Source organism: Methylobacterium sp. WCS2018Hpa-22 (genome assembly GCF_031843785.1).
GTDB lineage: Bacteria > Pseudomonadota > Alphaproteobacteria > Rhizobiales > Beijerinckiaceae > Methylobacterium.
Map to the genome: position 1 here is coordinate 1 of NZ_JAVTJA010000026.1, position 50,642 is coordinate 50,642.

34 protein-coding genes, 1 pseudogene and 1 riboswitch are annotated in these 50,642 nt (G+C 69.3%); of the genes and pseudogenes, 21 read left to right on the forward strand and 14 right to left on the reverse strand.

Annotated features, from left to right (window positions below; genetic code table 11):
* Positions 1-102 precede the first annotated feature (102 nt).
* Both RQI43_RS23275 and RQI43_RS23280 read right to left on the reverse strand, forming a co-directional pair.
* On the reverse strand, positions 103-564 hold the full coding sequence (locus RQI43_RS23275; protein WP_311276742.1) for a hypothetical protein: 462 nt from the start codon (positions 562-564) through the stop codon (positions 103-105).
* A gap of 106 nt (positions 565-670) precedes the next feature.
* Positions 671-1,867: an MFS transporter gene (locus RQI43_RS23280; RefSeq protein ID WP_311276743.1), complete on the reverse strand. Its 1,197-nt coding sequence runs from the start codon at positions 1,865-1,867 to the stop codon at positions 671-673.
* 123 nt (positions 1,868-1,990) lie between these two features.
* Between RQI43_RS23280 and RQI43_RS23285 the strand changes: the two genes are divergently transcribed.
* Together RQI43_RS23285 and RQI43_RS23290 are read left to right on the forward strand one after the other, a co-directional pair.
* On the forward strand, positions 1,991-2,779 hold the full coding sequence (locus tag RQI43_RS23285; protein WP_311276744.1) for a helix-turn-helix transcriptional regulator: 789 nt from the start codon (positions 1,991-1,993) through the stop codon (positions 2,777-2,779).
* 116 nt (positions 2,780-2,895) lie between these two features.
* A complete protein-coding gene (locus tag RQI43_RS23290; protein ID WP_207410847.1) occupies positions 2,896-3,318 on the forward strand; it encodes a hypothetical protein in 423 nt (140 codons plus the stop codon).
* A 112-nt stretch (positions 3,319-3,430) separates the two neighbouring features.
* Here RQI43_RS23290 and RQI43_RS23295 read toward each other — a convergent pair whose 3' ends face one another.
* From RQI43_RS23295 to RQI43_RS23320, 6 genes are all read right to left on the reverse strand, one after another.
* The gene (locus RQI43_RS23295) at positions 3,431-4,075 is read right to left on the reverse strand and encodes an OmpA family protein (protein WP_311276745.1); all 645 of its coding nucleotides are present in this window, start codon (positions 4,073-4,075) and stop codon (positions 3,431-3,433) included.
* An 8-nt stretch (positions 4,076-4,083) separates the two neighbouring features.
* Positions 4,084-4,506, reverse strand: coding sequence for a hypothetical protein (locus tag RQI43_RS23300; RefSeq protein ID WP_311276746.1), 423 nt, complete (start codon positions 4,504-4,506; stop codon positions 4,084-4,086).
* Between the two features lie 210 nt (positions 4,507-4,716).
* Complete coding sequence (locus tag RQI43_RS23305; RefSeq protein ID WP_056426727.1) at positions 4,717-4,917, reverse strand: DUF3606 domain-containing protein; 201 nt, start codon at positions 4,915-4,917, stop codon at positions 4,717-4,719.
* Positions 4,914-5,117: a hypothetical protein gene (locus tag RQI43_RS23310; RefSeq protein WP_056426724.1), complete on the reverse strand. Its 204-nt coding sequence runs from the start codon at positions 5,115-5,117 to the stop codon at positions 4,914-4,916. The genes RQI43_RS23305 and RQI43_RS23310 overlap by 4 nt, the downstream gene beginning before the upstream one ends.
* Before the next feature lie 59 nt (positions 5,118-5,176).
* Positions 5,177-6,001: an ATP-binding cassette domain-containing protein gene (locus RQI43_RS23315; RefSeq protein WP_056454506.1), complete on the reverse strand. Its 825-nt coding sequence runs from the start codon at positions 5,999-6,001 to the stop codon at positions 5,177-5,179.
* Between the two features lie 54 nt (positions 6,002-6,055).
* A complete protein-coding gene (locus RQI43_RS23320) occupies positions 6,056-7,438 on the reverse strand; it encodes a lysine N(6)-hydroxylase/L-ornithine N(5)-oxygenase family protein (RefSeq protein ID WP_056426716.1) in 1,383 nt (460 codons plus the stop codon).
* Positions 7,439-7,636: 198 nt separating this feature from the next.
* Here RQI43_RS23320 and RQI43_RS23325 point away from each other — a divergent pair, with 198 nt between their 5' ends.
* The 3 genes from RQI43_RS23325 to RQI43_RS23335 are packed head-to-tail and all read left to right on the forward strand — an operon-like array spanning position 7,637 to position 21,762.
* Positions 7,637-7,852 carry an MbtH family NRPS accessory protein gene (locus tag RQI43_RS23325; RefSeq protein ID WP_056426712.1) on the forward strand — a complete coding sequence of 72 codons (216 nt, stop codon included), beginning with the start codon at positions 7,637-7,639 and terminating at the stop codon, positions 7,850-7,852.
* Positions 7,853-7,893: 41 nt separating this feature from the next.
* On the forward strand, positions 7,894-17,634 hold the full coding sequence (locus tag RQI43_RS23330) for a non-ribosomal peptide synthetase (RefSeq protein ID WP_311276747.1): 9,741 nt from the start codon (positions 7,894-7,896) through the stop codon (positions 17,632-17,634).
* Complete coding sequence (locus tag RQI43_RS23335; RefSeq protein WP_311276748.1) at positions 17,635-21,762, forward strand: amino acid adenylation domain-containing protein; 4,128 nt, start codon at positions 17,635-17,637, stop codon at positions 21,760-21,762. It begins immediately after the preceding gene.
* A gap of 20 nt (positions 21,763-21,782) precedes the next feature.
* Here the strand turns inward: RQI43_RS23335 and RQI43_RS23340 are convergent, their stop codons facing one another.
* On the reverse strand, positions 21,783-22,565 hold the full coding sequence (locus RQI43_RS23340; RefSeq protein ID WP_311276749.1) for a GNAT family N-acetyltransferase: 783 nt from the start codon (positions 22,563-22,565) through the stop codon (positions 21,783-21,785).
* Between the two features lie 535 nt (positions 22,566-23,100).
* Here RQI43_RS23340 and RQI43_RS23345 point away from each other — a divergent pair.
* The 7 genes from RQI43_RS23345 (at position 23,101) to RQI43_RS23375 (ending at position 35,387) form a co-directional block, all read left to right on the forward strand.
* Positions 23,101-24,168, forward strand: coding sequence for a siderophore-interacting protein (locus RQI43_RS23345; RefSeq protein WP_311276750.1), 1,068 nt, complete (start codon positions 23,101-23,103; stop codon positions 24,166-24,168).
* Between the two features lie 41 nt (positions 24,169-24,209).
* Positions 24,210-25,499 (forward strand): MFS transporter, encoded by a 1,290-nt coding sequence (locus RQI43_RS23350; RefSeq protein WP_311276751.1) that lies wholly within the window; start codon positions 24,210-24,212, stop codon positions 25,497-25,499.
* A gap of 70 nt (positions 25,500-25,569) precedes the next feature.
* A complete protein-coding gene (locus RQI43_RS23355) occupies positions 25,570-26,385 on the forward strand; it encodes an ABC transporter substrate-binding protein (RefSeq protein ID WP_311276752.1) in 816 nt (271 codons plus the stop codon).
* The gene (gene fhuB, locus RQI43_RS23360) at positions 26,378-28,441 is read left to right on the forward strand and encodes a Fe(3+)-hydroxamate ABC transporter permease FhuB (protein WP_311276753.1); all 2,064 of its coding nucleotides are present in this window, start codon (positions 26,378-26,380) and stop codon (positions 28,439-28,441) included. Before RQI43_RS23355 ends, fhuB begins: the two co-directional genes overlap by 8 nt.
* Before the next feature lie 308 nt (positions 28,442-28,749).
* Entirely contained in the window at positions 28,750-31,089 is a 2,340-nt protein-coding gene (locus RQI43_RS23365) for a TonB-dependent siderophore receptor (protein WP_311276754.1), read from the forward strand.
* 97 nt (positions 31,090-31,186) lie between these two features.
* A riboswitch (cobalamin riboswitch) is annotated at positions 31,187-31,389 on the forward strand.
* A gap of 297 nt (positions 31,390-31,686) precedes the next feature.
* On the forward strand, positions 31,687-33,888 hold the full coding sequence (locus tag RQI43_RS23370) for a TonB-dependent receptor (RefSeq protein WP_311276755.1): 2,202 nt from the start codon (positions 31,687-31,689) through the stop codon (positions 33,886-33,888).
* Positions 33,882-35,387: a PepSY domain-containing protein gene (locus tag RQI43_RS23375; protein ID WP_311276756.1), complete on the forward strand. Its 1,506-nt coding sequence runs from the start codon at positions 33,882-33,884 to the stop codon at positions 35,385-35,387. The genes RQI43_RS23370 and RQI43_RS23375 overlap by 7 nt, the downstream gene beginning before the upstream one ends.
* Before the next feature lie 649 nt (positions 35,388-36,036).
* Here RQI43_RS23375 and RQI43_RS23380 read toward each other — a convergent pair.
* The 3 genes from RQI43_RS23380 to RQI43_RS23390 all read right to left on the reverse strand — a co-directional run bounded on the left by RQI43_RS23380 (position 36,037) and on the right by RQI43_RS23390 (position 40,418).
* Complete coding sequence (locus tag RQI43_RS23380) at positions 36,037-36,483, reverse strand: cupin domain-containing protein (RefSeq protein WP_056428555.1); 447 nt, start codon at positions 36,481-36,483, stop codon at positions 36,037-36,039.
* Positions 36,484-36,590: 107 nt separating this feature from the next.
* Positions 36,591-38,621 carry a nitrate- and nitrite sensing domain-containing protein gene (locus tag RQI43_RS23385; RefSeq protein ID WP_311276757.1) on the reverse strand — a complete coding sequence of 677 codons (2,031 nt, stop codon included), beginning with the start codon at positions 38,619-38,621 and terminating at the stop codon, positions 36,591-36,593.
* Between the two features lie 243 nt (positions 38,622-38,864).
* Positions 38,865-40,418 (reverse strand): PLP-dependent aminotransferase family protein, encoded by a 1,554-nt coding sequence (locus RQI43_RS23390; RefSeq protein ID WP_156467784.1) that lies wholly within the window; start codon positions 40,416-40,418, stop codon positions 38,865-38,867.
* A 54-nt stretch (positions 40,419-40,472) separates the two neighbouring features.
* Here RQI43_RS23390 and RQI43_RS23395 point away from each other — a divergent pair, with 54 nt between their 5' ends.
* Positions 40,473-41,111 carry an FMN-binding negative transcriptional regulator gene (locus tag RQI43_RS23395; protein ID WP_311276758.1) on the forward strand — a complete coding sequence of 213 codons (639 nt, stop codon included), beginning with the start codon at positions 40,473-40,475 and terminating at the stop codon, positions 41,109-41,111.
* Positions 41,108-41,806 carry a GNAT family protein gene (locus RQI43_RS23400; RefSeq protein ID WP_311276759.1) on the forward strand — a complete coding sequence of 233 codons (699 nt, stop codon included), beginning with the start codon at positions 41,108-41,110 and terminating at the stop codon, positions 41,804-41,806. The genes RQI43_RS23395 and RQI43_RS23400 overlap by 4 nt, the downstream gene beginning before the upstream one ends.
* 175 nt (positions 41,807-41,981) lie before the next feature.
* Here the strand turns inward: RQI43_RS23400 and RQI43_RS24615 are convergent.
* A pseudogene (locus RQI43_RS24615) lies at positions 41,982-42,038 on the reverse strand (hypothetical protein); the annotation flags it as partial.
* A 339-nt stretch (positions 42,039-42,377) separates the two neighbouring features.
* Between RQI43_RS24615 and RQI43_RS23405 the strand changes: the two are divergent.
* The 5 genes from RQI43_RS23405 to RQI43_RS23425 all read left to right on the forward strand — a co-directional run bounded on the left by RQI43_RS23405 (position 42,378) and on the right by RQI43_RS23425 (position 46,497).
* Entirely contained in the window at positions 42,378-43,550 is a 1,173-nt protein-coding gene (locus RQI43_RS23405; RefSeq protein WP_207410868.1) for a zinc-dependent alcohol dehydrogenase, read from the forward strand.
* Between the two features lie 67 nt (positions 43,551-43,617).
* Complete coding sequence (locus RQI43_RS23410) at positions 43,618-44,211, forward strand: cyclase dehydrase (protein WP_311276760.1); 594 nt, start codon at positions 43,618-43,620, stop codon at positions 44,209-44,211.
* Between the two features lie 281 nt (positions 44,212-44,492).
* Complete coding sequence (locus RQI43_RS23415; protein WP_311276761.1) at positions 44,493-44,699, forward strand: hypothetical protein; 207 nt, start codon at positions 44,493-44,495, stop codon at positions 44,697-44,699.
* Positions 44,700-44,730: 31 nt separating this feature from the next.
* On the forward strand, positions 44,731-45,123 hold the full coding sequence (locus tag RQI43_RS23420) for a hypothetical protein (protein ID WP_311276762.1): 393 nt from the start codon (positions 44,731-44,733) through the stop codon (positions 45,121-45,123).
* A 294-nt stretch (positions 45,124-45,417) separates the two neighbouring features.
* Positions 45,418-46,497, forward strand: a complete 1,080-nt coding sequence (locus tag RQI43_RS23425; protein ID WP_311276763.1) for a UV damage endonuclease UvsE — start codon at positions 45,418-45,420, stop codon at positions 46,495-46,497.
* A 153-nt stretch (positions 46,498-46,650) separates the two neighbouring features.
* Here the strand turns inward: RQI43_RS23425 and RQI43_RS23430 are convergent, their stop codons facing one another.
* Positions 46,651-46,941, reverse strand: coding sequence for a hypothetical protein (locus RQI43_RS23430; RefSeq protein WP_056428532.1), 291 nt, complete (start codon positions 46,939-46,941; stop codon positions 46,651-46,653).
* Positions 46,942-47,333: 392 nt separating this feature from the next.
* On the opposite strand from RQI43_RS23430, the gene RQI43_RS23435 reads away from it, so the two are divergent.
* Positions 47,334-48,356: a helix-turn-helix domain-containing protein gene (locus tag RQI43_RS23435; protein WP_311276764.1), complete on the forward strand. Its 1,023-nt coding sequence runs from the start codon at positions 47,334-47,336 to the stop codon at positions 48,354-48,356.
* Between the two features lie 274 nt (positions 48,357-48,630).
* Complete coding sequence (locus RQI43_RS23440) at positions 48,631-50,169, forward strand: DUF4105 domain-containing protein (protein WP_311276765.1); 1,539 nt, start codon at positions 48,631-48,633, stop codon at positions 50,167-50,169.
* Positions 50,170-50,642: the final 473 nt, after the last annotated feature.

Here is a 50,642-nt window from a genome sequence, read left to right on the forward strand (position 1 = left end):
CCTCCCCACAAGCTCGACGGATCTCGGGCAGGCCCGAGATCCGCTGGGGAGGAGGTCAGAGCCGTGCATCTCGCGCGATCTGCGAACGGTGGGGCCGGGCTCTCAGCGGGCGCCGGCAAATTGCTTGATCACCGCGAGCGGGGCGGCGGGGGCCGGCCACAGGACGAGGCGGTAATGGTCCTCGCCGTCCAGGCGGTCGTCGGTGAGGGTGGTAAGGCCGCCGAAACAGGCGCGGACGCGGTAGGTGCCGGGGGCCACGGACAGGATGTCGATGGACCCGCCCGTGCATTCGTGGATTTCGAGCCGGCCCGAGGGCAGGTCGAGGCTCGCCTCCACCACGTGGTCCCAGAGGTCGAGGGCCTCGTCGGGCGGCCCGTCGAGGATGTCGAGCTCCACCGGCACGGACATGTTGCGCTCGGGCTGGATGACCACGAGGAACGGCGCCGTCTTGACCCTCAGCTGGAGGTCCTCTTCGGTGTAATCCAGCGCCGCGTCGGGCATCTCGCCGTGATCCCAGAGATAGAACTGGTGATAGTCGGCGAAAATCTCGTAGCGCTTCTGCATGGCATCGCTCCCGCTGGCGCGACCGGAATAGGACGTCCGGCCGGTTTTCGCGATGACCCCGTCCGATGGCGGTGCGAAGGCCGGTCGCGTGGCGGTTGGCCCCGCTTCATTCCGCCGGGGCGAGGGGCCGGGACCGGTCTTTCCCCGTGAGGCCGAAGAAGCCGACCGCCGAGGCCACGATGACGCCGCCGCAGGCCGCCGCGATCCCGAGCACGAGCCCGAACCCGCCCCTCTCGTGCAGCAGGGCGATCAGCGGCACCGCGAACCCGCTCACGGTGAAACCGAGGAAATAGCGCACGCTGTAGGCCCGCGCGCGGTAGAGCGGCGGCACGTAGCGAGCCACCATCGCGTCGTTGATCACCACCTGCCCGTAGAGCGCGGCCATGGTCAGGACGAGCCCGGCGAGGAGCGGGACGCCGCTGCTCAGGGCGGCGATCCCGAGGCCCAGCGGCTGCAGCACCGACAAGCCGAGAAACAACGCCGGCAGGCTGTAACGGTCGATCAGTCGCCCCATGAGGAGCTGGGTCAGGGCCCCGACCATGAAGACCAGGGTGGCCACGGAGCCGATCAGCGCGAGGGGCAACCCCTCGCCGACGCGCTCGTCCACCACCTTCGGCAGGGCGATGGTGGTGATGTTGAAGGTCATCCCGCCGGCCACGATGGCGCAGGCGAAAACCACGAGCAGGGGGATAGGGCGGGACACCGCGAGGACTGCCTTGCCCCCTTCCTTGCCCTGCGCGCCCTCGCCGTCGCCGGGGACCATGGCCAGAAACGCAGTCCCGCAGGCGAGGCAGACCAGCCCCGGCACCACGAAGGCCGCCTGCCAGCCGAACCCCGTCGCCAGCAGAGCCGTGACACCCGAGGCCGTCGCGGCGCCGACATTGCCCCAGACGCCGTTGACGCCGAGGTCCCGCCCGAGGCGGCGCGAGTGGGAGACCAGCATGGTCGAGCCGACCGGGTGATAGATCGCCGAGGCCAGCCCGAGCACGCAGAGCCACAGGGCGAAGGCCGTCGGGCTGGCGGCGCTCGCAACCCCGAGGCACGACAGGCCGTAGCCGAAGAAGAACACCGCCAGGAGGTTTCGCCGTCCGAACCGGTCGGCGAGCCAGCCCATCGGCAGCGCGCAGAGGCCGAAGGCCACGAAGGCCCCGGTGGCGAGCGCGATGAGCTCCCCATAGGAAAGCCCGGTCTGCGCCGCGATGGCGATCACGGCCGTCGGGTAGATCAGCAGCACGAAGTGATCGAGGGCATGCGCCACGTTGACGAAGCGCAGGGTGCGGCGGGACAGGGTTTCGGCGTCCATCGATAGAGGATCTCCGCAGGCAGGCCCCGCTCTAGCTGACCCGTTGAACGCTGTCGGGCCGAAGGTGTACGCGATCGGGCCAAGGCAAACGATGCCAAGGCAAACCGCGGCGACGGGGAAACCATGCGCTCCATCAGGGCCGAGGATTATCAGGACGTGCCGCGCGCCGTCGCGGTGATGCCCAAGACCTTCGTGGCCGGCAGCCGCACGGAGCGGCACTCCCACAAGCGGGCGCAGCTGCTCTACGCCACCGCCGGATTGATGATGGCGACCGCCGAGGACGGGACCTGGGTGGTGCCGGAGGGCCATGCCCTGTGGATCCCTCCGCGCCTCCCCCACGCGGTGGTCATGCATGGCGACGTCGCCATGTGCTCGGCCTATCTGGCCGTCGAGGCCATCGCCGGCTTCTCCGAACGGGCGCGCGTCATCGAAGTCTCGCCCCTCCTCGCCGCCGCCCTGGTCGCCCTGACAGGCGAGCCCGTTCTGTATGACGAGACGGGTCGCGGCGGGCATCTGGCCGCCCTGGTGCTCGACGAGACGAGACACGCCCCCGAAACCCGGTTGACCCTGCCCTTGCCGCAGGATGCCCGCCTCCGGCGGATCTGCCTCGGGTTGATCGACGATCCCGCCTTGGCGCTCGGTCTCGACGCCTGGGCCGACCGGGCCGGCGTGAGCCGCCGGACCCTGACGCGCGGGTTTCGCCGGGAAACGGGCCTCAGCTTCGGGCAGTGGCGCGCGAGGGCCAGGATCGTGCGGGCCCTGGCCCTCGCGGCCGATGGCCGGGCGGCACGCCACGTCGCCGCCTCGGTCGGCTATCGGAGCCTCCAGGCCCTGAGGGGCAGGACCCAAGCGTTGATCGGACAGGAGGGGGACACCCGGCCGGGCTCGGCCACCGTCGCTCCGCCGGATTGAAGAGCGTCGTCCGTCCCGGCAGGATCGGTCATGCCCCGAGCCCGAGGAGCCCGCAGAATGGGTCGACATCCGCGACCTCCCCAGCGCCGTCTCGGACCCGTTCGGGGCCGATCGCGATGCTGATGCGTCTGCTCGCCCTGTCGCTGGCGATATCCTCGCCCGCCTGCGCCTTCGACGAACTCCTGGTCCGGCCGCCGACGAGTCTGGCGGACGAGTGCGTGAACGGCCTCGTCGAGCATCGAACAGGCCAGTGGAAGCGGCGGGACCGGCCGCTCACCTCCGGGGCGTTCGGGAGCGTCGAGGAGATCGTGCGGGACGTCGACCCGCCGGCCCTGCGCACCCTGGCGGAGCGCGGGTGCAGCCGGCACTTTCGGCATCTCTTCCTCTCCTGCACACGGGTCGATTGGTCCGAAAATGCTAGTCCCGCCCTCCGGCCCATGGGCGTTTCGGCCGAAACGGAGGCGGAGATGATGCGGGTCATGCGCGGATGCCTCGCCGACCTGAAGCAGGCGGGCGTGCCGCCGGTGAGGAAGCGATGAGCGCGCAGCCGGACGGCTGGAAGCGCCTGCCGTTCGGTAAGCGGGACGAGGCTATCGGGAGGTCGTGGTCCCCGACGATCCGGGTGGACATTTCCGGTCGGTCGTTCTCCGTCTATCCATCGGGCGCGATGAGGAACGCGACGCGGCGGTTCCGCTGCCGTCCGGCGGGGTCGTCGCGACCATCGGGATTGGCGTTGGGCGCGACCGGCATGGTCTCGCCCTTGCCCGCCGCCGACAGGCGCCCGGCGGCGATGCCGCGCCCCACCAGCCAAGCGCGGACGGAGACCGCCCGGCGCTCCGACAGGGCCCGGTTGTAGGCGTCCGCGCCCATGGCGTCGGTGTGGCCGGTGATGGCCATACGGGCCTTCGGCATGGCCGCGAGAACCTCTGAGAGCCGGACCAGGGCCGGGCGGGCTTCGGCGCGGATCACGGACTTGTCGAAGTCGAACAGGACATCGCTCGGCAGCTCCACCAGGATGGCCGCGCCCTCCCGCCGGGCGCCGAGGGCGGAGAGGTTGGCCTCCGTCTTCAGACGCGCCTCGGACGTCATGCCCTTCGCCCCGAAGGAGGAAGCGCCGCCCGAACTAGCCGCAGCGCTCGGTTGGGGCTTCTCCTCCCAATGCGAGGCGGGGAGGCCGATCTCGGCGAACCGGGAGGGAGCGTCGCCGATCGCGGCCCCGCCCGCCGTCACGGTGTAGCTCGACGCATGTCCCTCCGGAGCGAGCCCGGGCAGTGCCAGGATCGCCGCCAAAAGCACTGCCCCTCTCACGGGGTCAGAGCCAGCGGAACGGTGATGCCAGGCGCGTTGATGTCGTCGCCGGACCGGCCGGGGTTGAAGACCAGCGTCAGCCGGCTCGCGTCGGAGGGCAGGGCGCCGGGGAAAACGAGATCGCCCTCCATGGTCCGGCCGTTGAGAACGCGCATCCACTTGTTGTCGGCGATCTGGCGCAGGTGGAGACGCTGTTCCGCCCCGTCGCCCCAGGCGAGGTAGGCATTCTGCCGGTCGTTCATGTTGACGAAGGTCGTCTTGTGGCTGTCGAAACTCGCCAGCAGGCGGACCGTCGTGGCGTCCTCACCCAAAGTGACGGTTTTCACCTGTACGGTCAGGCCCACCGGCGCGCTGACCTGCCCTCCGGCGATCGTCACCGTCCGGTCCGCGGCAAGTGCCGCGACGGGCAGCAGGGTCATCAACGCGAGGGCAGTTAGTCTTGAGACCAAAGCGGCGTTCCTTTCGAACGGAGAGACGCGGGCTTACGGTCAAGCATATAGAGAAGTCGGCCCCCGCCGGAAGATGCGGGTGCCGCCAAAGCGGGGCGGGACCGGAGCCACGCCTCGTCCGCAAGTTTAAGGGGGAGGTGATCCGTCAGCCTCCCGCCGCTCCCGCTCAAGGGGATTCCCTCACACGATGCCGCTGGCTTCGAAGGGCCACGGCTTGCCGAGCCGTTCAGCCACTTTCGCCGGATCGTGGCCGACCTCCTCCACGGCCGCCTCCACCTCCTCGCTCGGGGTCTGGAAATAGCGGGCCCAATAGGCCTTGTCCCGGGGCTCCTTCAGCGACACCGTGGTGGGCGCCTCGGGCGTGGATCCATCTATGCTCATCGGGCGGCTTCCTCAGCTTCGGTGCCGGGCCGGTCGCTCGGATCGTCCGGCGTTTCCTGAACGATCCCGCTCACGGTATCCTTCGGGCCGGTCGCGGCGCTGTTCTGTTCCGGCTTGCCGGAACCGCCGCCGCGCGACCGGTCGGAGGTGGATTCGGTCAGCGTCTCGGTCGGTTCGGGCGGTTTCGTCGTCTCGGACATGCGTCGCTCCCTGATCTGACGGGGCAACGCCTGAAGCGCGGTACGGGTTCGGGCCGGCCTCAATCGAGGTAGCTCAGGGCCATCCCCGTCCGGGGGTGGGGGAACACTCCCATACGCACCCCGTAGATCGCCTCCAGCCCCTCAGGCGTCACGATCTCGGCCGGGGTGCCGCGCGCGATGAGGCGTCCGCCATGGAGCGCGATGAGGTCGTCACAGGTGCGGGCCGCCATGTTCACGTCGTGCAGGACCACGATGACGGTGAGGCCCCGCTCCTGGGACAGGTGACGCACGAGAGAGAGCACCTCGATCTGGTGGGCGATGTCGAGGGCGGCGATGGGCTCGTCGAGAAGCAGGCAGCGGGCATTCTGCGCCACCAGCATGGCGAGCCAGACGCGCTGACGCTCGCCGCCGGAGAGGCTGTCCACCATGCGCTCGGCGAAGGGGGTCACCTTGGTGAGCCGCATCGCCTCGGCGATGGCGTCCCGGTCGGTCGAGCCCAGTCGGCCCAACGCCCCGTGCCAGGGATAGCGGCCCATGGCGACGAGCTCCTTGACCAGCATGCCGGGCGCCTGCGGTGTCGCCTGCGGCAGGTAGGCGACCTCGCGGGCGAAGGCGCGGTCCCCCAGACTCTCGATCGATGCGCCCTTGAACAGGAGACGGCCACCGCTCGGGGCCTGCTGGCGGGCCAGAAGCTTGATCAGGGTCGACTTGCCCGAGCCGTTATGGCCGATGAGGCCGATGACCCGGCCGGTGGGGATAACGAGGCTCAGTGGGTGCAGCAGCACGCGTCCCGGAACGGAAAACGTGACCCCGTCGAGGCTGTAGTCCGCATCGTCCGGACTCGGCTCGCGTCTCGCTCCCGCATCGGCTCGGCTCAAGGACATCGTTCGCCCGTTCGACGCTGCAACGCCGCCATGATGGTGGGATCGAGGGCCGCGTCAGGCCCGCGCACCGGCCCTCTGCCGGTCGGCGAGGAGCGATTGGGCGATCTCATGCCCCCGCATGACCAGGATGGACAAGAGGGTATCGCTCAGACCGTGGGTCGGCTCGCTGAAACCCTGGACGTAGATGGCGGGCTCGAAGCCGGGCCGGGTGGCGAGGCGGTAGTCGCGTCCGATGGCGCCGTCGGTGAGATGCGGCGTGAGGGCCGGCATCATGGTCTCCAGACGGTCGCGGCGGTACCCCGTGGCGAGAATCACGGTGTCGTAGAATTCCCGCGTCGTGAGGCCGGTGGCGGCGTCCAGGGTTTCGAGGACGATCTCGCCGGCCTGCTCCGAGGCCCCGACCACGGTGGTCCTCGGTCGTAGGGCATGGCGATGCTCGCCGCTGACCTTCTGCTGGTAGAGGAGATCGAAGATCCGCGTCAGCAGGTCGGTGTCGATCACCGAGTAATTGGTGCCGCGGAACTCGTCGATGATGGCCCGGCGATGGGCCTCGGGCTGGCCATAGACGAAGTCGGTGAAGTCCGGGTTGAAGATCTCGTTGACGAAAGGGCTGTCATCGGCGGGCTTCAGCGCCTGGCCGCGGAAGATCATGGCGATGTCCGCGTCGGGGATACGACTCTGCAGGTCGAGGAACAGCTCCGCCGCCGTCTGGCCCGCGCCGATGACGGCGATGCGCGGCCGGCGCGTGGAAGCCTCCGGCAGGGGAACACCGTCGATCCGCGACAGGTAGCGCGAGGAGTGGAACACCCGGGCGCTGCTCTGCAACTCCTCGAAGACCGGCAGGATGCGCGGCTCGCCCCCGGTGGCGAGGATGACGGCGCGGGTACGCCGCCTCTGCTCGCGGCCATCGGCCTTGCGCGAATGGACCAGCAGGTGGCGGATGGTATCGCCGCGTCCCTCCGGCTCGATGGCCAGCACCGTATCGCCGTAATCGCAGCGATCGGCGAAATGCCCCGCGACCCAGCGCAGATAGTCGTTGAACTCGATCCGGCTCGGGAAGAACGACTTGCGGTTGATGTAGTCGATCAGCCGGCCGTGGACATGCAGGTAGTTGATGAAGGTGTAGGGACTCGTCGGATCGCGCAGGGTGACGAGGTCCTTCAGGAAGGAGATCTGCATCCCGCTATCGGGCAGAAGCATCCCGCCATGCCAGACAAACTCGTCCTGGCGCTCCAGAAAGCGCACGCGCGGTTGGCGGCCCTGCTGCCGTCCCGCCTCGTCGAGGGCGATGGCGAGCGCCAGGTTCGACGGGCCGAAGCCGACGCCGACCGCGTCGTAGGCCGGTGCTTCGTCGTCGTCCCAGCGCCCGCCCTGCGAACCCCGGAAGGTGTCGCGCAGGGAATATGAGGTGTCCGAGGGGTCGTAGGATTCCGTCATCACCGAACCTCCATTCCTGCGCCGAGATGTCCGCGCCGAGCGGACCTCACGATCCGCCGGCAACTGTCAGGCTAAGGGACGTTCGGGCGGGGGAGGGATTTAGGAGCCGCCGCGAAAATAGTTGCGCCGCCGCTTAAATTTCGGCCGTCCGCCACCGTCTTGGGCTTCGACACCGGCCCATTCGCGGAGCACGACGCCATGGCTATCGACGACAGCGAAGCGACGTTCCTCGTCGTGATCAACGGGGAGGAGCAATACTCGGTCTGGCCCGCCCACCGCGCCGTCCCGGCCGGGTGGCGTGCCACCGGCTTCTCCGGGCCACGAGCCTCGTGCCTCGCCCATATCGAGACGGTCTGGACCGACATGCGGCCGCTCAGCCTGCGCCGCGCCCTCGACGGCGACGCCAGAGCCTGAGCGTTCCGCCCCCCGTTCCGATGACACTTCCAGGACATCCGATGATCGACGGTCTTCCGCGCGCGCCGCTGGCGGTCCCGCCCGCATCAGACCTCGTCAGCCACCTGCGCTGGCTCGCGGGGAACCACGGCACCGTACCGGCCCTGCATTTCCTCGACGATCCCCGGTCGGGGGAGATCACCGTCACCTATGCGGAGCTCGCCGGGCGCGCGCGGGCAATCGCCGCCCGGCTGCGGCGATCGGCGAGCCCCGGCGATCGGGTCTGCCTGCTACTCGATACCGGCCTCGACTATGTCGCCGGCTTCTTCGGCTGCCTCTATGCCGGCCTCATCGCCGTCCCGGTCTTCCCGCCGGAGCCGCGCCGGGCGCAACATCAGGCCCGGATCGCCGCCATCATCGGTGATTCCGAGCCCGCAATCGTCCTCGTCCATCGCGGCGACGCGGATTCCGTTCGCGACCTGCTCGCCGAATCGGGCCAGCCAGGGGCGGTCCTTCCGGTGGAGGACATCACCCTGAACGATCTCGCCACGGCCGAGGGCGCCGACTGGCTCACCACCGCGCCGGCACCGGAGGCGGTGGCCTTCCTGCAATACACGTCGGGCTCGACGGCGGTGCCGAAGGGCGTGGTCGTGAGCCACGGCAATCTCATCGCCAACGAACACCTGATCCGGGTCGGGTTCGATCTCCGCCCCGACGACGTCATGGTGAGCTGGCTGCCACTCTACCATGACATGGGGCTGATCGGCGGCATGCTGCAGCCGATCTACGCGGGTATCCTGGGCGTCCTCATGTCGCCCAAGCATTTCCTCGGACGACCGGCACGCTGGCTGGAGGCCATCCACCGCTTTCGGGGGACGGTGAGCGGCGGACCCGATTTCGCGTTCCGCCTATGCCAGGACAGGGTCGACGACGAGACGGCGGCGCGTCTCGACCTGTCGAGCTGGCAGATCGCCTTCTCCGGGTCGGAGATGGTCCGCGCCTCCACCATGGCCGAGTTCGCAGAACGCTTCGCGCCCGCCGGCTTCGATCCCCGTGCGCTGAGGCCGTCCTACGGTCTGGCGGAGGCGACGCTCTTCCTCACCGCGGGCCAGCGGGGCGAGGGTATGCGCAGTCTTGACCTCGACCCGGCCATTCTCGCGGAAGGCCGCGCCGTGGCGGCAGAGGAGGGCACTCGGCTGGTCGATTGCGGTTTCGCGCAGCCCGACCATCCGATTCATATCGCCGGACCTGACGGGTCCTGCCTGCCGGATGGGGCGATCGGCGAGGTCGTGGCATCCGGCCCAAGCCTCGCCCAGGGCTATTGGCGCAACCAGGACGCCACCGATGCCGCCTTCGTCGAGCGGGACGGTATCCGGAGCCTCAGGACGGGAGACCTCGGCTTCCTGCATGGGGGCCGGCTGTTTCTCGTCGGGCGCGAGAAGGATCTCATCATCCTGCGCGGTCAGAACGTCTACCCGCAAGATGTGGAGCGGGTCGTCGAGCGGAATGTCGACATCCTGCGCCAGGGACGCATCGCCGCCTTCGCCATCGAGCGGGATGGGCGTGAAGGCATCGGCGTCGCGGTGGAGGTCTCGCGCACCGTCCAGAAGCTCACCGCGCCCGAGGCGCTGGCCGCCCTGGTGTCCGAGGCGGTCGCCGATGCCTTCCTCGAGACCGCGCGTGTCGTCGTTCTCCTCAATCCAGGCGGCCTGCCGCGCACATCCAGCGGGAAGATCCAGCGGGGCGCCGCGCGGCGCGGGTGGCAGGCAGGCTCCCTCGACGCCTATGCGGTGGTGGAGGATGGCCGCCGAGTCGACGGAGAGGAGGCACCGAACCCCCGCCCCGATACAACCATGACCGGGTTGGAGTTGCGCCTCGCCGCGATCTGGTCCGCGCTTCTCGACCGCAGCGACGTGACCCGCGACAGCCACTTCTTCGCCCTCGGCGGCAACTCGATCGCGGCCATACGGATGCTCGCCGAGCTTCGCACCGCGCTCGGCGTCGCAGTTCCCCCACAGGTTCTGTTCGCTCATCCCCGGCTCGGGGCGTTCGCCGGCGCGGTGGAAGCCGAAATCGCGGCGGGCCGGAAAGCCCTCCTGATCAAGCCCGCCTCGCGGGAGGTAGCGCTTCCCTTGTCCCTGGCGCAGGAGCGGCTGTGGTTCGAGGCCGAGTTCGGCGACGACGAAACTCATCATATCGCAGGCGGTATTCATCTGCGCGGCTCCCTCGACCGCGATGCCCTGACGCGCAGCCTCGATGCCCTCACGGCGCGCCACGACGCCTTCCGGACGCGGCTCTCTCGCAGACCCGATGGTCGCGGAGAACAAAGGATAGAAGCCGGCTACAAGATAGATTTAGCCGACTTCGATCTCTCGACGATCCCTCTACAATCCCGCGAAAAGCGCTTCGCCGAACTCTGTCGCGAGGAGGCCGATCGGCCCTTCGCGCGATGCGGCGGCCCCCTGGCGCGCTTCACCCTGGTCCAGCTCGACGAGACGCATCACGTCCTCCTCATCACCTTGCATCACATCGTGGCCGACGGATGGTCCATGACGGTGATCCTGCGTGAATGGCCGGCCCTGTACGCGGCGGAGGTCGAAGGACGATCGGCCGATCTGGTCGCCCTCGCGATCCAACCGGCCGATATCGCGTCCTGGCAGAGGGGAGAGGCTCAGGCCGAAGCGATGGACGCCGATCTGTCTTGGTGGCGTGACCGCCTCGGCGACGCGGAACCCGCCCTGTCCCTTACCGACCGTCGCAGGCCCGCCGGGCAGCCAGACCGCGTCTGCCGGCACGGCTTCGCGATCGCTGACGGCCTGACCCGCCAAGTCACGGCCCTCGCGGCGGAAACCGGCACGTCGCCCTTCGCGATCCTGCTCAGCGCCTTCGCGCTGTTCCTTCACCGCTACGGCGAAGCACGGCACCTGCGCATCGCGATGCCGGTAGCGGGTCGCCATCTGCCGGGCGTCGAGAATCTCGTCGGCGTCTTCGTGAATACGCTGGTGCTGCCGGTGACCATCGATCCGGTCCTGCCGGGTCGCGAGGTCGTGAGCCGAACCTGGGCCTCGCTCACCGATGCCCTGGCACATCAGGACCTGCCCTTCGAGCGTCTGGTGGAAGCCCTTCAGCCGAAGCGTGTTCCAGGTCGCGCACCGCTCGCCCGCGTCATGATCAGTCAGCAGCCGGCGGCTTTGGGCGCTTTCGGTACGGCCGGCGGCCTCACGCTGGAAGCGTTCGGCCAGGATACCGGCACGCCCGCCTACGATCTCGTCTTGGAAGTGGCGGAGAAAGCCGGCAGCCTGTCCGCGACCTTCGCCTATTCCGAGGCCCTGTTCGGTGCCGACACCGTCTCTCGGTTCGAGGACGGCTATCTCGCCCTCCTCGACGGCCTCACCGGTAGCCCGGCCGAGCGTGTTGATGCGTTGCCCTTGGTTCCGTTCGAGGCCCTGTCGGATCTGTCGGCGCCCTACGCGGATGGGATGCCGCTGTCGGAGGGGCTGGTGCCGGAACTCATCGGCGAGGCGGCCTTCGCCGCGCCCGACGCCCCGGCGGTGGTCTGCGGGCCACGCACCACCACGTTCGGCGAACTCGACCGGGCGGCCAACCGTCTCGCCCACCGGTTGATCCGTGAGGGAATCGGTCCCGAGACCGTGGTCGCCGTCGCCCTGCCGCGCGGGCCCGACCAGATCGCCGCCTTCCTCGCCATCCTCCGGGCCGGGGGCGCCTTCCTGCCCCTCGATCCGGCCCAGCCGACGGCCCGCCTCGCCGCCCTCATCGAGGATGCCGGCGCCCGCCTGCTGCTGGCCCAAGACGGCGCCCTCGACGGGCTGGGCCGAGCCGGTCCGGGCGGCCTCGCACGGCTCGACCCGTCGAACCTCGACCTCGCCTCCGAGCCGGAGTCCGCGCCGTCCCGCACGGCCCATCCGGGCCAGCTCGCCTACGTCATCTACACCTCGGGCTCGACCGGCCGGCCCAAGGGCGTCGCCGTGGCCCACGGCTCCCTGGCCCGACACGTGCGCGCCACCGGGGCGGTCTACGGCACGGGCCCGGAGACCCGCGAGCTCCATGTCCTGTCGATGAGCTTCGATGGGGCGCAGGAGCGCTGGATGGTGCCGCTGGCCTTCGGCGGCTGCGTCGTGCTCAAGCCCGACGGATTATGGACCCCGCGCGAGGCGCTGGACGCCATGGAGCGTCACGGCGTCACCCATGCGGGCTTCCCCACCGCCTACATGCACCAGCTCGCGCTGGAGGCCGCCAGCGGCCCGCGCCCGAGCCGGCGCTCGTACAGTTTCGGCGGCGAGGCGCTGTCGCGGGAGAGCTTCGCCCTGATCGGCCGGGCGCTCGACCCGACCCTGCTGATCAACGGCTACGGCCCGACCGAGACGGTGATCTCGCCGCTGGTCTGGCGGGCCCGGGCCGGCGACGCGGTGGAGGGGGCCTACGCGCCGATCGGCCGGGCGGTGGGGGATCGCCGGGCCTACATCCTCGACGCGGCCTTGCAGCCCGTGCCGGTGGGCGTCACCGGGGAACTGCATCTCGGCGGTGACGCTCTGGCGCGGGGCTATCTCGGCCAGGCCGGGCAGACGGCGGACCGGTTCATCCCCGATCCGTTCCCGGACCTGTCGGGTCGGGAAGGCGGCCGGCTCTACCGCACCGGGGATCTGGCGCGCTGGCGGGCGGACGGGACGGTGGAGTATCTCGGCCGGGCCGATGCGCAGGTGAAGCTGCGCGGGTTCCGGATCGAACTCGGCGAGGTCGAGGCGGCGCTGCTGGCGCAGGAGATCGTGGCCGGCGCGGCGGCGGGCCTGCGTCAGGGTCCGGCGGGTCCGATGCTGGTGGCCTACGTCGTCACTGCGGCCGGGGCGGAGTTCGACCCCGCGGCACTCCGGGCGGAGCTCGCCCGGCGGCTGCCGGACTACATGGTGCCGAGCCGGATCGTGGCGCTGGATCGGTTGCCGCTGACGCCCAACGGCAAGCTCGACCGCGCGGCCCTGCCGGAGCCCGCGCCGCTGACGGAGGCGATGAGCGGCCCCTCGCGTCCGCTCACCGCCACCGAGACCGTGGTGGCCGAGATCTGGGCCAAGGCGCTGGGCCTCCCCGCCATCCCGCCCGACCGGAACTTCTTCGAGGCGGGCGGCGATTCCATCCTCAGCCTTCAGATCGTCGCCCGCCTGCGCGAAGCGGGTTTTGCCGCGACGCCGCGCCAAATCTTCGAGCATCAGACGGTGGCGGCGCTCGCCCGCGTCATCGCGCCGGTGGAGGGGCCAGCGGCCACGATCCGCGTGCCGGAAGGCCCTGCCCCCCTCACGCCGATCCAGCATTGGTTCTTCGAGCAACCGATGCCGAAGCGCGACCACTGGAACCAGTCCGTCGAGCTGGATGCCCGCGTGACTCTCGATGCCGACCGTCTCGGAGAGGCGCTGACGGCCCTCGTCGCCCATCACGAGGCGTTGCGCTACGCCTTCGGTCGTGACGCGGAAGGCGCGTGGTTTCAGGAGCCGGTCTCGTCGGCCCGCCTCGCCGGTCCGCTCTCGGTGGTCGAAGTAGAGAGCGATGACGAGGCGCGGACCTGCTTCCTCGCCGCCGAGCGCAGCCTCAACCTCGCGGATGGGCGCGTCTTCGCCGCTGTGCTGGCAAACCTTCCCGGCGGACGCCAGCGCCTGCTGCTCACTGCCCATCACCTCGTCGTGGATGCCGTCTCCTGGCGCATCCTCGTCTCGGACCTCGACCTGCTCTACCGAGGCGATGCGGACCTCGCGCCCGTGACGCCGTTCCGGTCGTGGGCCCATCGCCTGCGCGACCATGCGGCGGAGATCGGGACGGAGACCGAGGCGTGGATCAGCGCGCTCTCAGGCTCGACCGCCCGGCTTCCCGTCGACCATCCCGATGCTCCGCGCGATCAGCGTCACGCACGAGCGACTCATCTGGTCCTCGATTCTTCTGTCGTGGCCGGCCTCGATCGCCTGCGCAAAGCCTATCGGATGCGCCTCGACGAGGTGCTTCTGTCGGGCTTGGCACGGGCCCTCGCCGCTTGGACGAAGCATCCCACGCTCGGCGTGACGCTCGAACGCCATGGGCGGGACGGCGACGCGGCGGATCTTCCCCTCGACCGGACTGTCGGCTGGTTCACCACCCTGGTGCCGGTCGGCCTGACGGTTTCGGGCGACATCGCGCGTGATCTGAAGGCGACGAAAGAAACCCTGCGTCGGCTTCCCGGCGACGGCACGGACTTCTCGCTCCTGCGCTATCTCGGGTCACGGACCGAACGTGAGCGCCTGTCCGCGCTGCCATGGCCGGAGGTGACCTTCAATCACCTCGGCACCGTCGCCGATATCGATGCGGGCTCCCTGTTCTCTCTCGACACCGAGGCGATGCGGCTGTCGGCAGATCCCGCCGCTCCGCTGGGCTCCGAACTCGTGGTCGACAGCTACCAGGGCAAGGGAGCGATCACCCTGCGCCTCGGCTATGGCGGGGACCGTTTCGACGGTCCGACCATCGAACGACTGATCGACCTCCTCAGGCTCGCATTCGATGCCCTCGCTGTGCATGGCCATGACGAGGCCGCCGGCGGCGCGACCCCATCGGATTTCGCCCTCGCCGCCCTGACCCAGGACGAACTGGACGGCTTCGGCCTCGATTGGCGGACGATCGAGGACCTCTACCCGCTGACCCCGACACAGGGCGGGATCCTGTTCCACGCGCTCGCCGCTCCGGGGGCCGGTCTCTACGTCAATCAACTCAGCGTCACCCTGGGCGGCCTCGATCCCGAGCGCTTCGCGACGGCGTGGCGGGCGAGCGTGGCGCGCCATCCCATCCTGCGCACCAGCTTCCACTGGACGGACGAATTCGACGCTCCCTTGCAGGTCGTCCATGCCTCTGCGGACCTGACGGTCACGCGCCTCGATCGGCCGGACGCGACCGAGACGGACCTCGCCGTGATCGCCGAGGCCGAGCGAGCCCAAGGCTTCGACCTGTCCCGGCCGCCGCTGATGCGCCTCCTCATCGTCGATCTCGGCCGGGGACGGCACCGGCTGATCTGGACCTGCCATCATCTCCTCCTCGACGGATGGAGCAATGCCCGCCTGATCTCCGAGGTGCTCCGCGACTATGCGGGCGAGACGATCGCGCCGCCGTCCCGCCTGTTCCGCGACCATCTCGCCCGGCTCTCGACACGCGACCGCGGCGGCGACGAGCGGTTCTGGCGTGACGCCCTGGCCCCGCTGGACGCACCTAGCCTCATCGCCCCGGCTCTGTCCGGCGTGGCAGGGGCGGGCGGCCACGTCGCCATCGATACGGTCTTGGGCGAAGCCCGCGCCGACCGTTTGCAGGCCTTCGCCCGGCGTGAGCAGGTGACCCTGAACACGGTGTTCGAAGCCGCATGGGCGCTCACCCTGGGCCGGTTCACCGGACGCAAGAGCGTGGCGTTCGGAATCACCGGGTCGGGCCGTCCCCCGGACGATGGCGGGATGCACGAGGTGCTCGGCCTGTTCATCAACACGGTGCCGCGCTGCGTCGAACTTGGCGGACGGCGTCCGGTCTCGGACTGGCTGCGCCGGCTCCAGGGCGAGGCCGCGGCCCTGCGAGACCACGATCTCGCTTCCCTCGCCGACATCCAGGCCTGGGCCGGGCGGAGCGGACAGCCGCTCTTCGACAGCCTGCTCGTCGTCGAGAATTATCCTCTCGACGCCGTCGTCCGCGAGCGCAGCCTCGGCGGACTGGAATTCGGTCCGGTGACGACGCTGGAGGCCACCGACGTCCCCCTGACCCTGTCGCTTCTTCTCGACGGCGCGCCGCGCCTCAACTGGAGCGTGGATCAGGCCCGGATTTCCCCGGCCGATATCCACCGTCTCGATGCGCAGCTGCTGCACATCCTCGACACCGTCATGGATGCGGCTGGCGCGCCCGTGGATACGCTCTCCCTCGTCCTGCCGGAGGAGATCGAGCAGGCCCGACGCCGGGCCGCCGACAGCCGCACGGCCCCGGTCGAACCCGCCATCCATCTGCGGATCGCGGAACACGCCACGGTGCGCCCGGACGCGGTGGCCGTCACCTTCGAGGGCGAGCGGGCGACCTATGCGGAGATCGAGACCAGAGCGACGCGTCTTGCCCGGCGTCTTGTCTGTGAAGGCGTGCGCCCCGGTGATCTCGTGGGGCTCTGCGCAGAGCGCTCGATCTCCCTCATCGTCGGGATCCTGGCGATCCTGAAGAGCGGAGCCGGGTATGTTCCCCTCGATCCGAGCTATCCGGCCGAGCGTATCGGCTTCATGCTCGCCGATTCCGGCGCCCGGCACGTGTTCACCACCATGGGCCTTGCCGCGAGCCTGCCCGAGGGCGGCCCTCGGCCGATCCTCCTCGACGAAGCGGCGGCGACCGAGGACGGAGACACCCCCTTGCCGCCGGCGCCTCATCCCGATCAGCCGGCCTATGTGATCTACACGTCAGGCTCCACCGGACAGCCGAAGGGCGTCGTCGTCACCCATGCCAACGCTGCGCGCCTGCTGACCACCACGCAGGCTGATTTCGGCTTTGGCCAGGACGATGTCTGGACCCTATTCCATGCCTACGGGTTCGACTTCTCGGTCTGGGAAATCTTTGGGGCGCTCTGCCATGGGGGGCGCCTCGTCGTGGTGCCGCGTGAGGTGACGCGAGCGGCGGATGCGTTCCTCGATCTCCTCGTCCACGAGGGCGTCACGGTGCTGAACCAGACCCCCTCCGCCTTCCGGCCGCTGATGCAGGCGGCCGTCGCCCGGCCGCAGGGATTGGCCCTGCGCCACGTCGTGTTCGGCGGAGAGGCCCTCGACGTCGCCGGGCTGAAGCCCTGGTTCGATCGGTTCGGCGATGCGGCGCCGCGTCTCGTGAACATGTACGGCATCACCGAGACGACGGTTCACGTGACCTACCGACCTCTCGCCGCCGGCGACGCGCAGAGGGCGGACAGCCCCATCGGCGAGGCGTTGCCCGACCTCACCCTGCACCTCCTCGACGATTCCCTCGATCCCGTTCCCGACGGGGTGACGGGCGAGATCCATGTGGGCGGTGCCGGCTTGGCCCAGGGCTATCTCGGGCGCGCCGCGCTGACGGCCGAGCGCTTCGTGCCGGATCCGTTCGGCCCTCCGGGCGGGCGGCTCTATCGCAGCGGCGATCTCGCTCTTCGCCGACCGGACGGCACCCTCGCCTATCTCGGGCGGGCCGACGGACAGGTGAAGCTGCGCGGTTTCCGGATCGAGACGGGCGAGATCGCCGCCGCTCTGCGGGCGCAGGACGGTATCGCCGATGCCGCGATCGTGCTTCGCGAGACGGCGGGGGACAAGCAGCTGGTCGCCTATGTCACCGGCACACCGGTGGACGAGGCGAGCTTGCGTGAAGCCCTACTTCGCCGACTACCGAGCCATATGGTCCCGGCCCATATCGTGTCTGTACCGTCCTTGCCCCTCACGCCGAACGGCAAGCTCGACCTTCACGCATTGCCCGCGCCCCTGCCCCTCTCGCGAGCCTCGGCCGAGCCGGAGGGGGCGATGGAGGTCGCCCTCGCGGAGATCTGGCGCGAGGTGCTGGAGGTGGACGCGATTGGCCGCGACGACGATTTCTTCGGCCTCGGCGGCCATTCCCTCACCGCCGCACAGCTCGCCATGCGGGTGAAGCAGCGCCTCGGCGTCACCGTACCGATCCGCGCCCTGTTCGAAGCGCCGACCCTGCGCGGCTATGCCCTCGCGGTGACGTCGAACGAGACGGCGGGCGACGGACGGGACGAGGCGGACGACCTGTCCGACATGGACGCCCTCCTCGCCGATCTGGAGGCCTGAATGACCGCCCACCCCGCCGACCAAGCCACACCCCAGGCGACCGATCTCAGCCGCCGCTTCGGCCGGCTTCCCGCCGACAAGCGCCGAATCTTCCTCGACGCCCTGGCCTCGCGGGGCATCGATTTCGCCCGGTTGCCGATCGTTGCGCGGGAGGAGGATGCCGGCCCCGAGAGGGTCGCGCCCCTGTCCTATGCGCAGGAGCGGCTGTGGCTCATCGGGCGGATGGGAGGCGACGCCGCCCTGCTCCATATCGCGGGCGGGCTCGACCTCGTCGGGCCGCTCGATGGCGATGCCCTGGCGCGAGCCTTCGAAGCCCTCGTCGCCCGGCATCCGGCCCTGAGGACGGGGTTCCGTGCCGGCGAGAGCGACGGGGTCGAGGCCATTACCCTGGCCGTAGTCGCGGCGAACCTGCGGCAAGTCTCGCTCGAGACGTCGGATCGCGATACCGCGGAGGAACGCCTCGCCTCACTGTCCCGCGAGGAGGCCAGGCGCCCGTTCGATCTGGCGGCACCGCCCCTGTTCAGAGCCGTGCTGGTTCGTATGGAGCCCGAGCGCCACGTCCTCCTCCTGACGATGCACCACCTCGTCTCGGACGGTCGCTCGGTGGAAATCCTGCTCGCCGAGCTGATGCACGTCTACGCGGCGGGCGAGGCCGCCGGTCTGCCCGCGCTGCCCATCGCCTATGCCGATTACGCGCGCTGGCAGCGCGATTGGCTGGAGGCGGGCGAGCTCGACCGCCAGCTCTCCTGGTGGCGCGAGCGCCTCGGGGCCACCGAGACCGTGATCCCGCTGCCCACTGACCGGCCCCGCCCGGCGGTTCAGAGTTTCCGGGGAGCGGCGGTGGATTTCACCCTCGATGCCGATGTGGCGACCGGGCTCGAAGCCCTGGCGCGGCAGGCCGGCGCAACCAGTGCCATGGTCCTCCTCGCCATCCTGTCCCTGGTCCTCCGGCGCTATACCGGCGAGGCGGACCTGCGCATCGGCATCCCGGTGGCCAATCGAAACCGGCCGGAGACGGAAGGGCTCGTCGGCCTCTTCGTCAACACCCTGGCGATCCGGGTCACCGTCGATCCCGGCGCGAGCGTCCTCGACCATGTGAGGGCCGTGCGCGACGCCATGGTGGATGCTCAAGGGCACCAGGACCTACCCTTCGAGCGTCTGGTCGAAGCGCTTCAGACCCGTCGGACCGTGAGCCATACCCCCGTCGTCCAGGTGATGCACAGCCACCGCGTCGAGGGGCCGGGACGGTTCGAAATCGGCGACCTGACGGTCTCGCCCTTCGGACGCGGGACCGGCAACGTCCAGTTCGATCTCGTGCTGGAAACGGTGACGGAAGCCCGCGGGGCGCTGCGCGGATCGTTCGGTTACGCCCGCGACCTGTTCCAGCGGGACACCATGGAGCGGATGCGAGACGGGTTCCTCACCCTTCTGCGCGGAGCGGTGGAGGAGCCCGGCCGCCGTGTTGACGCATTGCCTCTAGTTCCGTTCGTAGTCCTGTCGGATCTGTCGGCGCCCTACGCGGATGGGATGCCGCTGTCGGAGGGGCTGGTGCCGGAACTCATCGGCGAGGCGGCCCTCGCCGATCCCGACGCGCCAGCGGTGGTCTGCGGGCCGCGCACCACCACGTTCGGCGAGCTCGACCGGGCGGCCAACCGTCTCGCCCACCGGTTGATCCGTGAGGGAATCGGCCCCGAGACCGTGGTCGCCGTCGCCCTGCCGCGCGGGCCCGACCAGATCGCCGCCTTCCTCGCCATCCTCCGGGCGGGTGGCGCCTTCCTGCCCCTCGATCCGGTCCAGCCGACGGCGCGCCTCGCCGCCCTCGTCGAGGATGCCGGCGCCCGCCTGCTGCTGGCCCGAGGCAGCACCCTCGACGGGCTGAGCCGAGCCGGTCCGGGCGGCCTCGCGCGGCTCGACCCGTCCAGCCTCGACCTCGCCTCCGAGCCGGAGACCGCGCCACCGCGAATCGCTCATCCGGACCAGCTCGCCTACGTCATCTACACGTCGGGCTCGACGGGCCGGCCCAAGGGCGTCGCCGTGGCGCACGGTCCCCTGGCCCGGCACGTGCGCGCCACCGGTGCGGTCTACGGCACGAACCGGCAGACCCGCGAGCTCCACGTCCTGTCGATGAGCTTCGACGGGGCGCAGGAGCGCTGGATGGTGCCGCTGGCCTTCGGCGGCTGCGTCGTGCTCAAGCCGGACGGATTATGGACCCCGCGCGAGGCGCTGGACGCCATGGAGCGTCACGGCGTGACCCATGCAGGCTTCCCCACCGCCTACATGCACCAGCTCGCGCTGGAGGCCGCCAGCGGCCCGCGCCCGAGCCGGCGCTCGTACAGCTTCGGCGGCGAGGCGCTGTCGCGGGAGAGCTTCGGACTGATCGGCCGGGCGCTCGACCCGACCTTGCTGATCAACGGCTATGGCCCGACCGAGACGGTGATCTCGCCGCTGGTCTGGCGGGCCCGGGCCGGCGACGCGGTGGAGGGGGCCTACGCGCCGATCGGCCGGGCGGTGGGGGATCGCCGGGCCTACATCCTCGACGCGGCGTTGCAGCCGGTGCCGGTGGGCGTCACCGGGGAACTGCATCTCGGCGGTGACGCTCTGGCGCGGGGCTATCTCGGCCAGGCCGGGCAGACGGCGGACCGGTTCATCCCCGACCCGTTCCCGGAGCTGTCGGGTCGGGAAGGCGGCCGACTCTACCGCACCGGGGATCTGGCGCGCTGGCGGGCGGACGGGACGGTGGAGTATCTCGGCCGGGCCGATGCGCAGGTGAAGCTGCGCGGGTTCCGGATCGAACTCGGCGAGGTCGAGGCGGCTCTGCTGGCGCAGGAGATCGTGGCCGGCGCGGCGGCGGGCCTGCGCCAGGGCCCGGCGGGTCCGATGCTGGTGGCCTACGTTGTCACTGCGGCCGGGGCGGAGTTCGACCCTACGGCACTTCGGGCGGAGCTCGCCCGACGCTTGCCGGACTACATGGTCCCGAGCCGGATCGTGGCGCTGGATCGGTTACCGCTGACGCCCAACGGCAAGCTCGACCGCGCGGCCCTGCCGGAGCCCGCTCCGCTGGCGGAGGGGCTAAGCGGCCCCTCGCGCCCGCTCACCCCCACCGAGACCGTGGTGGCCGAGATCTGGGCCAAGGCGCTCGGCCTCCCCGCCATCCCCCCCGACCGGAACTTCTTCGAGGCGGGGGCGAATTCGCTCACCGCCCTGCGCGTGCTCACCGCCCTCGGCGCGGCCTTCCCGGAGCGCAGCCCCACCATCGCCGACATCTTCAACAACCAGAGCGTCGAGACCCTGGCCGCCGCGCTCACCGCCGATGCGGTCGGCACCGCGCAGGTGGTGCGCCTGCGGGCGACGGGTGACCGGCCGATGCTCTACTGCTTCCCCGGCCTGATGGTGAACACCCGCGAATACGCGCCCCTGGTCCGCCGCCTCGGGCCGGACCAGCCGGTCACCGGCTTCGTCTGCTACTCCCTCACCGACGCGCGCAAGAGCGTGGTCTCGGTGGAGGACATCGCCGCGCGCTACGCGGAAATCATCGAGAAGGAGAGCGCCGGACGCCCCTGCACCATGCTCGGCTGGTCCTGGGGCGGCGTCCTCGCCTACGAGGCGGCGCGGATGCTGGGCTCGCGCATCGATCTCTCCTTCGTCGGCATGCTCGACGTCTGCGACATCGATGTGAGCTTTGCCGTCGGCGCCCTGCCGGTGCTGACGCCGGAGCATCGCCGCCACCTTCAGGAGACCGTCGCGTCCTGGCTGGAGCGCTCGCCGATGAGGGCCGATTGGGAGGACCTGTTCCGGCGCATGGACCCGGAACTCCACGAGCAGTTCCTCGCCTATGTGGCGGCCGCCCCCGATCCGCTACCCCTCGACGGGCCGGGCGTCGGCAGCAAGGAATACGAACTCTGGACCTTCGTCGACAACACGCTGCTGTACCGCCGCTACCGGGCGGACAAATTCGATTGCCCGATCCGGGTCTGGCTTGCCGGCCGCTCGGTGGAGCGTGGCCTCAACCATGTGGATTGGGGGCGCTACTCCAACCGGGTGGAACAGGTGACCGTGATCCCCGACGTCACCCACCGGGAGATCGTGGATTCCACGATGTTCCACGACAGTTTCGCGGCCTCGCTGTGAGGGGCGAGACCGCTATCGCGTCATTCCGTGGACGCGTCGCCATGCGAGAACACCATCAGCGTCGGGCTCGCCGCCGCGGTGAAGCCGAGGCTGGCATAGAGCCGTTCCACATGGCCGCCGGCCACGCATTGCAGCATCACCGTCTCGGCGCCCTCCTGTCTGGCCGTCTCGATCGCCGCCCGCGTGACCAGGGCGCCGAGACCGCGCCCGCGGCGGCTCGCGAGACTGCCGACATTGTAGAGGCCCGCGAGGCCTCCCGAGCGGTAGAGCGAGGCGCAGGCGACCGGGACGCCGTCCTCGCTCACCGTGAGATGATGCGCCTCCACCCCCTCGACCGGCCGGGCCTCCCGCAGCACCGGCAGGAACACCGCCTCGGCGATCGCGTTCACGCCCTCGTCGTCGTAGAGGCCGCGACAGACCGACAGATACGCCTCGCCGGGCGCCGCCTTCGCCTCCGCCGTGAGGGTCAGCCCGCCCGGCATGACCGGCGTCTGCGCCTGCCTGCAGTCGCGGACCATCCAGCGCGTCGGGAAGGCCGCCTGCAGGTCGGGATGGGCTCCGAGCGTCTCGCGGTCCCGGTCCTCGGTGACGAGAAGGGCCGGCAGGCGTTCGCGTTTCGCGGAAGCCGCCCGGACCCAGGACAGATCGGTTGTCTCCACGCCGACATTGAAGCCCGGTTCCGGAATGGTGGCGGACCAGAGGTAGCGTCCGCCATCGGGCGCGGCTTCGACATCCGAGACGTAACAGCCCGATTGCATCAGGCAATGGGCGTCGAGCATCTCGCGAAAGGCGATTCCCGTCATGCATTCTCCAAGAAGAGTCTCATAAAAATAAGGCTTTATGCAGCAAGAGTATTGATCGGTTCAGGCTGCGAACGCCCAAGAATATGGGGTTTCATTTCGGTTTGTCCATATCCTAGTAGAGAACGAATTTATCTTGCAAATGGAATGATGAAAATCCGTGCCGGATATAGATGCGACTGGAAAGATTTACCTCGACATGGCAGGTCGACCGGATTTCTACCCGCCCGGTTCGAACGGCGCTCCGTCAGGCTCGCACCATCCCCTGCCTTGAAGGCACACCGACACCGGAGATGCGGAGAGCCCGATCGCCCCAAGCTCATCCCTGGGTTGTGGGCATGGCGTGAATCAAATACAGGTCCGAGTATCATGCTTATGATCCGGGTCGAGATCCATACTATACATGGTGGTTTGAACCGATGAAGGTGTCGGAATATTCAAGCGCTGCCTTGCGTTGCTCAGTCCTTTACGGTCATCGATCAAATCGAGGCTCGGCCTCATCTCGCCCCGCTCTCGTGGAGAACATCTCGTGATAGCCATGGCTTCCGAAGCCCAGGTCCGCCTCGCCGATGCCGGGCGCTACATCGCGGATCTGTGCGAGCATTTCCTCGAACACGACATCCCCGTGCTTCACGAGCCGGGACGCGGCCGGGTCGATTTCGATGTCGGGACCGGAACCCTCGTCGCCGCCGAAGGCCTGCTCGCCCTCAAGGCGGAGGCCGCCGACGAGACCTCCCTCGCCGTCGTCAAGTTCATGCTCGCCTCGCATCTGCAGGAGCTTCCCGGCGCGACGGACGCCTCCATCGTCTGGACCGGCGACGGCTGCGCCGACGAGACCATTCCGAGCCTGCGCGAGGTGACGGTCCGGCGCATCGTCGATCTCACGCCGCATATGCGCAGGGTCACCTTCATCGGCGCGGACCTGGCCCGCTACGACGCGTTCGACATGCATGTGCATGTCATCATCCCGCCCGCCGGCCATGCGCCGCAATGGCCCGTGCCGGGAATCGACGGCATCCCGGTCTGGCCGCAGGGCGACGGCGCGCCCTCCATGCGGACCTATACGATCCGTCGCATCGACGCGGCTGCGGGCGAGATCGACATCGACTTCGTCATGCATCACGACGCCGGTCCCGGCGCGTCCTTCGCGAAACGCGCCAAGGTCGGGGACGTGGTCGGGCTGCTCGGCCCCGGCGGCCGCAGCGTCGGCGCGGCGGAGTGGTATTGTCTCGCCGCCGACGAGACCGGCCTGCCGGCCATCGGTCGCATCCTCGGGCGGTTGCCGGGCCATGTCGGCGGGGTCGCGGTGATCGAGGTCGATGGGCCGGCCGACGAGCAGGCGCTCGACCGGCCCGAGGGGGTGGAGCTGCGCTGGCTCCACCGCAACGGCGCACCGCCCGGCACGACCACGCTCCTGGCGGATGCGGTCCGGGCGATCCCGTTCCCGCAGGATCGCACGGTCTTCGCCTGGGCCGGCTCGGAATTCGATGCGTTCAAGGCCCTGCGGGCGCATTGGCGCAAGACCTGTGGCCTCACCCGTGACCAGCATCTCGCCGTGGCCTATTGGCGGCGCGGCGCCGACGAAGACGCCAAGGACGAGGATTGAAGCGTGATGTCAAAGAACGCCATCCGAGGCGGCATGATTCCATGATGCTCGACCTGTCTCCCCTGCGGGCGAGCCGCGGGTTCCAGCTGCTCTATGCGGCGCGGGCTGCCTCGTTCCTCGCCTTCGGGGTGCTCGGCGTCGCCGTGAGCCTGCAGATGTACGCGCTGACCGCTTCGTCGCTGCAGGTGGCGTTCCTCAACGCGGCCGTCGCGGGATCGATGGCGCTGGCGCTCATCGTCGGCGGCTGGCTCGCCGACAGTTACGACCGCCGCGCGGTCATGGTCTGGTCGCGCACGGCGCATCTCCTCACCATCCTGATCCTCATGGCCAACGCCGCCCTCGCGGCCCCGATGGTCTGGCCGATCTACGCGGCGGCCGTGGTCGGCGGCTCGACCTTCGGCTTCGGCATGCCGGCGATCATGGCCGCCACCCCGGCCCTCGTCGGGCGCGAGCACCTGTCGGGGGCCGCCGCGCTCACCGCCGTGGCGGCGCAGGCGGGCGCCATCGCCGGGCCGTTCCTGGCCGGGGCGATCACCGCCGGCGCGGGGCTCGTCGCGTGCTACGGCGTTGTCGCGCTCATCTCCGGCATCACGCCGATCGTGCTCGGGTTCCTGCCTCCGCTGCCGCCGCTGGCCGGCCCGTCCGCCGAGGCGCCCCTCCCCGCGCTCGCCGCCGACGAAGCCGGCTTCATGGGGGGCCTGCGCTACATCGCCCGCTCGCCCCTGGTGCTGAGCCTGCTCCTCGTCGACCTTGTCGCCCTGGTCTTCGCCGTGCCCTACGTGCTGCTGCCCGAACTCGCGACGCATGGGCTCGGCGGAGGGCCCGACAGCATCGGCCTGCTCTATGCCGCCCCCTCGGCCGGCGCGCTCTTCGGCGCCCTGGCCTCGGGACGGGCCGGCGCGAGCCCGTTCGCCGGGCGCTGGCTCGTGGCCTGCGTGGCGATCTGGGCCTGCGCCTGCATCGCGCTGGGCTTCAGTGAGGGCATGGCTCCCGCCCTGTTCTGCCTTGCCGCCCTCGGCGCCGCCGCGAGCCTCGCCGGCATCCTGCGCGCGGCCCTGATCCAGCGCGCGACGCCGGACGCGATGCTGGGCCGGGTGTCGAGCCTGTGGGTGCTGGAGGAGACGATCGGCCCGGCTCTGGGGGGGATGCAGGCGGGCACCACGGCCCATCTCGCCTCGGCGCGGATCGCCATGGCGGCGGGTGGCGGCCTCTGCCTCGCCGCCACCGCCGCCATTGCGGCACTCACGCCCGCCCTGCGGGATGCGAGCCTCGCGCCGGAGGCGAAAAGGAAGGCCGACGATCTCGCCCTGGCTGCCGTCGATGTCCGCTAGAAGGGCCGTTGTCGGTCTGGCGGCCTGCCTCCTCATGCTGGCCTGTCTGCCCGCGGGCGCGGAGAAAAAGATGGCCGCCCAGCCGCGCGTCGCGGCCCTGGACTGGAGCGCGGTGGAACTCCTCCTCGGCCTCGGCATCGTGCCGATCGCGGTGACGCAGCCCGAGAACTACAACCGCACCGTGGTGGAGCCGGCGCTCCCCGAAGGCGTGGTCGATCTCGGCCTCGTGGTGGAGCCCAACCTCGAACTACTGGCGGGCCTGAAACCGGACCTCATCCTCGCCAACCCGATCCAGGTGGCGACGCAAGGGAGCTTCCTGTCGCGCATCGCCCCGACGGAGGCGGTCTCCATCGCCAATGCCGGGGGCGATCCCTACGAGCGGGCGAAGGCGGAGACCATGCGCATCGCACTTCGGCTCGGCCGCGTCGATGAAGCCAAGGCCCTGGAGGCACGCACCGAGGCGATTCTCGACGCGGCGGCGGCGAGCGCCTGCCCGGCCGAGAGGCACCCGACCTACCTCGTCTGGATCGTCGATCACCGCAACATCGTTGTCTACGGTCGCACCAGCCTGTTCCAGACCGTGCTCGACCGCCTCCGCATCGAGAATGCCTGGACCGGCGCCAGCAACGCATCCGGCTTCACGGCGGTGGGGATCGAGCAGCTCGCCACCGGTCCGGCCGATGCCCGCATGGTCCATGTCGGGCCGATCCGGTCGGATGCGGCCAAGGCGCTGGCCGGAAGCCGGCTCTGGCAGACGCTGCCGGCGGTGCGTGAGCGCCATGTCGATGTCGTGCCGCCGGTCTGGTTCTACGGTGGGCTGCCGGCCATCGCGCGCTTCGCCGAACTGATGACCGATCTCTCCAAGCGGGATTGCCCCCGTGGCTGATGCGAAACTGGCCGGATCGGGCTTGGGGGAATCGGGCTCGGCTGAACCAAACTTGGCTGAACTAGGCCTGGCCGCACCCGCGCCGCGCCGCTCGCGGATCGGCGGAACATGGCTCCTCATCGGCGCGGTGGCCCTCGTGGCCGGGCTCCTCACCCTGCGCACGCTCACGGCCGACATGCCGCTCGGCCTCGCGCTGAAAGCCTTGTGGAGTCCCGACTGGACCGACATCGCGCAGGTCATCCTGCATGAGAGCGTGCTACCGCGGATCGTCACCGCATGGCTCGCCGGCGGCGCCCTCGCTTTGTCGGGTCTGGTGCTGCAGCAGGTGCTGCGCAATCCTCTCGCTTCGCCCTCGACGCTCGGCATCTCGGCCGGGGCGCAGCTCGCCTTGGCCCTGGCCTCGCTGTTCGCGCCCGGCCTCTTCTCGCAGGGCCGGGAGGCCGTGGCGCTCACCGGCTCCGCCCTGGCGGTGCTGGCGGTCTTCGCGTTGGGGCGTGCCAAGGGCTTCGCGCCCCTGGGGCTGCTGCTGGCCGGGCTGGTGGTCGAGCTCTATTGCGGGGCGATCCAGACCCTCCTCGTCATCCTGCACCAGGAGCGGCTGTTCGGCCTGTTCGTCTGGGGGGCGGGCTCGCTCGCCATGAACGATTGGAGCGCGCCGGCCTATCTCGCGCCCCGCCTCGCCGTCGCCGCCCTTCTGGTGGCGCTGATGGCGAGGCCGCTCGCATTGCTCGACCTCGACGAGGCGAACGCGAAGAGCCTCGGGCTCTCCCTCGGCCGGGTCCGGTCCCTCGCCGTGGCCGTCGCGGTGGCGCTCGGCGGCTTCGTGGTGGCGGGGGTGGGCGTCATCGGTTTCGTGGGGTTCGCCGCGCCGATCCTGGTCCGCCTCACCGGCACGCGCACGCTGCGCGCTCGTCTCATCGCCGCGCCCCTGCTCGGGGCCGCCCTGATCTGGCTCACCGATTCCGTGGTCCTGGCGCTCGCCCCCATCGCGCAGGTGCCGACGGGGGCGCTGGCCTCCCTCGTCGGCGTGCCGATGCTGCTCTGGCTGCTGCCGCGCCTGCGCGGCGTCGGCGCGCTGCATCGCCCGGAGGGCGGCGCCTCGGCCCGGCTCACGCGGCCCTGGCGCCTGATCCTGGCCGGTGCGGTGTCGCTGGCCCTCCTCGTCTTCGTCGCTCTGACCTTCGGCCGCGACACGGCCGGCTGGCACTGGAGCCTCGGGGCCGGCCTCGAAGAACTGCTTCCCTGGCGCCTGCCCCGTATCGCCGCCTCGCTCGCGGCCGGCGCGATGCTGGCCATCGCCGGCACCCTGCTGCAGCGGCTCACCGGCAATCCCCTGGCGAGCCCCGAAGTGCTCGGGATCAGTTCCGGGGCCGCCCTCGGCCTCGTCGTCGTCACTATCGTCCTCGGCACGCCGGACCGGATGGCGCTGCTCGGCGCCGGCAGCCTTGGGGCCCTCGCGACCCTCCTGGCGATCGCGAGCCTCGGCCGCCGTGCCGACACCGTGCCCGAGCAGATGCTGCTGGCCGGCATCGGCCTCACGACCGGGTTCGGCGCGCTCCTCACCATCCTGATGATCAGCGGCGATCCCTCCGTGGTGATGCTGCTCGGGTGGACGGCGGGGTCCACGGCGCGGGTGGCGCCGGCGGATGCCGTCGCTGCCATCGCCATCCTCGTCCTCGGAGGCGCCTGCCTTCCCGCCCTGACCCGCTGGCTCGAGCTGCTTCTCCTCGGCGCTCCGACGGGTCGCTCGCTGGGGCTCGGCCTGCGCCGCAGCCGCCTCGTCATCCTGGCCTTGGCGGCGATCCTCACCACCGCGGCGACCCTGGTGGCGGGGCCGTTGAGCTTCGTCGGCCTCGTCGGGCCGCAGGTGGCGCGCTTGGCGGGCCTGACCCGGGCCGCACCGCAACTCGCCGGTGCGGCCATCGCAGGGGCGCTGATCATGGTCGCGGCGGATTTCGTCGGACGGATGGCGTTCTTCCCCTACCAGCTTCCCGCCGGATTGGTGGCGACCCTCGTCGGCGGGCCGTTCCTGATGTGGCTGCTGGCCCGCCGTTGATCGTCTTTCGACAAGTTTTTTGCGGCGCTTGAATTGAATTGTTCCAAAGAAGGGTTGTGTTTCTTAGGCAACGCCGCCGCAACTTTTGTCATTAAATCTCAACTTTGACTTGCTGACAAAGACGCCGTGTGGATTCGTCTTGTCGAGACCCGATCTTGTTTTTGAATCGTTCTACGCGATGCATCGACAAGGAAATCTCGTTCTTTACCAATCAGGTCTGCGCCGTATTTCCGACGATCAAGGTCTTCCCTATGTCTGATGGCATGTTGCTTTCTTCTGGCACGTTCTCTCACAAAGCCGTGAGTGGCATGCGCTGCCTCGCCGGCGTCTCGACCGTGGCGCTGCTCGCCATGGTTCCCGCCCTGTGGAGCGGGGAAGCCTTCGCCCAAGCCGCTTCGGGCGGCACGGCGGCGGTGCAGCTCGACACCTTGTCGGTGCAGGGCTCCGGAAATGGTTCGGGAGGCGGCAATGGAGGTGGCGTGACGGCCGCCAATTCCTACGTCGTGCCCAGGAGCATGTCGGGAACGAAGACCAACGCGACCCTGCGGGAGATTCCCCAGTCGGTGTCCGTGGTCACTCAGAAGCAGCTCGAGGATCGCGGCGCAGAGAACCTGGCCGATGCGCTCGCCTACAGCGCCGGCATCCTCGCGTCGCCCCAGGGGCAGGATGGCCGCTTCGACCAGCTGATCATCCGTGGCTTCGACCAGACTCAGCGCGGCATCTACAAGGACGGGATGCGTCTGCCACAGACGAGCTTCTCCGGCTTCCCGATCGAGCCCTACGGCGTGGAGCGCATCGACGTGCTGCGCGGCCCGACCTCGGGCCTTTTCGGGCTCAACGATCCGGGTGGCCTCGTCAACTTCATCACCAAGAAGCCGACGGTCGAGCCGCTGCGGGAAATCTTTAGTTCCTATGGCAGCTTCAACCGCAAGCAGTTCGGCTTCGACCTGAGCGGCCCGCTCAACCCTGAGAAGACGATCCTCTACCGGATCACCGGCCTGCTGCGCGAAGGCGGCACGCAAGTGGATTACACGCCGCTGGACCGAATCTACATCGCGCCCGCGGTGACCTTCGCGCCTTCGGCGGATACCAGCCTGACGGTGCTCGGCAATTATCAGAGAGACCGCACCGGCGACACGTTCCGTGCCATCCCGCGCGAATACACCCGGGGCAGTAATCCCAATAAGTCGGAAATGCGCAGCCGCTTCCTCGGGGAGCCGGGCTTCTCGCGCTTCCTCGCCGAGCATTTCGAGGGCGGCTACCAGTTCTCACACCGGTTCGACGACCATTGGACCGTGCGCCAGAACCTGCGCTACGCCCATGCCTCGACCGACTACAACGCGATCTACTCCACGGGCGTCACCAATCCGGCGATGCCCAACACCGTCACCCGCGAGGCTCAGACCTGGCTTGAGGATTACGGCGTCTTCACCGTCGATACCCAACTCCAGCACGATGCGCAGTTCGGCAACATCAAGAACACCGCGCTGCTCGGGGTCGATTACAGCAAGATCAACAACAAGAGCGACCAGTACGGCGGTACGAGCTTCGGCCTGCTCGGGATCGGCCCGTTCGTCGGCCCGCTCAACATCCTCAATCCGGTCTACGGCCAGCCCGTCGCGCAACTTCCGCGCTCCCTCCTGTCACGGTTGCAGCAGGAGCAAGTGGGCGTCTACGCGCAGGATCAGGTCAAGTTCTACGATCGTTGGCTGCTCAGCATGAACGCCCGCTACGATTGGGTGACGACGAAGACCGATGCCCAGAACCCGGTCATCGATACCGTGCGCCAAATGCTCAACGCCGTCCCGTTCCCGAACGGCATTCCCACGAGCTTCGGCGCGAACCAGGACGCGCAATCCTATAGCGGCCGGGTCGGGCTCTCGTATCTCTTCGACAACGGCCTGACGCCTTATATCTCGGCCGCGCGCTCGTTCAATGTGTTGCCGGTCTTCCTCCAGAACAGCACGATCGCGGTCGTGCCCGGCATCGGTGCGGTGCCGCTCACCTACAACATCACCCCGGCCAAGCCCGAGATCGGCGAGACCATCGAGGCCGGCGTGAAGTTCCAGCCGCCGGGCCAAGCCACCTCGGTTCTTTTCTCCGTGTTCAACACGAAGAAGACCAACGCCCTGTTCTTTAACCCCAGCGACCCGTTGCAGCAGGCCTTCTATCAGAACGGCGAAGTCGAGGTGAAAGGCTTCGAGAGCGAGGCCACCGTGGACCTCCTCGACGGCCTGAAGCTCATCTCGTCATTCACGGTCCTGCAGGCCGAAGTGACGAAGGACAATGCGCCGGACGGCAATCCCAGCGCGGTTGGGAAGCGGCCGATCCAGGTGCCGAACTTCACCGCCGCGACTTGGCTGGATTACACGATCCAGACCGGCATGTTCCGCGGACTCGGGATCGGCGGCGGTGTCCGCTACATCGGGGAATCGTTCGGCGATCCCCAGAACAACATCCGCGTGCCGGACTACGTCCTCTTCGACGCATCGCTCCGTTACACATACGAGAACTGGCGCTTCCAGGTGGCGGCCAACAACATCACGGACCGCGTCTATGTCGGCACCTGCTCGCAACAGGTCAATTTCGTCGGCTGCAATTATGGCGAAGGCCGCCGCGTGACGGGCTCCGTCACCTACCGCTGGTAGGCGATACGCATCCGATGAGATCGGCCCCGGATCGAACGGTCCGGGGCTTTTCTTTTGGGCTGTTGCCGTGACGTCGTTGACGCGGTCTCTCGCCCTCGACTAGCCTGACGATGACGGTTCCCCTTCGGGGGATCAAAAGGGAACGCGGTGAGGGTCTTGAGCCCGATGCCGCGGCTGCCCCCGCAACTGTAAGCGGCGAGCCCATCATCAACACGTCACTGGAGGCTCCGGCTTCTGGGAAGACGATGAGAGGGCGTCGACCCGCGAGCCAGGAGACCTGCCGTCAGTCGTGGTCACACGCGAAACGCATCGGGCGGGGTGTCCTGGTGGGGTGTCGGGGCCCGCGCTCGCGTGGGGATCGGCTTCGTTCGCGGTGACGTGCCACTGCGCTGAGCCGCGCCTGCCGTTCGCCCGCGATGCCCGATCGTCCCTGTTCCTTCCATTGCAGACTCGCTCCACATCTTGCCCTCGGCGAGACCGTTTGGTCCTCCGCGCAGGCATTTTGCCCGGTTCGACGTATTGTAACGTTATAACATACGATCTAGCAGAGGGGGCGCGGCATTCGGCCAGCGATTACTCCGGTTTGCCAAAACGAACATGCCCACACAGGTCACCCACCGCGCCCCCGGGCGGATCTCCCCGGCCGGCGCCACCGCCCTGCTCGCATCGCTCCTCGGCTCGACCCTGCTCGCGGGCGAGGTCCGCGCCCAGGATTCCATCGGCCAGAATGCCGTCACCCTCGACCAGCTCACCGTGGAGGGGAGCGGGGTCGGCCTGACTCGCGCCAACCCGGTCGGGCTCAACCTCTCGACCCCCTCTCGCAGCGCCAGTCGCCTCGGCCTGACGCCGCTGGAGACCCCCGCCAGTATCGATGTCATCAGCGGCGAGACCGCCCGAATCCGGGGCCAGAACACGGTGGTCGAGGCGGTGACGCAGAACGCCACCGGCATCACCACCATCGCGTCGCCGGGCAACGGCAACGGCGCCTTCTCCAGCCGGGGCTTCGCCGGCCCGAACTCGATCCAGCAGCTCTATGACGGCACGCGGCTGTTCGTGGGCGCCGGCACGGTGACCTTCCCGTTCGACACCTGGAACGTGGAGCGGATCGAGGTGCTGCGCGGCCCGGCCTCCGTCCTCTATGGCGACGGCGCCATCGGCGGCGTGGTCAACGTGGTCTCGAAGAAACCGAGCTTCACGCCGATCCATGCCGCCCGCGCCGCCACCGGGTCGGACGGGCTCGCGCGCCTCGCCGTCGATCTCGGCGGTCCCATCGGCGATGCGGTGGCCTACCGCCTCAATATCAGCGGCAACCGCGACGGCGGCTGGACCAGCCCGAACGGGGATTTCCGCAACCTCGCGGTCTCGGGCGCGCTGCTGTTCCAGCTCAACCCCGATCTCGCGGTGACGCTCAGCCATGATCTCGGCTACCAGGAGCCCGCGCGCTACTGGGGCACGCCGCTGGTCAATGGCCGGATCGTCCAGTCCCTGCGCAACAACAACTACAATGTCGACGGCGCGAAGATCGTCTGGGCCGACAACTGGACCCAGCTCAAGACCGAGTGGACGCCCAGCGCCGACATCACCATCCGCAACACCGCCTACCGGCTGCAGAGCCGGCGCCACTGGCTCGATGTGGAGCAATACAGCTTCAATCGCGGCACCGGCCTCATCGACCGGTCCAGCTATACCGAAATCTACCACAACCAGGAGCAGGTCGGGAACCGCTTCGACGCGGCCTTCAAGGGCAACCTGTTCGGCTTCCGCAACGAATTCGCCATCGGATTCGACGTCAACCACGTGGATTTCCGCCACACCAACAACTTCTCCAGCGCGGGCGGCGGCCTCGTCACCGGCGTCGATCCATTCAATTATGATCCGGGCCTGTTCCCGGCCAATGGCCGCGCCAGCCCGGCCTATGCCACCAGCACCAACCAGGCCTCGGTCTTCGCCGAGAACCGGCTGATCCTCAGCGACCAACTCTCCTTCCTTACCGGCGTGCGTTTCGACGCGCCGACCCTGAACCGGCGTAACCTGCAGACCGGCGACACCTTCGCGCGCTCGTTCGAGGCCCTGAGCTACCGGTTCGGCCTCGTCTACAACCCGACGCCGGATTCGGCCCTCTACGTGCAATACGCCACCGCCACCGATCCGGTGGGGAGCCTCATCAGCCTGTCGCAAACGAACGCCAATTTCGACCTCTCCACCGGCGAACAGGTCGAGGTCGGGGCTAAGGGCCTCGCGCTGAACGGCGCCCTCGAATGGACGGTGGCGGGCTACCGCATCGTCAAGGACAACCTGATCTCGGCGGTGCCGGGCCAGCCCAATGTCTCGACCCAGGTCGGCCGGCAATCCTCGCACGGGGTGGAGGGGGCGCTCGCCCTGCGCCTGCCCGATGGCTGGCGCATCGACGCCAACCTCGCCTTGCTCCACGCGCAATATGACGAGTTCCGGGAGGGAGCGGTGTCCTATGCGGGCAACCAGCCCATCGACGTGCCGGAGCGCGTCGCCAATGTCTGGCTCAATTGGGCCTTCGCCCACGACTGGGAGGCGCGGATCGGGCTGCAGAATGTCGGCCGGGTCTTCAGCGACTTCTCCAACACCGCGCCGCGGCCCGACTACACCCTGGCCCATCTCGGCCTCGACCATCAGGTCACCCCGGCCTCGCGCCTGAGCCTTCGCGTCTACAACCTGTTCGACACAACCTACGCGATCAGCGGCAACGCCGTGGACGGGATCGGCACCAACTGGATCCTCGGGCGACCGCGCTCGTTCGAGGTCGCCTACAGCGTCGCGTGGTGAGCCTGTTCAAGCAGGGCAAGCGGTGGCTGGTCCTCGGCCATCGCTGGCTCGGCATCGGCACCGGGCTGCTCTTCGCCCTCTGGATCGGCTCCGGGCTGGTGATGCTCTATGTGCCGTTCCCGAGCTTGACGGAGACGGAGCGCCTCGCGCGTCTTCGCCCGATGGCGTGGGAGGCAGTCGCGGTCTCGCCGGACGGCGCCCTGGCCGCCGCCGGGCTGCACGGCATGCCCCGCAGCCTCGATCTGGAAATGCGCGGCGACGAGCCGGTCTACCGGATATCGTCCGGCGACGGCCGCCGCATCACCCTCTCGGCGCGGACCGGCACGCCGGCCGGGCCGGTCGATGCCGAGGCGGCCCGGCGCCTCACCGGGGCCGGGCCCGGCGCGTCCGTGGAGGAGGTCGCGCGCGACCAATGGACGGTGACGGCGCGCTACGATCCCCTGCGGTCCTTCCACAAGGTCGCGTTGAACGACGCGGCCGGCACCGAACTCTACGTCTCGCAACGGACGGGGGAGATCGTCCTCGACACGACGCGGTTCGAGCGCGGCTGGAACTGGGTCGGCGCCGTCACCCACTGGGTCTATCTCACGCCGCTGCGCGCCCGCCCCGATCTCTGGCGCGATGTGGTGCTCTGGGTCTCCGGCATCGCCGCCTTCACGGCGCTCACCGGCCTCGTCCTGGGGATCTGGCGCCTGCGCCTGAGGCGGCGCTACGCGCGAGGGCGCGTCACGCCCTATCGCGGGATGGCGCGCTGGCACCATTTCGCCGGGCTTATCGGCGGGATCGGGCTCACCACCTTCATCCTCAGCGGCTGGCTCTCGATGAACCCGAACCGCTGGTTCACCTCCCTCGCGCCGCCCGCCGACCTGCGCGAGGCCTATGCCGGGGCGGACAACCCTGTCGGCATCGAGACAGAGAGCCTACGCGCGTTGGCCGCCGATGCACCCCTCGGCCTGCATCTCCCGCGGATCGGCGGGCGCTGGGGCGCGACGGGGCTCGACCGCACCGGCAGGCGGGCGATCGGAGACGCACCCTCGACCGCTCGGATCGCGGCGGCGGCCGGTCTCGCCATGGCGGGTGCGAGGCTGGAGGGCGTCGAGCGCCTGGAATCCCACGACCTCTACTGGTCGCCGCTCACGAGCGGGACGCTCCCCATCCTGCGCCTGCGCTTTGCCGATCCCGCCGCGACTTGGCTGCATGTCGACCCGCAGAGCGGCGAGATCCTCAACCGGCTCGACCGCTCCGGCCGCGTCAACCGCTGGCTGTTCACGGCGCTCCACCGCCTCGATCTGCCGGTCCTCGTCGGCCACCCGCCGGCGAGGGACGCGGCACAATGGCTGCTGAACCTGCTCGCCGGAGCCTTGGTGATCACAGGGCTCGTCATCGGCTGGCGGCGGATCGGCCCGAAGGCCAGCGCGCCTTCCCCTCTCCCCGCGCGCGGGGAGAGGGCCGCGTCTCCCCCTCGTTGGGGAGCGCGGCGAGGCGGTAGCCGAGGGTGAGGGGGCGCGTCCGGTGGAGCCGCATCCGGAGAGACCCCCTCACCCTCGCCCTGGCGGGCTCACGTCGCCTCCCGACGAGGGGAGGACGACGTCCTCTCCCCGCCCGCGGGGAGAGGGGGAACCCCGCCTCTTTTGAGTAGGGACGTGCCCTCAGACTGTTGGACTCGAAGGCCGGCGCGCATTCCCTCTCCCCGTACGCGGGGAGAGGGCCGCGTCTCCCCCCTCGTTGGGGAGCGCGGCGAGGCGGCAGCCGAGGGTGAGGGGGCGCGTCCGGTGGAGCCGCATCCGGAGATACCCCCTCACCCTCGCCCTGACGGGCTCACGTCGCCTCCCGACGAGGGGAGGACGACGTCCTCTCCCCGCCTGGCGGGGAGAGGGGGACCAGCCATTTCCGAATAGGGACGTGCCCTCAGACTGTTGGGCTCGAAGGCCGGCGCGCATTCCCCTCTCCCCGCGCGCGGGGAGAGGGCCGCGTCTCCCCCTCGTTGGGGAGCGCGGCGAGGCGGCAGCCGAGGGTGAGGGGGCGCGGCCGGTGGAGCCATACCCGGAGAGACCCCCTCACCCTCGCCCTGGCGGGCTCACGTCGCCTCCCGACGAGGGGAGGACGACGTTCTCTCCCCGCCCGGCGGGGAGAGGGGGGGCGCGTTCCCTATTGCTGCTGGGCCTGCTGCGATTGGCGCATGAAGCTGTCGGGTGTGCCGGTGCCGTCCGAGACGAAGCGGATGTCGCGCGGTTCGCGGCGGGGCGTGTCGACGGAGAGGAACACCATCGGCTCCTCCAGGATCTCCGGCACCGAATGCACCACGCCGCGCTGGAACATCACCAGCTTGCCCGGCCCAACCTCGACGGCGGGTTCGTCGGCGAACTTCATCATGCAGCGGCCGGAAAGAACGTAGAGATACTCGTCGCAGGAGGCGTGGCTGTGTGGCGGCGTCGGTGAATAGACCCGGAACACCCGCGCGCTCGCCGCCGGAACGTCGACGAACCGATGGTCGGCCACCATGGTGGAACAGGCCTCCGGCAGGGTCGCCACGGCGGCGGCGACGTCGAACACCGCATGGGCGGCCGTGCTGGAATGTGTCGGGTCCTTGTCCATCGCGCGTCCTAGGGCTGTCCGTCTGATTGCCGGCACAGGATACCCGCTTTTCGCGCCCGCCCCAACGACGATGCCGCGATGCGCCCCAGGAAGACCGGCCCGCCCCCTCAGGCGGCCCGCACGGTCGCGAGGAAGCGGGCGACGTCGGTGCCGAGGCGGTCCGCCTGGCGGGACAGTTCGGCGGCGGCCGAAAGCACCTGGCTCGCCGCCGCGCCGGTCTCCTCGGAGGCCTGGGCGACGCCCCCGATATTCGCGGTCACTTCGCTCGTTCCGCTCGAGGCTTCCGCGACGTTGCGGACGATTTCCTGGGTCGCCGCGCCCTGCTGCTCCACCGCCGCCGCGATGCTGGTCGCCACGACGTCGATTTCGCGGATGCGGGCGGTGATGTCGCCGATGGCGCTGACCGCCTCGCCGGTCGCCCCCTGGATCATGCCGATCTGCCGGCCGATCTCGTCGGTGGCCCGTGCGGTCTGGTTGGCGAGTTCCTTGACCTTCGCGGCGACCACCGCGAAGCCGCGACCGGCCTCGCCGGCCCGCGCCGCCTCGATCGTGGCGTTGAGCGCCAGAAGATTGGTCTGGCCGGCGATCTGCGAGATCAGGACGACCACGTCGCCGATGCGGGAGACCGAGCCGTCGAGCGCCTGGACGAGGTCGGCCGTCCGGTTCGCTTCGCTGACCGCCCGGCGGACGAGCTCGGCCGAGCCGTCGACCTGCCGGCTGATCTCGCTCACCGAGGTGCCGAGTTCCTCGGCCGCCGCCACGGTGCCGACATTGGCCGCCGCCTCCTCGGCCGCCGCGGCGACGCTGGTGGATTGGGCCGCCGTCTGCGTCGCCGTGGCGCTCATGCTGCGGGCGGTGGCCTGAAGCTCGGTCGCCGAGGACGAGACCGTGGCGACGATGCCGCCCACCGCCGCTTCGAGTTCGTCGGCGAGGCTGAGTACGGCCTGCCGCTGCCGGGCCGCCACCGAGGCCGCCAGACGCTCCTGCTCGGCGCGATGCAGCCGGCGCTCGACAACGCTGTCGCGGAAGGCTTCCGCCGCCTTCGACAGGGCCCTGACCTCGCGCGGGCCGCCCTGGGGCACGGCGACATCCTCGTCCCCCCGGCCGATCGCATCGAGCACCGAGGCCATCCGGGTCAGCGGCCGGGCGATGGCGCCGCCCAGCCCGAAGGCGAGGCCCACGGAGAGCAGGAACGTGGCGAGGCCGGCGACCAGCCAGGCCAGCAGCGCGCTCTCCGCCCCCGTCCGGTTCGCAGCGGCGGCGGCGACCAGATCGGCGCTCAGGCGGTCCTCGACCCCCTTCAGGCCGTCGATCCGCTTCGACGCGAGCTGGAACCAGAGCGGCGCGTCGCGGAAGGACAGCGTTTCGCCCAAAGCCGTATCCAGCGCGAGATTGCGCAGGCGCGCCGTCTCACGGGAGGCCTCGGAGGCCTCCACCGCGTCGAGCAGAGCCGCCTGGTCAGCCTCCGCTCCGGCGCGGAAACGTGCCTCGGCGGAACTCTGTCCGCCGCCCAGGCCGGCGAGCCGGACGAGGGCCGGCTGGTCGAGGCGACCCGCCGAGAAGGCGGCGGCCCCCGCCGCGCGCTCCTGTCCCGCCTGCTCCTTCAGGGTGAGGAAGGCCGAATAGGCCGAGGCCCGCCCCGCGATGGCGGCATTGCCGACGAGACCCGCCATCTCGCGGACGATGGCAAGCCCTTCCGAGACCAGTCCGGTATAGAAGGCTGCGGCTTGCGGCCCGGTCAGTTCCAGCGCGTCGATGCGACGGCGCTGGTCCGCCAGCCGGGCCAGATCCTGTTCGAGCGCCTGCCGGTGGCGTCCGAAGGCCGGATCGTCCAAGGCCGCTTTCACGTCGCGGATGCCCGCATCGGTCCGGCCGCGCTGGGCAGCGAGTTCGGGCGCGAACTGGCTCCCCGTCGAGCCGAGGAACAGGCTCGACGCGCCGCGCTCGCGCTGGACCTCGTGCAGGAAGGCGCTGATCCGCGTGGCGAGGCTGGCCAGCGCCTCGACGCGGATCATCTCGTTGCGCTGCGTCGCCCGATCAGAGACCGCGATCGCCGTCACGGCTCCGAAGGCGAGACAGGGTGCCAGGGCGACCGCAACGATGCGGGCGCGGAGCGTATTGAACCATCTGGAAGACATGCCGGCACCCTGATCGGCCAAGATGCTTCGATCTTTTCGGCGAAAACGCATAATGAATGCTTAAAAATGTTATGAATGCGATGAATGAGTTCTGTCGATGATTTCGAGAGCAGCGCGTGTATGACTTGAGTTGCATGAATTGTCCGCTGTCCATTCTGCTAGTTGCTTGCTTGAACGGAATGTTTGGCGGACGGCATCCGCGTCGGCTGTCGACCGTCTCGGGACAAGGCCGGCACACCGCCGTCAGGCCTTGCCTCCTCTCGGCTTCAGCGCCTCGGCCATCCGTTTCACGGCCAGGGGGACGGCACGCTCCGGCACGCAGGCATAGCCGAGAAGCAGCCCCTGCTCGGCGCGCACCGGATCGGCGAAATGCGGCGAGAGCGCCGTCGTGGCGATGCCGGCACGCGCGCAGGCTTCCACCGCCGCGAGATCGTCGAAGGCCGCCCCGGCCGGGGGCCGGGCCACCAGATGCATGCCGCCGTCGCGGGGCGGCACCTCCAGCAGCCCGCCGAGGAGATCGCGGGCTGCCGCGACGAGGGCGGCCTGTCGCTGCCCGTAGAGACGCCGCGTCCGGCGCAGATGCGCGCCGAAATGGCCCTCGTCGATGAAGTGGGCCAGCGCGCCCTGTCCGAGGATCGAGGCGAAGCCTCCGCTGCCCGTGAGGGCGCGGCGGACGGGCTCCACCAGGGTTTCCGGCAGGACGAGGTAGCTCATCTGCAGGGCCGGCATGAGCACCTTCGAGACGCTGCCGACGTAAAGAACGCGTCCGGCCCGGTCGAGGGCGTGGAGCGGTGCCAGCGGCCGCCCGGCATAGCGGTACTCGCCGTCGTAATCGTCCTCGACGATCCAGCCACCCTGCGCCTCCGCCCAGGCGAGGAGGGCGAGGCGGTTCTCCAGGCTCATCGTGGCACCAAGGGGATGGCCCTGGGCCGGTGTGACCACCGCCAGCCGCGCTCCGGGATCGATGGACCGCGCCCGCGCGATCGAGAATCCCGCCGCGTCGCAGGGCACCGGGACCGTGCGCAGGCCCGCCGACCGCAGGGCATGGGCGAGGCCGGGAAAGCCTGGCTCCTCCAGATACGCCGCCTCGCCGGGCTCGAGCAGAAGCTCGGCCAGGAGGCGGAGGCTCTGGCGGATGCTGCTCGTGACGATCACCGCCTCCTCGTGACAGGCGACCCCGCGCCCGGCCGACAGATAGGCGGCCAGGGCCCGGCGCAGACGCGGCTCGCCCAGGGGATGGAGCAGGCTGGGAGGGCCGGCCCGCCATTCGGCCTGGAGCAGGCGCGCCCAGGTTTCACGTGGAAACGCATCGAGGGCGGGACGGCCGAGGGCGAAGGCGTCGGGGATCGGAGGGGCGTCGCCCCGTGCCGAGGCCATGGCGGCCCCGCGGCGCGAGAGCACCGCCGTCGCGGGCGAGGGGCGGGCGGGGGAGCCCGGATTGCGTGGGACGAGGAGGTCGTCGGGCAGGGTCTCGGCGACGCGGGTGCCGGAGCCCGCACGCGTGGTGAGGTAGCCCTCGGCCACGAGCTGCTCGATGGCGAGGAGGATCGTGCCGCGTGCGCAGCCGAGATCCTCCGCGAGACTGCGGGAGGAGGGCAGGCGCTCTCCCGGCGGCAGACGGCCCGACAGGATCGCGTTGCGTACGGCTTCCCGCACGCGCCCGTGCAGGCTCGTCTCCGCTCGATGGGGTCCGCCGGCCGGCGGCGGGTCGAGGGCGAGTTGGAGAGGAAGGGGAGGGCGGCGCCGGGTCGTCGTCGAACTGGTCCAGTTAGGATGCGGAAATTGGATCTTCCGCATGATCCGCTTCGCGTCAACAGAGGCGGCGAACACCACGCCCCGCCGAGGGTCATCATGTACGAGCCGCCCCATTTCCGGTGCGACGATCTCGAAGCCCAGGCCGCCCTCATCCGCGCCTGTCCGCTCGGCCTGCTGGTGAGCGCGGGCGCCGGCGGGCTGATGGCCAACCCGGTTCCGTTCCTGCTCGACCGCGAGGCGGGGGAGGCGGGCACGCTCCGGGCCCATCTCGCCCGCGCCAACCCGCACTGGCGCGACCTCGACGGGCTCGCCGAATGCCTCGTCGTGTTCCAGGGCCCCGACCGCTACGTCACGCCCTCCTGGTACGCGACGAAGCGCGAGACCGGTAAGGTCGTGCCGACCTGGAACTACGCCACCGTGCAGGCACGGGGCCGCCCGCGCGTCATCGAGGACGAGGCCTGGCTGCGCCGGCAGATCGACGACCTGACGCGGATGCGGGAGGCGGGGCGGGACGCGCCCTGGTCGGTGGCGGACGCGCCGCCGGCCTTCACGGCGGCGCAGATCAGGGGGATCGTCGGCATCGAGATTCCGATTGCGCGGCTCACCGGCAAATGGAAGGTCAGCCAGAACCGTTCGGAGGCGGACCGCGCCGGCGTCGCGGCGGGCTTGCGCCGGGATGCGGGCGGCGACGACGCCATGGCGGATCTCGTCGACAGAATGGGACAGCGGGCATGAGCGAGCGCGTGAACCGTTACGGCCAGCCGATCGGCCCCGCCCTGCCGGAATGGAGCCCGCCGCCGCTCCCGCCGCGCGAGGCGGTGCAGGGCCGGTTCTGCCGAATCGAGCCTCTCGACGCCGAGCGCCATGCGGGCGACCTCTTCTCCGCCCTGGCGTACGACCCGGCGCGCTGGACCTACCTGCCCGGAGAGCCCCCGGCGGACGAGGCGGAGTATCGCGCGCGACTGGCGGAGATCGCCCGCAGCCGCGACCCGATGCATCACGCGATCCTCGACGCCGCCACCGGCCGCGCGCTGGGCCTCGCGGCCTATCTCAGGATCGAGCCGGCCCATGGCTGTATCGAGGTCGGCCATCTCCAGTTCGGCCCCGGCCTCGCCCGGAACCCGGCCGCCACCGAGGCGATGGCCCTGATGATGGCCCGCGCCTTCGACCTCGGATATCGCCGCTACGAGTGGAAATGCGACAGCCTCAACGCGCCCTCCCGCGCGGCGGCCCTGCGCTACGGCTTCACCTTCGAGGGCATCTTCCGCAACGCCATCGTCACCAAGGGCCGCTCGCGCGACACGGCCTGGTTCGCGGTGACCGATGCGGACTGGCCCCGCCTGCGGAACGCGTTCGACGCCTGGCTCGCGCCGGAGAATTTCGACGATGCGGGGCGCCAGAGGTGGAGCCTCGCGGCCCTGCGGGGTTGAAGCCCCCGAAGGCCCCTGATCGCGATCGAGACGTCGGCAACCGTGTGGATGACGTGTCCAACAACGCGTCGTTGCCCGCTCCTCCATCCGCCTCGCCGCTTGCCGTATCGGCGAAGATGATCAGGTCGGTTCCGTCTTCACCGAGGAAGAAGTTCACGCCGGACGTGTCCGACATCGTGTCGGCCCCCGAGCCTGCCGCAACCTGATCGTCGCCCGCGCCGCCGTGGATCGTATCGTGCTATCCACCGGGAGCATATGCGAGGAACGAAACCCAATAAGGGCCGCCGGACAGCCGATGTGCCGTCCGTGTCCTCTCGACAATCCGGATCACTTCATCTTCGCTGGACGTGACCCGCCGCATTCCAAGGCCAATCCAGTCATCGAGAGGCTATTCATTGTCCAGCCTGCGTGATTAACATCGGTGAAAACCAACATAACATACGAAATGGAATGTCATTCTGGCTGCATCATATGTTGTTGCGCCACAAATCGATTTTGGATCGGATATCTATTGGTTAGGCACATCGTTCCACGGGCTTGAAATCCTTCCTGCGCTTTAGGGAGACGTTCCATGAGAGCACTGGTTTGGCACGGGACTCAGGATATCCGCTGCGATACGGTTCCGGATCCCAAGATCGAAGACGATCGAGATGCGATCATCAAGGTAACCGCTTGCGCGATCTGCGGTTCGGACCTGCACCTCTACGACCATTTCATGCCCGGCATGGAGAAGGGCGACGTCATGGGCCACGAGTTCATGGGCGAGGTCGTCGAGACAGGCAAAGGCGTCAACGGTGCGCTCAGAAAAGGTGAGCGCATCGTCGTGCCCTTCACGATCATCTGCGGCGAGTGCGACCAGTGCAAGCGCGGTTACTTCTCCGTCTGCGAGCGCACGAATCGCAACAAGGACATCGCCGACAAGGTTTTCGGGCACACCACCGCGGGCTTGTTCGGGTACACCCATCTCACCGGTGGTTACCAGGGCGGCCAAGCCGAATACGTCCGCGTGCCGTTCGCCGATAAGACGCACATCAAGGTGCCCGAGAATCTCAGCGACGAGCAGGTGCTGTTTCTCGGTGATATCTTCCCCACCGGCTGGCAAGCGGCGGTGCAGGCCGATATCCAGCCGACCGATACGGTTGCCATCTGGGGTGCCGGCCCCGTCGGTCAGATGGCGCTGCGCTCCGCCCTTCTGCTCGGGGCCAGACAGGTAGTCTGTATCGACAGCGTACCCGAGCGCCTCGAGATGGCGCGCGCCGGCGGTGCGATCACCATCGACAATAGCCAGGAAAGCACGGTCGAACGATTGAACGAGCTGACGAGCGGCAAGGGCCCGGAGAAGTGCATCGATGCCGTCGGCATGGAAGCGCATTCCCCCCGCGCCCTCGAACACGCCTACGACCGGCTGAAGCAGGCGGTGATGCTGGAGAGCGACCGCGCCGCAGTGCTGCGCGAGATGATCTACGTCTGTCGGCCCGCCGGAATCCTCTCGATTCCGGGCGTCTATGGCGGACTCGTCGACAAGATGCCGATGGGAGCCCTGATGAACAAGGGTCTGACCATCCGCACCGGCCAGACCCACGTGAACCGGTGGACGGACGACCTCGTCAAGCGCATCGACGACGGGCAGATCGATCCCTCCTTCGTCATCACGCACCGGGCCAAGCTCGAACAAGGGCCGGAGATGTACAAGACCTTCCGTGACAAGAAGGACAACTGCATCAAGGTGGTGCTCAGACCCTGATTGTGTCCCCGGCCCGTCTCGCCGGGACGGGCTGGCTTGGCCCCACTGCGGCAGGGAGGACGTCCGCATGTCTCACCGCGACCAGAACCGCGCTTCCGGGCGCTCGACTCTGCCGAGCTATCTCGTCTCGGAGCCGCGTCGAAGACCCGATCCCGGGACCAGGGAACTCGCCCGCGGGTTGGGTTGGTTCTCGGTCGGCCTTGGGCTGACCGAAGTGGTGTGTGCCGACGCCCTGGCTCGCTGGCTCGGAATGCCGCGCGCCGCTCCGGTCATCCGAGCCTACGGTGTGCGCGAACTCGTGCAGGGCGCCGGGATCCTGGGCTCGCATGATCCGACCCCTTGGGTGTCGGCCCGCGTCGCAGGAGACGCCCTCGATATCGCTACGGTTCTGCCCGGGCTCGATCCGCAGAATTCGCGCAAGGACAACGTGTTGATCGCCCTTGTGGCACTCGTCGGCGTCACAGCCGTCGATGTGATCTGTGCGCGGAGCCTTTCGGAAGCACCTCTTGCCCCGTCTGACAAGGTCCGGCGAGATTACCGCCGCCGGAGCGGCTTCCCACGGCGTCCCGAGGCAATGCGGGGCGCGGCCCGTGACTTCAAGCCGCCACCCGACATCATCGGCCCCGAGGCGATGCGTCCCTGGACGCTCACGAACGCCTGAACCCGTCCTACGGTCTAAGGAATGCTGCCGCTCCGGGTCGAACGCAGCCCCGAGGGGCGGAGAACACGCACACGGTTACGCCCACCCACAGGTTCCTCCGTCACCCTGCTGACGGGCAAACAGCTCCCCCCAACCTCCACCCTGAAACGAGTTGATCTCGGCTGCAATGTAAGGAAGAAGAGGGCGCATCTTTTCCGAGTGCAGGCTCCGGGTGTTCTCATGAAATACTTATTAGTATCGAATGAGAGCTTCGGCCTCACCCTCATCCGGCTGGTCTGATCGTGGGCGAACATCACAAGCATGCATCGGTCGGGGTCGCGCAGGCGATCTTCGACGGGTTGCCGTCCGCCGACCGGGCGAAGGTCGAGGCAGAGGCCGCGACCAAGGGCGTGAGCGCCCTGGAGATCGTGCGCCAATCCCTCGACATCCTGATCGCCGATGCCAAACCGGCGACCGCTGGCGGCGGCGGAGCGGGCCCTGCGCGGTGAGGGCCGTCGCGTCATGGTTCGGCCACGGCCGATGACCGGCTGCCCCGGTCTCGTCGCGGGGGCGCTCCTGCTGCTGGCGGCCCTGTCCGGCCCCGCGCGGGCGCAGCGGGTCGAGGACGGGTCCGACGCCGTCATCGGCAAGGCCGTGGCGGCGACGATTCTCGGCATGGTGGGAGAGCGTTTCGGCGCGCTCGACCCGAAGGTGACGGCGTTGCGCAAGGCGGAGGGCGGCTGGATCTGCGGCTCGGTCAACGTGAAGAACCGGGACGGGCTCTATATCGGCGAGCGCGGATTCGTGGCCGATCCGTCGAGCGCGTTCTTCGGCCGCGTCCCGGAGGGGCCGGAACTCCTCAACCCGCGCGCCGAGGGGTTTCAGGCCCTGGAGCGGACCAGGCAGCTGTATTTCACGATGTGCCTGGACTGAGAGCCCTTTTTAGGTGATTTTCCAAAGCTTTACCTCATCCTGAGGTGCCGCGGAGCGGCCTCGAAGGAGGGCTCCAGGGAACGCTTCGGTATCTGGAGGGCTCCTTCGAGGCCCTTCGCCGAAGCGAAGGGCACCTCAGGATGAGGTGGTCGGGTCGGACGATCGACATTGGCGGACGACCGACATCAGCATGCACATCCGCTGAGACATTCGATCAAACCGGCTCGGTCATGGTACATCCCGAAACCGCCGGGACCGGCGACACCAAAGCCGGGCCTCGCCGTTATCCCCCCCATGATGATGGACACGCCCCGCCTCGGTTTCTGCTGCAATTTCGTGCTCGACGACGATCCCGCCAGTTTCAAGACGCTGAAGGCCGCCCGCGAGGCGACGCTTCACATGAACCTGTCTCACACCACCATGAGTCATCTCGACAAGCTCGCGCCGTCGGCGCGGCGGGCCAAGCTCGAGAGCCTCGCCCGGCACAACCTCGCGGCGCTGGAGCGGCAGATCGCCTGGGTGGCGGCGCGGCCGCCCCTGGAGCGCCTGCTGCGCATGGCGAGCAACGTCCTGCCCGGCTACACCCACGAGGTGGCGCGGGCGATCTATGCCGAGCCCGAGATGGTCGCCCTCGTGGAGGCCGGTCTCGCGCGGGTCGGCGAGCGGGCGCGGGAGGGCGGCGTCCGCCTCAGCTTCCATCCCGGGCCGTTCTGCGTCATCGCCTCGCGCAACCCCAATGCCGAGCGCAACGGCATCTCCGAACTCGAATACCATGCCGAGTTGATGGCGATGATGGGGTATGGCGCCGGCTGGCACCCGCATGGCGCCCATATCAATATTCATGTCGGCGCCCGCGACCCCGGCATCGACGGGTTTCGCGCCAGCCTGCCCAAGCTCTCGCAGACGGCGCGCGACCTGCTGACGGTGGAGAACGACGAGAACGCTTTCGGCCTCGACACGGTGCTGGACCTGGCCGACCGCGTTCCGGTGGTGCTCGACCTGCACCACCACTGGGTCCAGAGCGGCGGCGTCTATATCGAGCCCGATGACGAGCGGATCGCCCGCATCCGCGACTCCTGGCGCGGCGTGCGCCCGATCGCCCATATCAGCCTCTCGCGCGAGGCTTTGCTGGAGGGGCACGACCCGGACACGCTGCCCGATTACGCCGCCCTGGTGGGAGCCGGGCACAATTGGCGCGACATCGCGGCCCATTCGCACCTGATGGGCAATCGGGCGCTCAACGCCCTCGTGGCCCGGCACCTCGCCTGGGCCGATTTCGAGATCGAGGCGAAGGGCAAGAACCTGGCCTCCACCGGCATCGCCGCCGAGATCTTGCAGGTGGAGGGCTTTGCGGGCGCCAGCGCCGCGGCCTGAGGCGAGGCAGCGCCGCGCGGGGATTTGGCTCGTGCCATACCAGACCTCGATGAGCTTGACTCATCGAGGTCTGCCCGCGCGACAGCGCGGCGGCGGTCGTCTGCCGGATCTCACTGATCCTGACCTATAGGTCAGGATCCGTGAGGCTTGGTATCAGCGGCGCGTCGGCTTCTGCATCTTGACGACGGTGCTCTTGGGGCGGCCGATCGGCTTCAGGGGAGCCTTGGCCTCCAGGGCGGCGCGGGCGAGGTCCTGGGGGCGCGGCGCGCCGTTCGCGATCCGCATCAGGGCCTCGGCCATCTCCTCGATGGTCTGGGCGGCCTCGCCCTCCAGCGTCTCCTCCGCCCGGATGCCGGGAAGTTCGGGCGCGATCTCCTCGGCGGCTTCGCGCAATTGTTCGATCAGCTCGGCCGGCGAGTAACGGGAGGGAGGTGCATATGCCATTCCGCGACCATGGCAGCAGCCGGCGGCCTCGACAACCGGCCCGCCGACGAGAGGTCCGATCTCACGGGAAGGGCGGGTTTGCCGTGGACAGTCCCGGGCCGGGATCGCAGACTCACGGTTTCCCTCGGTCGAATTCTGATGTCGAGGGCCTGATCACAGATTCGCTTCGGGCGGCAAAAGGATGTCGGCGGCTCGGCGGCAAGCGGATAGTCCGACTCCCACCCGATCTTGCCGGAGAAGCCGACATGCGGCGTCGCCCGAAGCGGTTCTCCGGCCGGGTTGCGACGCTTTTACGCTCCACGGACCACCGACGTGCATTTCGGTTGCCTCATCAAGGACTTCATGCCTAACGTCGTTGCTTCGACGGGTCGGGTGACGAAGGATTTGGCTCGTTGGGTGCAGATGACACGACGGCTGAACCGGGCCTGCCGTACTTCTGCCTGACGACGTCGGGCTTGCCACCCGGAGAGGCCTTCGAGCGATGGCGCACGCTCCTTGCGCCGATGTACGAGGTCAGTCCGACGACGCGCTCCGCCGTCCTGCCTTTCGGCACCAACATCGCGTACCCGATCGACGACCTCGTCGCTCATCGCACCCTGCTCTCGACCCAGCGGCTCCAGCGCGATCGCCGACGTGTCGATGCCGGGTCCGACCAGTACACCGTCCAACTCTACCGGTCCGGCCGATTTCAGGGCACCGTCGCGGGAAAAGCGATCGCGGCCTCGGCCGGCACCGTGACCTTCATCGGCCGCCGTCACCTGCTCGATGGCATGCTCGACCGCGCCGATACGACCGGCATCGTCGTCCCCTGCGCCCGCCTCCATGGGTTGCCGCTGGAAGATCATGAGATGCTCTTCGATGCGGCCCGCAACCGGTTGCTCTCCGCCCGCATTCTGGACCTCTACCGCCGCTTGCCGACCACGCGCCTCGACGACGCCCCGGCTCTCGCCGTCGAGTTCGTCGGCTTCCTGCGCCGCCTGCTCGATCCCTCGCGGGCCAAGGACGTGCTCGAAGGCCGCGACCTCGACGGCGGCCTGATGGCGCTGGCCAGAATGATCGTGCAGGAAAACCTGTCCCGGTCCGATCTCTCGCCCGCCTTCATCGCCGGACAGATGCGGGTCTCGCGGGCCACGCTCTACCGGCTGTTCGAGCCGGAAGGGGGCGTGATGCACTTCGTGCAAGGCGAGCGCCTGAAGGCCATGCGCGACGTGCTGGCCGATCCGATGGAGACGCGCACCCTTGCCCGTCTGGCCGAGGTCTTCGGCTTCAGCAGTGCCTCGCAGCTCAGCCGCAGCTTCCGCAACCGCTTCGGCGCGCCACCCCAGGCCTGGCGGGGCGAGCGTCGGGTGGTCCAGCAGACCAGCGGTCAGGGGACGGTGCAGCACGTCTGGAAGTGGCTGCGCGAAACGCGTTGAGCTCTACATACGGGTGTGCCGACGGGATCGACGCCGTAAGACGGCGGCCGCCTCTCCGGGAAAACGGCGCCATCGGCTTTTCAGAACGATGAGCCTCATCCGATCGCTCAGTCACCGGTCCTCCGCTTTGGCCGCGCCAAGGGCTCGCCGCCAGGCGGAGGACACGCGGTCAATTTGAGAAAACACCGCGACGATGCGGCGGTCTTAAGCGAACCTTTGCCTTGTTCTGGCCTCTGGGGGGTAGGAGACGTCGCGTTCCGAGGGGCGATCACCCGTGACCATACGGCCTCAACCATACCACGACGGCTCCGCGACGGAGGCGTCCCGCCTCGACGGCGCCACCGGCCCGGAACGGCTGAGCCCGAAGGAACAGGGGGTGCTGAGCCTTGCCCTGCGCAAGGGAAGCGGCAACCCCGTCGACGATCTCCTCGCCGCCTCCGAGGCTCCCTCGCGCCAGATGGCGCTCCCGCTCTGGCTGCTGCTGGTCGGGCGCGACGCGGTTCACAAGCGGTGGGGCATCGTGACGGGGGCGGGGCTCGTCTGGACGGCGTTCGGCCTCGCGCTCGTGATCGACGCCTTCGACGGGGCCCTCCACATTCCCGACCGCTGGTTCGGTCTCCTCCTCGTGTTCGAGGCGGTGGGCTCGTTCGTCCGCGGCCTCGTCGCCAGCGGCGCCGCGCGTCGGCTGCGCCTCCTCAAGGCGGTGCTCCTCCTCGTGGTGGCGGTGCTGACGATGCTGGCCTCGCCCGCGAGCACGTTCCTGCTCGCCATGCTGTTCGGGGCCGCCTTCCTGTTCGATGGCCTGTCGCGCTTCGCACTCTCGAATGTGCTGCGCTTTCCGGGCTGGCGCCTGTCGGCGGCGCACGGGCTGTTGGGAGTCGCCCTCGGCATCGTCACGCTGCAACCCTGGCCCACTTGGTACGCCGGCACGGTCGGGTTCTGCATCGGCGCCTTCCTGATCCTGAGTGGGATCAAGGTGGCGATCCTCGGGCTGCGGTTGCGGCGCCCTCCCGTGGCGCCTGAACAAAACTTGGCTCCCGAGCCGCACTTAGTTCCTGAGCCGCCTTTGGCCGGGACCGGCCCGGAAGCGCTGACCGTCCATGTCTGGACGCCGACCGGAACGGCGTCGATCCCGGTCCGGCAGCGCCTGGTGCACCGCTACGTCATCTCGGTGAACGGGCACGGCCACATCTCCACCGGCCATGCCGCCCTGGAGCTCGGCGAGCCGGGCGAGGAGGGGGCGCTCTATGTGAGCCACTACCCCGCCGTGGAGATCGACCGCTCGCCCGACCATCTCCGCGCGACCCTGCGCGCCGGCCCGGAAAACGACGTGCCGGGCCGCTTCCTGCCGAGTTACCGCGAGGAGGCGGACGATTGGTGCGAGGCCACCGTGACGGTCACCCTCCACGGAATCGACGGCGCGCGCCTGAGGCGCTTCTGGGCCGCCTATCGTCGCGACACGACCTACAACCTCGTCGCGCGGAACTGCTCGACGACGGTGGCCTGTGCCCTCGACGCCGCCGTCGAGGGCGCGTTCAACCGGAACGGCAAGCCGTGGCGCACCCTCGCCCAGGCGGCGATGAGCCCGGAATTCTGGGCAGCCGCGCTCCTGCGCAACGGTGCGGGCGCGATGACATGGACGCCGGGTCTCGTGCTCGATTATTCGCGGGCGCTCAGCGCCCTGATCGATCCCGTCTCGCCGGTCCAGGCGATCGGCTGGAACGGCGTGAAGCGGCGGCTCCTGCGCAACTGGCGCGCCGAGGCGGTGGCGCGGATGCGGAGCCTCGCCCGACGGCGGTCCCCGGCCGCGTAGGCGGCAGGACGGGGGTGGGTCGGTCTGACATCCGATGGGGACGACTAGACCTCGGAAGGTTCGGGCGACCCTGGCGCGATGGGGATATGCAGATCCCCATGGTACCCAGCCACAGCGTCGCCGTTTCAGCGTACCGGAGCGACAAGAACCGCTTCCGCCGGTCGGTGACGACGGCCGGGTTCCATTCCTGCCGCTCGACGACCTCCACGTCGTCCGCCGCCATGGCACCGGCCGCCGGCCTTTCTCACGCACACGTCCTGGCGAACCGTATCGTATCAGGACGCGGATCAACGATGGCGGGTGGATAGAGCCGGCGCTTCCGCGTTTTTCCGGGATGTCGTTGATGGAGTGGTCGAAGTCTGACGGATGGTACCCGTCCTGAGTGTCCGAGATGGGTGGAGGCTGTGTGAAAAGAGGGCGCCAAGCTGGGGCTGTCCGGCCGCTTGGGAGAGCGGCGGGCAGGCTTTTTACCC

Bases quoted from the DNA above. Each gene is read 5' to 3' on its own strand.
- RQI43_RS23280 (WP_311276743.1), bottom strand. From the start codon at position 1,867: ATGGACGCCGAAACCCTGTCCCGCCGCACCCTGCGCTTCGTCAACGTG.
- RQI43_RS23330 (WP_311276747.1), top strand. From the start codon at position 7,894: ATGATCGACGGTCTTCCGCGCGCGCCGCTGGCGGTCCCGCCCGCATCA.
- RQI43_RS23285 (WP_311276744.1), top strand. From the start codon at position 1,991: ATGCGCTCCATCAGGGCCGAGGATTATCAGGACGTGCCGCGCGCCGTC.
- RQI43_RS23320 (WP_056426716.1), bottom strand. From the start codon at position 7,438: ATGACGGAATCCTACGACCCCTCGGACACCTCATATTCCCTGCGCGAC.
- RQI43_RS23395 (WP_311276758.1), top strand. From the start codon at position 40,473: ATGTACGAGCCGCCCCATTTCCGGTGCGACGATCTCGAAGCCCAGGCC.
- RQI43_RS23300 (WP_311276746.1), bottom strand. From the start codon at position 4,506: ATGACCCTGCTGCCCGTCGCGGCACTTGCCGCGGACCGGACGGTGACG.
- RQI43_RS23380 (WP_056428555.1), bottom strand. From the start codon at position 36,483: ATGGACAAGGACCCGACACATTCCAGCACGGCCGCCCATGCGGTGTTC.
- RQI43_RS23355 (WP_311276752.1), top strand. From the start codon at position 25,570: ATGGCCGCCCAGCCGCGCGTCGCGGCCCTGGACTGGAGCGCGGTGGAA.
- RQI43_RS23390 (WP_156467784.1), bottom strand. From the start codon at position 40,418: ATGCGGAAGATCCAATTTCCGCATCCTAACTGGACCAGTTCGACGACG.
- RQI43_RS23290 (WP_207410847.1), top strand. From the start codon at position 2,896: ATGCTGATGCGTCTGCTCGCCCTGTCGCTGGCGATATCCTCGCCCGCC.
- RQI43_RS23425 (WP_311276763.1), top strand. From the start codon at position 45,418: ATGATGATGGACACGCCCCGCCTCGGTTTCTGCTGCAATTTCGTGCTC.
- RQI43_RS23430 (WP_056428532.1), bottom strand. From the start codon at position 46,941: ATGGCATATGCACCTCCCTCCCGTTACTCGCCGGCCGAGCTGATCGAA.
- RQI43_RS23345 (WP_311276750.1), top strand. From the start codon at position 23,101: ATGGCTTCCGAAGCCCAGGTCCGCCTCGCCGATGCCGGGCGCTACATC.
- RQI43_RS23350 (WP_311276751.1), top strand. From the start codon at position 24,210: ATGATGCTCGACCTGTCTCCCCTGCGGGCGAGCCGCGGGTTCCAGCTG.
- RQI43_RS23385 (WP_311276757.1), bottom strand. From the start codon at position 38,621: ATGTCTTCCAGATGGTTCAATACGCTCCGCGCCCGCATCGTTGCGGTC.
- RQI43_RS23420 (WP_311276762.1), top strand. From the start codon at position 44,731: ATGACCGGCTGCCCCGGTCTCGTCGCGGGGGCGCTCCTGCTGCTGGCG.
- RQI43_RS23335 (WP_311276748.1), top strand. From the start codon at position 17,635: ATGACCGCCCACCCCGCCGACCAAGCCACACCCCAGGCGACCGATCTC.
- RQI43_RS23305 (WP_056426727.1), bottom strand. From the start codon at position 4,917: ATGAGCATAGATGGATCCACGCCCGAGGCGCCCACCACGGTGTCGCTG.
- RQI43_RS23275 (WP_311276742.1), bottom strand. From the start codon at position 564: ATGCAGAAGCGCTACGAGATTTTCGCCGACTATCACCAGTTCTATCTC.
- RQI43_RS23405 (WP_207410868.1), top strand. From the start codon at position 42,378: ATGAGAGCACTGGTTTGGCACGGGACTCAGGATATCCGCTGCGATACG.
- RQI43_RS23370 (WP_311276755.1), top strand. From the start codon at position 31,687: ATGCCCACACAGGTCACCCACCGCGCCCCCGGGCGGATCTCCCCGGCC.
- RQI43_RS23315 (WP_056454506.1), bottom strand. From the start codon at position 6,001: ATGTCCTTGAGCCGAGCCGATGCGGGAGCGAGACGCGAGCCGAGTCCG.
- RQI43_RS23410 (WP_311276760.1), top strand. From the start codon at position 43,618: ATGTCTCACCGCGACCAGAACCGCGCTTCCGGGCGCTCGACTCTGCCG.
- RQI43_RS23325 (WP_056426712.1), top strand. From the start codon at position 7,637: ATGGCTATCGACGACAGCGAAGCGACGTTCCTCGTCGTGATCAACGGG.
- RQI43_RS23365 (WP_311276754.1), top strand. From the start codon at position 28,750: ATGCGCTGCCTCGCCGGCGTCTCGACCGTGGCGCTGCTCGCCATGGTT.
- RQI43_RS23310 (WP_056426724.1), bottom strand. From the start codon at position 5,117: ATGTCCGAGACGACGAAACCGCCCGAACCGACCGAGACGCTGACCGAA.
- RQI43_RS23400 (WP_311276759.1), top strand. From the start codon at position 41,108: ATGAGCGAGCGCGTGAACCGTTACGGCCAGCCGATCGGCCCCGCCCTG.
- RQI43_RS23340 (WP_311276749.1), bottom strand. From the start codon at position 22,565: ATGACGGGAATCGCCTTTCGCGAGATGCTCGACGCCCATTGCCTGATG.